Raw genomic sequence first — 57,671 nt, 5'->3', positions numbered from 1 at the left:
CCTTTGATCAAGCCAAATTGAACCGGGGGCGCGAGCGTTATCGGGAATTCCCCGGCCTGAACATGGTCATTTCCTCGGACCGTAACTTTGAAGTGGAGCATAAGGATGCCTCCAAAGGAAACGCACTGCGTTATCTTGCAGATCATCTGGGTATTTCCATGGAGGAAGCCGCAGCGGTAGGAGACAGCTATAACGATATTTCGATGCTAACGATGGCAGGTAAAGGCATCGCTATGGGCAATGCAAAAGACGACATCAAGGCCGTCTGTTCTGAAGTTACCCTGACCAATGTAGAGAATGGCGTAGCTCATACTCTTCTAAATATACTGGATAAACTCCCGAAGCGGACCTTGTAAACTGAAAATCCACAGGCTTTCATAGACAAAAAAAGGACGCTCGCAAGCATCATTCCGATGCATACGAGCGTCCTTTTTCTGATCTGAAAAATCAACGGAGAGAGAGGGATTCGAACCCTCGCACCGCTTTCGCAGTCTAACCCCTTAGCAGAGGGTCCCCTTATAGCCACTTGGGTACCTCTCCATGGCTCCCCGAACAGGACTCGAACCTGTGACAACTCGATTAACAGTCGAGTGCTCTACCAACTGAGCTATCAGGGAACATTGCTGTAAATTATCATACAGTACGTTTAATTTACCATGATTCAGGGAGTGCCGTCAAGTGCCAGCAAACGAAGTTTGCCTCCGCATTTGCCGCAGCGGTAACGCTGGGGGTTCATTTTACGCTTCCGCAAGTATTCCTGACTACATGAGGCGCATACCAGCTTGTAGCGATAGGGCTGCGGTTTCTGCTCCGCTCTTCCCGGCAGAGTTTGGCAATGCCTGCTCCCTCCTACACGGGCCAGCCATGCTTTAAAATCCGCATCTCGATGCTGGTAGCCCATCCCGCGCAAATGCAAATGATAATGGCACAGCTCATGCTTAATAATTTTTTCTACCTCAGACCGCCCGTAGGCTGCAAGCTGATGCGGATTAATTTCAATATGATGGCTTTTCATAAAATATCGACCGCCTGTGGAAGACAGACGCGAATTAAAGCTGGCACGATGGCGAAACGGTACGCCAAAACTCTCCATTGAAATGTGCTCCACCCACTCCTGAAGCTCTTCATTGCTCATGGAATGGCTCATCGAATTGCTAAGGGACTTGGACTCCATCCTTACACGTTCTCCTCCTTTGCTCCATACTGCCAAGCATATTACAAAATAACGTCCAAAGTCTAACCCTCAATTCATAAGCCATCCAATTGATAAGCACACTTTAGGCACCCACCCCATATGCTAAACATACAGATGTAACGCAGAGGAGGAGATTGGCTTGCCTCAATGGCTCAGCAACCAGCTTATGCGGGCCTTTTACAAAAAGGACCGGCGCCAGATCAAACTGTTGAATGACTGTTGGTTTTTTTATCATAAAGCACCAGGTGTAGAGTTTGATGCCAACAATGGGTAGAAGTTCAGGGCAGTAATAAATGAAAGCCGGAATCTCCGAAGTGGTTCGGAGATTCCGGCTTTTGTTATACCCTAATAAGGCGGTTATACGGATTTGTAGAGTATTATGCCTGCGATTGCGCTTCTGCCGGAGCTTTCATCGTCAGACCGACTCTGCCTTTTTTCAAGTCTACATTCAGCACCCATACGGTTACGTTATCACCAACGGATACCACATCCATCGGATGCTTGACGAAGCCGCTGCGCAGCTGCGAAATATGAACCAATCCGTCACTCTTGATGCCGATATCGACAAATGCGCCGAAATCAATAACATTGCGGACGGTTCCCTGAAGCTCCATGCCCGGTGCCAGATCCTCGATCTTGAGCACATCCTTGCGGAATACAGGCAACGGCAGCTCGTCACGCGGGTCACGGCCCGGACGCTGGAGGCTGTCCAGAATATCCTTCATTGTCGGCACGCCGACTTCCAGCTTCGCGGCCAGTTCGTCAATGTTGGACACGTTCAGCGCTTCCGTCGCAGCCTTGGTGCCCAGATCGTGGGCGCTGATGCCCAGTTCAGCCAACAGACGATCTACGACAGCGTACGATTCAGGGTGAATCGGTGTGCGGTCCAGCGGATTTTCTCCACCCGGTATACGGATAAAGCCAATCGATTGCTCGTAGGTTTTCGCGCCAAGGCGCGGTACCTTCTGCAACTGACGACGGTTGTTGAATTTGCCGTTTTCCTCACGGTACTTCACGATATTTTTGGCAATTGTCGCGTTAATGCCCGCTACATAGGACAGCAAAGCCGAGGAGGCAGTATTCACATCCACACCGACATGGTTAACTGCCGATTCTACAACGTCCTTCAAGCTTTCATCCAGATGCTTCTGTGACACATCATGCTGGTACTGGCCTACACCAATGGCCTTCGGCTCAATCTTGACCAGCTCGGCCAACGGGTCCTGTACACGACGTGCAATGGATGCCGCGCTGCGCTCAGCCACGTCCAGATCCGGGAACTCCTCCTGCGCCAGCTTGGAGGCCGAGTAAACGCTCGCGCCAGCTTCATTAACGATCAGGTACGCCAAGCTGCTGTCGCCAATGTCTGCGATGACTTCAGCCACGAATTGCTCTGTTTCACGCGAAGCCGTTCCGTTACCGATGACGATCAGCTCAATGCTGTATTGGGCAATGAGCTGCTTGAATTTCTCAGCAGCCTCACGCTTTTTGTTGTTCGGCGGTGTCGGATACGTCACAGCCACTTCCAGCAGCTTGCCCGTATCATCTACTACCGCCAGCTTGCAGCCTGTCCGAAACGCCGGATCGACACCGAGCACACGGCGGCCCTTGATCGGAGCCTGTAACAGCAGGCTGCGCAAATTGCCCGCAAAGATAGAGATGGCCTGCTGCTCACCCTTCTCCGTCATTTCAGCGCGCACCTCACGCTCAATAGAGGGTGCGATGAGCCTTTTATATGCATCCTCAATGACGTTGCGCAGCAGCTCTTCCACGGCGGATGAGCCTTTAATCACTTGACCTGCGACGTAATTGTGAATTGAATCGGGAGCTACCTCCAGTCCGACCTTGAGAATGCCCTCACGCTCTCCGCGATTAATCGCCAAAATACGATGAGGCGGCATTTTCTTAGCCAGCTCACGATAGCTGTAGTAGTTCTCGTAGACAGACTCTTGCTCTGCATCCTTCGCTTCGGAGGTTAGCATGCCATGATCCAGTGTATAACGGCGCACCCATTGGCGAATACTCGCGTCGTCCGCTATATTTTCCGCTAAAATGTCCAAAGCTCCTTGAATAGCTGCCTCGGCACTGTCCACTCCCAATTCCGCATTCACATAGGACTCAGCTTCCTTCAGAGCATCGCCCTGCTTCGGCTGGCTCCAGATCCAGATGGACAGCGGCTCCAGCCCCCGTTCCTTCGCCACACTCGCGCGGGTTTTGCGCTTTTGCCGATATGGACGGTACAGATCCTCCACTTCCTGAAGCTTAACCGCAGAAGTGATGGCAGCCTGAAGGTCTTCTGTCAGCTTGCCCTGCTCATCAATAATGCGAATGACCTCTACCTTACGGTCCTCCAAATTACGTAAATACAGCACACGATCCTCAATTTCACGCAGCTGATTTTCATCCAGTTCCCCTGTCATTTCCTTGCGGTATCGCGCGATAAAAGGAATCGTATTCCCTTCATCCAGCAAACTGATCGTCGTCCGGATTTGCTTGAGTGCCAGCGACAGCTCCCTCGCCACTTGTTTGACAATCCGCTCCTGGCGATCTGCTTCGCTCGGCTCCTGCCGGATTTCCGTTTTCGTTTCCTCGTTAGACAAAGCTATCCCTTCTTCCTTACAACTCTTGTCTTTCATTATGTCTTTCATTATCACAAAAAAAGAATCAAAGCGCCAGCACGTAACGAAGAAGCCAGGCCCAGCCTGCATTTTTCATCGGACACGCAAAAGGACAGCGCCCACGCGCTGCCCTTTTCCCGTTTCACTCGTCGTTCCAAAATGCTAAAAATCAATCAAACCGAGACTGATTTGTAGCGAATCGCTCACTTTGCGCATGGTTTCTTCATCCAAATGGGTGATTTTGTCGGTAAGCCTTTGCTTGTCGATCGTCCGAATTTGCTCCAGAAGAACGACAGAATCGCGATCAAAGCCATGCGTCGCCGCGTCGATTTCCACGTGTGTGGGCAGCTTCGCCTTCTGAATCTGGGCGGTGATGGCTGCCACGATCACGGTGGGACTGAACCGGTTGCCGATATCATTTTGAATGATCAGCACAGGTCTAACGCCACCTTGCTCGGAACCGACTACGGGTGAAAGGTCTGCAAAAAAAACGTCGCCGCGCTTTACGATCAATATGGATTACACCCCGCTAACTGTACGGCCCAAGGTGCTGTTTGCATCTTCCTCCGCATGAAAGGCTTCGGAGGCCATGGTCAAGTTAATTTTAGCCATCTCCATATAACCACGCTGCATGGCTTCACGAATGTAACGTTTCTTACGTTCGCCCACATACTGCTTCATGGCCTGCCTGATAAATTCACTGCGGTTGGAATTTTCCATGGCTACGATCCCGTCCACTTCCTGCAAGAGATGATCCGGCAAACTGATCATTATTCTTTTGGTGTTCTGCAAATTGGCCAACTTCTCTTCCACCCCCAAAACCTTGTCGCCATTGTACCATTATAACGTTATTCCCGGTAATTTATTCAAACGGAATACATGAGAATGTATATGATATTCGTATATCATCTATGCTGCATTCCATTATAAACTACGCAGTTCGTTTTCGTACAGACGTTTGATCCCCGAAATACAAGTGTCAGCGGAGCCTGATGCGTCGATTTGACAGTTACAGCGCTCTTTTCTTTCCTTTGTACATATTTCGGGACGTTCTGCGAAAACTCCTGCTTTTATCCGGTAATTTGCGTCATGAAATTAATCCCAGCGGGTTGGAAGAAGCGAATTCACTCGAACGACAGGAATATTTTCCCGTGTATATACACGCGGTACCCTGTGTGCGATCATGCAGATCACCTCATAGTGGACGGTACCAAGCTTGGATGCCAGCTCATCCGCGGCAATCGTTTCGCCGGACTGCTGGCCGATGAGAACAACCTCTTCGCCGATTTGAATTTCTTCCGCATCCTCTGCGAAAGATTGTAAGGATACCATACACTGGTCCATGCAAATGGTGCCGAGCACCGGGACGCGGCGGCCGCGTATCAACACTTCGATGTTCCCACTCAGCATGCGGGAGTATCCATCCGCGTAACCAATCGGCAGTGTGCCAATTCGTTCTTCCTCAGTGGTCACGTACCGGGTGCCGTAGCTAACCCCCCAGCCGGGAGGGAGCGTCTTGGTGTAAACCACTGCCGTCTTTAATGACAATACAGGCAGCAGCTCAATGGCTTGCCGGTTAACCTCATCAGATGGATACAGGCCGTAAATACTGATGCCAATCCGCACCATATTGGGGGAAAGCGCAGGGGTATCAATGGTGGTCGCGCTGTTGCCCGTATGTATAATGGGAATGGTGATGCCTTGTTCCCTTAGCGCTTCCGCCACGCCCTGGAACCGATTATGCTGTTGCAGTGTATAGCCTTTGTCTTGTTCATCCGCGCGGGCAAAATGGGTGTACATGCCTTCCAGCAGCACATGCTCCAACAGGTGAGTCTGCCGGACAAAGGCAACCGCCTCTTCTCCAGGCAGCAGGCCCAGTCGTCCCATGCCGCTGTCTATTTTGATGTGCACCTTCAGCTTGCGTTCGCTTCCTTTGCGGTCCAGTCTGCGAATACCCTCCAGCACTTCCTCACTGAACACAGTCAGTGAAATGTCATGCTCCCAAGCCGTTTGCACAGCTTCCGGTGAGGTATAACCGAGAACAAGGATAGGCAGTCTGATCCCCGCCTGCCGAAGCTCCAGCGCTTCGTCCAGAAAAGCGACGCTCAAGTAATCCGCACCAAGGCGTTCCAATTCCTTTGATATTTCCACGGCACCGTGTCCATAGGCATTAGCCTTGACACAAGCCAGCAGCAGCTTATCCGCTGGCAATGCCCTGCGAAAAGCCTCATAGTTGGCGCCAAGGTGATCCAGGTTGATTTCGGCCCGGGTCGATCTGTATTGTGCTTGCAAAATCCAGTCACCTTCTTCAATTGTTAGCCTGTAACATAACCTTTTACCATTCGGAATGTGGCAAAGTCCTTACTTTTTTCTTACTTCCAAAGGTTAATGGTAATGTTCAGAAACGTGGCTGTCAATGGCAGATGGCGTTTACCAGCATCCTCCACAAAGAACATGACTCCCAAGCAAGAGGTGCACACCCCTAGACCTCGAATGAACAAAAGACGGATACGGGCGGAAGCAGAGTAAAATACACTCTAAACCGTCTGCATCCGTCTATAAAGTTTTATTTACCCGATTGATCCTGTATAGAAGCGGCAATTTGTATCATTTCGCTCACAGGCAGGTCAGCACTGGTAATACGGAACTCTATACCGTCATTCATCCAGGTCATCGTCTGCTGCTCGCTGCCCGTCAGAACGGCAAAGCTTCCTCCAATATCGACCAGTTCACCCGCAGCCAGTGATACAGCCCGATCTTTCGGGCGCGCCTCCACAATCGTATAGTTATACGTTCCACTATACCGCAGCATCACCGCATGTGTACCATTATCCTCCAGCTCCGGCGTATCCTTGATCTGTACCCCGACCGGCGTATAGGACGGTTCAATCAAGCCGAACTCACCCATCACAGCTTCAGCAGCATCCGTGCCTGCCGATGTCCCTGTTGCTGCATCAGATGCACCCGGAGTTTGCTGTTGCGCCTCTGTATTGCTCGCTGTATCCGGCTTGGCCTCCGTATCCGTGCTACCCGTCGCGTCCGCGCTATCCGGTTTTGACGTATCGCCTGTGGCAGCTCCATCCATCGACGCTTCTCCTGACGGCTGCTGTGCCTTCTCTCCTGCTGTTCCCTGCACTTGTCCGGGTTCGCTGGACGTCACACCTGTCATACCATCAATCGTACCGGAAGGATCAAGCTGCCCGCTGGAATCCACTGCTCCGGCTGAGGGCGCTCCTTCATTTCCCTTACCTGTTTTTCCAAAAGCCATATTGCGCTCCATATCAAAAGAGTCCTTGTCGAACTTCGTATCAAACGCAAATTGATCGAATTTCAGATCCACAACTACCTTGGCGTTCGCATCAGATACCTGTACCTGAGTGGGTGCATAGTTATTTTTGGACAGCCATATTTTTTGCCTTACCAGCGCGTGGCTGTTGTAGTTCGCCGCCACATCGAATACATAGGATTTATCGTCCGAGGCCAGTTGACGTGAGGCATCGCCAATAATGCTGCGAACCAGCGTTTCATACAAATATACTTGCCCCTGGTTGTTCGGCCAATCGCTTTTGAAGCGGAAGCTCTTGTTCAGACTGGGCGTCAATACGAATACACCCTCATCATTGCGTAACACGATCTGAGTAATGTCCTTTTTCTCGTTCGTCATGGCAATTCGGTAATAGGAAGGTTTGCGGTAGGAAATGTCCACCTTGTACTCCTGCGGCGTGTCGCCGGTATGCAGCGTCATCAAAGCTGTACCGTGGTAGCTGTTCAGGTCGCTCACCACGTCACTCAAATCTTTAACCACATCATCCGCGCTCTTCTTGCCGCACCCGGCCAGCAGCAGCATTACACACATGACCATGGCAAGCATCCATGAAATCCGGCGCATATCATCAACCCCTTCAGCACATGTTTTAAATGAATTAGTACATGTCTATGAAGAACTTGTTCGATTTATGCAGACTGGCATGACAAGCTTGAGAGCTTGGATGGCGATTTGTATTATTTTTATGCTCATTCCCACCACTGCTCCAGACTCCAAACGTACGTTGGATCACATGCTGAACAGCGCTCTCTGGCGTAGCCTACCTGCTGTGCGTCAAGGCCGGGTGTATTTTGTAGAAGCAGACCGCTGGAATTGGAACGATGCCAAGACCCGCCAAAAGCTGCTCACCGCACTGCCCAAGCTACTCGGTGCTTCCTCATAAAACGCCTAACATTTTTTGCGAAAATATTACATCAACCCCTGAATGCTTCCATCCGGCTCCAGCGACATATGCTCGGCTGCCGGAGATTTGGGTAGACCGGGCATGGTCATTGTGTTGCCCGTTTCCACAACCACGAAGCCTGCTCCAGCGGACAATGACACTCTGGACACGTGGATCGTAAAGCCCTCCGGTGCGCCTAGCAGAGACGGCTGATCTGAAAAAGAATACGGCGTTTTGGCCATGCATACAGGCAGTTGTCCAAAGCCAAGCTGCTCCATGCCGGACAACGCCCGTTTAGCCACAGGGGTATATACTACCTCTGCCGCACCGTAAATCTCCTTCGCAATGACACTAATTTTCGCTTGCAGATCAAGCGCATGATCATACAACGGTGCAAAATGGGCTTTGCCCTCTTCGAGCAGATTCAGCAGGCTTTGGGCCAACTTTTCTCCCCCTTTGCTTCCCTGTGCCCACACCTGAGATAGCGCTGCGGATACACCCAGCTTGCGGCATTCCGCGAAAATCAGTTCCAATTCGGCTTCGCTGTCCGTTACAAAATGGTTGACCGCTACCAGTACAGGCACGCCGAATTTTTGCAAATTCCGTACATGCCGATTCATATTGGCTAATCCGAGCTGTAATTGCTCCAGATTTTCCGCGTCCAGCTCATTTTTAGCTACACCACCGTTATATTTCAGCGCTTTGGCGGTTACGACCAGCACAGCCGCATCCGGCTGCAAACCGGACTGACGGCATTTGATATCAAAAAACTTTTCTGCCCCCAGCTCAGCCCCGAACCCGGCCTCCGTCACAACCAATTCTCCCAGCTTTAGAGCCAGCTTCGTACCGATCAGACTGCTGCATCCATGCGCAATATTGGCAAAAGGCCCACCATGCACAATGACGGGTGTTCCCTCCAGCGTTTGCACCAGATTCGGCTTTAATGCTTCCCGAAGCAACACAGCCATGCCTTCCACTGCTTGCAAATCCGCTGCCGTCACCGTTTCGCCCGCTTCGTTATATCCGATGACCATTCGACCCAAGCGCACTTTGAGGTCTTCGATATTTTCACTCAGACACAATACCGCCATCACTTCCGAGGCCGAGGTAATCAGAAAGCCGCTTTCTCTCACCGCTCCATTCCCTGTTCCCAATCCGGTTACTATACTTCGCAAACTCCGATCATTCATATCTACAGCCCGTTTCCACATAATTCGTTCCGGCTTCAAACGCAAAGCATTACCATGAAACAAATGATTATCGATCATCGCTGCCAGCAAATTATGCGCCGCCGAAATCGCGTGAATATCGCCTGTAAAATGCAGATTAATATCCTCGGCCGGAACAATCTGGGCTTGTCCTCCCCCGGTTGCTCCCCCTTTCATGCCAAAGCAGGGGCCGAGCGACGGCTCCCGCAGCGCAGCTATGGTCTTGTGTCCCAGCGTATTCAGCGCCTGCGACAACCCAATGGTCGTTAGCGTTTTCCCTTCTCCCGCCGGAGTCGGATTCATTGCTGTGACCAGCACCAGCTTTCCGTTCGGACGATCCTTCACCTGCTCCCACAGGGACGGATTCAGCTTCGCTTTATATTTTCCATACGTCTCCAGATGCTCTTCTTCGATTCCTACTTCTTTGGCTACCTCAATAATCCGTTTCATGCTTCGTTATGTACCCCCTGTTTTTAAGTCTGACCGATGGTGTCAAACACTATATCGTTTTATTTTACCAAAGTGTGCCGCTTTTTGCGCTATGATTCATTTCATCGCAAACGTTGCTTTCCTGTGAGTTGTAAAAAAAGAGCATCCCCCGCCCAGATAGACTTTGGTGGATACTCTTTTGGCACTTCTGTTTAACGACCAGTTCTCCAATTAACTCGCAGCATTAGCGGCGTAATTTTCAGCAAGAAATCCTTTGGAAATCAGGACAGCTTGGGCTTTCTTGGTCGCAGGACCATAGCCTTGGGACAGCAAATCATTAATATGTAAGCCCACTTCCAATCCCCTCTAAACAACGCAGGGAAAAACCGTAAAAGAGCGTGGTCCATGAAAAACCCACTCTCTATATAGTCTTTTAGAACTACACAGATATATATTATAGCGGGAACAAGTGGAACTTATTTTCGAATAATCGCAATATTCTCAAACACTTTCTTGTTTATAATGCTTTTCCAAAACTTCTTTAAAAGCATCGACCGGATACTGGTATTGAACCGTTTTTAACACAATCCGGTTATTCCACTGGTTTTTTTCCAGCTCGCATCCATGCTCCATATCCAGTTCCTTCATGACAAAAATAATCTCTTCCAAGGTTCCCATCACACTATGACTGTTCGTCGTAGTAGCAAGCATCTGCTCGCCTTCCTGTATGTACGCCTCTACAATTTGTTCATCAAAACCCTCACTGAGCATGAGTTCCTTCAAGGCTTGAACGAAAAGAGTTGGTAGATTTTTGTACTGCGCCTTTTTGATTCCGAACAGTGTGACACTCAAGCGGGATGCATCATGCATAAACACAATATTTTTTCTCCGATTAAGCAAAAACAAGTTGGCATGCCAACTATTCAAAGGTGGATAAATATCAACTTGAAGTGGTTCGATATCCCATTCCTTCAGCAGTTTTTGTGTTCCCCGTATGACAAACATCGTTGCTCTCCTTTATGACGGTCCTGTGCCGTAGCTCATGTTTCGATCATGTCCAATCTTTCGTATAAGACATGTCCTGATTATCATAACACCGTATTCCAAATATCGGTTTGTAAACACTTTCAGTATAATATAGGAAGGTGGCGAATTTCCAGTAATTTGATTACATCTTATGCTGGGGATGGAGAAAAAAATCTACTTCAGTACCCTTCAGGTTGAGAATATTTTAGGTACATTTTATGTTGTGGTTAAAGGAATCATTGAAGACTCCCGCAATCCAGTGACTACTCAATTTCAATACATCTCATGTTGTGGTTAAAGGACGACGCATGACCCATACCCGGCATTTGACTCACATTTCAATACATCTCATGTTGTGGTTAAAGTTATTCGGCTCCGCGAAAGCATAATCTACAATGTAAATTTCAATACATCTCATGTTGTGGTTAAAGGACATTCCTGGAGGATGAAGACCTGTACTCAGACGAATTTCAATACATCTCATGTTGTGGTTAAAGATTATCTGACAGCCATAGGCTGGTAGGAGGCACACAATTTCAATACATCTCATGTTGTGGTTAAAGGAGCGATTGAACTGTTGTTAAACGGCTTAGTTACAAGATTTCAATACATCTCATGTTGTGGTTAAAGGGTTCTCCATCCAGTAAGATGCAGTTGAGAATATAATTTCAATACATCTCATGTTGTGGTTAAAGCCAGACAATAGCCCTGCTCACAGGACAGATTACAGAATTTCAATACATCTCATGTTGTGGTTAAAGTCAATCAGAGGGATGGCATAACCGGGAATATCTTCGATTTCAATACATCTCATGTTGTGGTTAAAGCATACCTGCCAGCTCTTCTGCTTATAAATAAGCCTTATTTCAATACATCTCATGTTGTGGTTAAAGGTGCATGGATTGGTCCACAATTTCACGAGCTATAGGATTTCAATACATCTCATGTTGTGGTTAAAGATCACGGCAACGGCATGAAGACGCGGCATTTGCATCATTTCAATACATCTCATGTTGTGGTTAAAGGATAAACATAAAGGAGTTTTCAGTGATGAACAAAAAATTTCAATACATCTCATGTTGTGGTTAAAGAAAGGAATATCCTTCCTTAGTGTCGAAGTATTGTGTATTTCAATACATCTCATGTTGTGGTTAAAGTTAAAAAGGGGGCTGAGTAGTTATGGCGCGTAAAATATATTTCAATACATCTCATGTTGTGGTTAAAGTATACGCTACGGTGACATTTGGCGATGGATACAAAAATTTCAATACATCTCATGTTGTGGTTAAAGCTACTTCAACGAATTACAGAAAGTGCCGGGTCTCTAATTTCAATACATCTCATGTTGTGGTTAAAGAGCATAATTGGATGGTCATTGCTCCGGCTGTTACATATTTCAATACATCTCATGTTGTGGTTAAAGAACAAACCAATGATCACAATCGCAATCAGCTTGATAATTTCAATACATCTCATGTTGTGGTTAAAGTGAAAAAGAATTTGTGCTATCCCAGGTCAAATTACTAATTTCAATACATCTCATGTTGTGGTTAAAGATGACCTGTGTAAGCGCATCAATACGATACATGCGAATTTCAATACATCTCATGTTGTGGTTAAAGAAGGACGACCAGCAAGACGCAGCAGCTTGTCCAAAATTTCAATACATCTCATGTTGTGGTTAAAGTTACAACATGGCTGAACAATCAATAGCACAAATGAAATTTCAATACATCTCATGTTGTGGTTAAAGTAATACTATGGATGTGAATCGTCTTTATGAATTGACATTTCAATACATCTCATGTTGTGGTTAAAGTATGTTAATGGCAATCGTGAACATGAGGGAAAAGAGATTTCAATACATCTCATGTTGTGGTTAAAGTCCAAAAGAATAGTGCCCATTAAATCCTTACCCAAAATTTCAATACATCTCATGTTGTGGTTAAAGCACAAAAGACGGAAGAAACAACGCCAAAGGAACCACATTTCAATACATCTCATGTTGTGGTTAAAGGGCAATTCATATGAATCCTTCCGATACGCTAACCGAATTTCAATACATCTCATGTTGTGGTTAAAGTCCATTCCGCTATCTTAGATTGTGGATGATTGTCATATTTCAATACATCTCATGTTGTGGTTAAAGTTATCAATCGGTTTTTGGGCGTACTATTACTTTCGAATTTCAATACATCTCATGTTGTGGTTAAAGGTGGTGTTATGGATCAAGAAAAGTTGGATTTACTTAATTTCAATACATCTCATGTTGTGGTTAAAGTAATTATTGATTATTATGTTCATAAATGGTATATTTATTTCAATACATCTCATGTTGTGGTTAAAGGCTAGTAAAATCAACGTTTTTTAAATGCTGATATGCCTATTCTACTACAGCCGCAAGGGTTTCACAAAATTTTTCCAACCGAAGAGGGCCTGTTGAAAATAATGGAACAAATCCCCTCAAACCCTTGGCGCTGTAAGGTTAACATGCTGTCCTCCTTTTAGGACGGTTGGGAAAATTACAGCAATAAGGATTCGGAATCATTCATACGGACACCTATAATTTCCTCATCGAAGACGTAATCTCCTGTCATCTTAAACACAGCCACAAAGTCTGTACCCTCATCAATTACTTTTTTTAACTCCGCACGTAGTTGAATTAAATTGGCGGGTGTAATCTCGCCTCGAAATACGGATTTTTGGAAATGGACGAGATACTTTTTGCATATTTTGAATACCTTACCCACCCGTTTTTCTCCGATATCATAGACCAAGATAACATAGTTATAATTTTTCGCCATAGTTCTATCTTTGCTCCTTTTCCAAGAAAGGGACAAAGGGCGTTCCTTCAACGATATGCTTTTTCAACTTATAAGCGTCATATTTAATAGCAGATAAATAGCTGACCTTCCGTTTGAGTGTGCTGTGATCAAATACCTGGTTCATCCGATCCTCCAGCGCCGTAATGAACACATCCCGACCCTTTCCGTTCAGAATACAGTAATTATAATCCTTTTCAAAGTGCTTACTCACCTGTATTCGACGGTTGTTCACCAACTCAAAAATAGTACGATATACTAACAATGGCTTGAACGGCTCAGACAGATCAAGACTGAGAGAGAAACGACGGTCGCTCGGCTCATGCAAAAAGCTGATACTTTGATCCAAATGAGTGTGGTAAATCTGCGAAATGGTTTTGGTATACAAAATCGTATTTCCAAAGCTAATCAACGCATTTAACGGATTATCTGGCGGGCGTTTGACTCGTTTGTTCATTCGGAAGTCTTCGGGCAGAAAAGTTTTGAAGGTATCGTAAAAACGTCTCCATATTTCTCCTTCTACACTCATCAATCTTGGGATATCCTCCATTTTCTCCAAAAGCCGAGGTACGTCCTTCTTTAGCCAATCCAAATAAGGCTTGATCTCTTTGTTCCCGTGTTTGTAATAATGATACAGCACTTCATGGATGTTAGCTGCAATCGCACCGATGAAAGCCGCAGCAATAGGTATCCTTCTTTCCAGACAAGCTTTAGCTTGTAAAAGCTTGACCTTACCACTCACTCTTGCCTCCTTCGGATAAAAGGTACCTCTGAAATGACCATAGTAATCGAAGAAATGAACGGTTATACCCGCCATAGACAGAAAAGAAAGGAGCTTGCTGTTCAGTGAGATTTCATTCAACAAATACAGTTCCTTCAAACCATGAATCGGCAGATGAATAATTCCTTTTTCACTCCGAAAGGTCAGCGAATTATCTTCCCGGCCCAAAGTGCCCGGCGTGCGTATATATCTAGTAGATGATGCTGTTTTGGACATATTTGTTCTCCTTTCTTATAGAAAACAGTAGGCAAGGTATGCGCAGCGAGTGCATTTTCTCTCTCGTACCGCCGGGTCAGGCTGCTCTTGCCCCAAGTATTGCTCTAATTCATGAAGCAACCGGGTCATGGCCTGTTCGGTTGCTTCGTCCAGCTCCAGTTCTATGGTTTTACTGGCCTGCTTGTTACGCTCGCTGAACTGAATTTTACCCTTGCGCTCCATTCCTTTTTGTTTAAGTACATACACATAGTACAGCGTCTGCCATTTAGTAGCTTCAACATCGGCGTCAGACTTTTTAATCTCGGTCACATAATCACTGGTCAACTTGTCCACTTTGATACCCTCAATAGCGACTTCGCGGTTTTTCTTCCCTTCACTCTGTAGTTCATGCATGACCTTGCCGATCCGCACGTCTTCGCTATCGTCTTCAAAACCCATTCCATTGGCAAATAACCAGCATTGTCTACGGCAGTGTACATAATAGTTCACCATCGTTCCGGTAATTCTCATAGGAAAAGCCCCTTTTCATCCTCAGTATACTTGGCACGATTAAACTTTTTGGTTTTAGTTAGTTCATCCCATTCCATATATTGTTCACCGTGCTCCACGAAATACAAAGTACCTATACAACGGGTATATATCCCCGGCTTTACCTTTCCCCATTTTATATACATTTGGGGAACTGGATAAATAAAAGTAAAGTTATTCATTTGAGCGCGCACCTCTGACAAGCGGATCATTCTTTCGGAATAGTCCATCCCTAACCGCTTGTCTGATAATCTAACAAACTCATCCCATACGTCTTGACCGTTAAGCGGGGGAGCGTCTTTCATTGGACAGGTATAGTTCAGGAACAGCGTCACGCTTTGATCTGGTATGAGGTTCATATGCTTTTGTACATCTGGAAATTCAAGCTTCTGTACCTTTTCAGTAAACTCGCCCCAGTACTGCTGATTCGGCTTTTGACGAGACTTATTAATTTCAGTGATGACCGACTTATAAAATTCGCTAAAATCTTTGTTTTCAAGCATTTTTTGATAAGCTTCTTCCTTGAGATCAAATGTAATGCGCAAGTCTTTTCTGTATACACCGCTCGCCTCATCGCAATCAAAGAAATAAGCCTGGCAGTAGTCACGCAGACAAGAACGATTCAGTCGTCCCAAAAATTGCTCCTCGCTATCCAGCAAAGAAATATCTTTAAAGCCCACATCCATGTCAATATCTACCCCTGCCTCAATCACCTGTGTCGCAACGACAATCACATCACTCAGATAAAAGCTCCCTTGTGCGTCCTTCCCCAATTTCTCTAACAGCTCTTGACGATATGAGGAGCTATCATCCCCGGTAAGCTCATAGACATCTAAGCCCAAATTCTGCTCCAGCAGCATGTTATAAAATTGGCGTGCGGTCTTTTTTGTAATAAACTCAATCAGTATTCTGTTCCCTTGTCCATCCCGCTTTCGCTGCTCTATTACAGATTGAACATGCTCCAAAATTTGTTCCGGCAGCATCTTGCCCCGTTTCAGCAAATTAAAATCCAGCTTCACACGATCTCTAAACAACGAATGTGTAAAATAACGCTCCCGATTCTGCACCAGTGAATAGGTTTGAATGGGCTTCTCATGATCCTGCTGTTCCATTAATAAATCCAGATTCGGCAATGTCGCGGACATGATAATGATTTTAATATTCAGAATATCTGCAAAAGAGCGTAGAAAATGAATAATCTCCTTCCATAGCTCATTCCGGTAACTCTGAATTTCGTCCAATACAATGACACTATTACACAAATGCGCGAATGCTAGATTGACCTCTCGTCCTGTCCCAAACAGATAATTAAAAAAGTTCACGTGAGAAGTCAATGTCACCGGATATTGCAGCAATTGCCGCTCCAGCAGCACTCTTTTGTAATCCGTATTGTCCGGCTCCTTCTCCTTCCAATCCGAAGAACCTTCTGCTTTTAATTCTTCCGTGGTCACCATCGGTGTGATGGAATTAATAACCTCCACCTGATATCCGTTCTCCTTCTCCTTTTGGAAAATTCCATCCAGCGTCTGCCTTGTCTGCTCGATCAGGGAGTTGAACGGAAACACGTAGATCAGCTTGTTCAGTCCTAAACCACTATTCAGTAAATGCAGCGCCAGATTAATAGACATGTTTGTTTTGCCTGACCCTGTAGGAGCTTCGAGATAAAAAACAGGCTCTTGGAGCCGATCCAGTAGTCGGGTTTGTGTTTCTACAAATAATGCCGCCCGTAACTGATTCATCATAGATAAGCTAGATTTCTCAGGATTTTGACAATAAGCTTGAATCCCTTGCACAATTCCCGTCTGACGATAAGCCTCCAGCATTGGCTCCAGTGGCAGACGGTCTCCAAAATAATGCATCTCCGGCGCTTGCTGCTCCATATATTGATATGTGGCCCGAAAATCCGATGCAACCATCGTGGAATACAACAGCTTAACCAACACATAGAAAGGAAAAGGGCTGTGTATTTCATTCTGTCGTTTATTTCCTTCCAGCCGGATGTCCTCAAATAAGTTATCATTCTCTATTAGATCCTGCTGATCGCGGTAATAGCGGATATAATCAGGGTTCTCTTTGATTCGGTTATATTGATTTTTTATTTTCAACTCAAATTCGTTGATCTGCCCTCCAGTATCTTGATCCATATTACCCAGATGTGTGTGGTGACGAGAAATCGTATACGCGAACGAATAGAGCATATGATGTAGCAACCCAAGCACTTTGCGCTTGTGCTTTTTACGGTTTGGATATAGCTCTGTGGTATCATGCCAATCCTGTACATGACGTAAATGAATATGTAAATAAAGTACCGCCGATAACATAGAATGATTACTGTCCCCCAGCTCGGCGTTACGTTTAACTTCTGTATTCTTCATTTTCATACGCTGAAAGGCCGGGTTCACCTTACCCAGATCATGCAAATAAATAGCTTGTCTAAAAAAGTACATCATCAGTTCGCGCACCGATTCATCCAACGGCTCTTCATCCACACTTAGGCGATCTAATGCCCTATATACCGCCGCTTCCACACCGTTATCTTTCATCAATACCTCGGCATGGTGCATAACCAGATCGCTATGTTCCTCCAGCATCTCATCCTGCTGAAGACTGCCTTCCTTGGCCGTATGTGCCTTTAACATTCCCTTCGCTTCCTCTGTCAGCCAATTCTGTATGGACACATGTGTATGCATGTCTTACTCCCTTCTTATCGTACAACCAAACTAAATCCACATAAAAAAAACGGGTGCCCCCATCCCTGCATGGAGAATACCCGGTGTTGATTCCATCCTCGAAGATGACTGTCCTTAGATGAAATACAAGGTGCGTTTTCCGTCGTCATCCAGGTATATTTTTTGTAGATCCTCGGCTTTTAGCTCGTCTGCATCTATTTCCTGATTAGAAAATACAAGCGGCTCCAGTATATAACCGTTGTTCGCTGCATTCAGTCCGACAGGCAAATACTCCTGCAAAAAGGATTGCATCTGCTTATCTTTCACATATCCTCCCGTATCCACAGGTACATGTGCAGCCCGAAGAGAGTCGATATATTCCGGTTCACCCGCTGGCTCCAACTCAACCAACCGAGCCTTGGATATCGTAGCCGGATGATCGTTTTTCCCGAGATACGGAATGTATTCGGCCTTGGAATGCTGTACATAATCTGCAAGCCGATCAAATACTTCCCGATCCACGCCCCCATCATCTGCCACATAGATCGTCCAGCGTGGACGCTCCAACCACTGCTCTCGCACATTCAGTACACCACCCTCTTCCTGGCTGGCATAACCGACCGTGTTGTTGAATATCTGAATTTTTTTCGCAAAATATCCCCGATCCCCATGTGGCACAATGCTCACCGAAGCCTGACGAAACACCTCGTAAAATTCAGGGTACGGCATCGCAGGACTATCCTGCTTGCCTTTCCCTCCCAACGCCACATTCCGTTCATACTGCTGCGTATAGCCGCCAAGTCCAAGTACGGCACCAAGCAAGCCATATAACGCAACCTTGTGAATATGACTGTATGTAAAATACGCATATACGTTAACGTCCGGCTTTTTAAAAAAAGCCGTTTCTCCGCTCAACTCAAAGCGTAACGCCTGCATGATCGCTTCCCTCCTTCCCCGATGTAGCCATCCTCTAGCCTTGAGGCAGCTCGCTGCGCGTAAAGATGTTAAACGTACGCAGCCCCGGAAAATCCAGTTCCACACGCGATGCATACGGATTAACGTATACTTCTACCGTTTCAATCTCCTCGTTTACATCGTTCAAAAGTGGTGCAAGGGCCGACAGATCATAAACCGTCTGCTCTCCGTCCTTGTCCTTATCTACTTTCACATAAGGGTCCAGATTCGGTAAATACGCCGGGCTACCCGCCTTAAATTCCACGAATAGGGCGAAAGCATTTTCCGCACCTGATTTACTGTTGGTATTTTGCAAAGTAGCCCCGGTCAAAGCTCCCGTTTTGAAAGCCTGATACGCTTCCTCTGTGTACCCTTCAAAGCCCTCGGCTGCCAGCAGTTCCAGATAGTTATCATAATGCTTCGGATTGACGGAAAAAGGATATACATAATGGGATTCATCCACCGTTCTCTTTTTACCAATGGAGGTGGCATCGTTGTCCTCGCTCTTTTCATTCGAGTTACGGAACGGAGATAAAATATCCTGTACCTCCAGATTAGACCACTCATATTTATTAAACCCCTGACCAATCTGTACCGGACCAGCGAGACCAATATTCTGATCCTTCACCGCAAAGGTCGCGCCAAAATTCATCACATCCACACACTGGAACAGCTTACTCAGCACTTCACGTGAGTTTTTGGATACCTCTTCACCGAAAAGATATTCATAACGCTCCGCAAGATTTCGCGGCTGGAGCTTCTCTTCTTTCCCTTTGTCCCCATCCTTCGCCTTGTCCGCCTTTTTATCCTTCGCACTGCTGACCTTGTACGAACGGATATACAGCACCTTCTGTCCTTCCTCCGCCCATAAGCGCTTGATGCTATATTTTAACGCCTTATCGCTGCCAAAAATATCGCCCGTGCTGGTCGTCTTCGGCTGTCCGCTAAAGTCCGCATTCCAGTTCGCCATCCGGCTTACAATCCCGATCAGTCCCACCACACGATTAGTTTTTTTCGCCATGTCCGTTCTCCCCTTCGCTGTTTGGTTTCTCGCTCTCGCCTTTCTTCCAGAACCAATTGTCTGAAAACAACCCCGCCAAGAACATTTCCCGTGCATCTTCATGCAGAAATTCCTTGTCCGGCTGATAGGCGTTCACATTCGCTAAAGCCCAATTTAATTTGGTATAATGCAGCAGTATTTTGTGGCGGTGCAATTGATACGCTTCCTCGATCCTTCTTTTGAGCTGTGAGCTGCGTTTGGCCATAAAAAACGGTCCGAGCAAATCTGCCTTTTTCTGTTGAGTTTCGGACTGGCTTTTCAAGTAAAAAGCAAGCTGCCCGGCCAAATAATAAAACTCATCATCCGTCTCTACATAGACCGGATCTGGATTGGCTGTCTGTTCCGTTTGCCCTGCTCCATCCACGGTTTCCTTGGGTTTCCGCTTTTCCAACGCATCCAGTTTATCTCTCAGTCCATTAGACACTGCGATCAAACGATTTCCCATAGCTGTGTATTCCTCCCCTTCCAAATAAGCCATTAGCGAAAGTCTTACATTCATCGCATCGGCCAACCCACGTAGATCCAACCTCGACTTCTCTTGTCCTGCTGGCTCCACCCGTAATAACTGTTCCTCTAGGAGTCGAAGCGTCACCCGTGCAAATTGAGAGCGGATCGTAGCGGTCGTTCCTTTGAAAATCCAGTCATAAAAGCCTTTTTTGCTCTGCATAAACAACGCGACCATCACGCTCGTAAAATCCTTTTCTCTCGCCTTCGGCTCATCACGAAGAAAGTCACCGTTCATCCGATTGCGAAAAAAGCGTATGCTAATCTCTTTTTGCAGTTGCTCTACATTTTCCAGATAGCCGTAATCCTTAACAAACTCTTCACCAGACTTATTTTTGGTCATGAGCCCCAGTACATTCTTGAGTCGGATATTGATATGAACTTTTTTGGAAAAAGGTACATTCTCAAAGTCTTGTACCTCGTTATCCTTGCCATCTACATACACAAAAAAATAGCCTTCTGCTACGTCCACGGCCTTTTTACTAAAATTCGAATGATAGCCAAACTTGTTCGTTCGAAACTTGGGCTGAGAAAGAAGCCATTCAGACGCTTCCTTCACCAGCAACGCTTCCTCCAGAGAGAAACGGACAGGCGCACCGACACGCATCGTTTTATGCTCCAAATACGGTTTCTTGCTGTTCATGCTCATATTAAAACCGGGAAGACCTGTCAAAGCTCCGTCTACCATTTGGTTATATTCATTACTATTAAAGATTTTTGGGATGGTATATAGCAAATATTCATAGCCATACATTTCGTCCCATGAATAAAAGCTGGAAGATTCGTTATTCGGGTGATTCGTTATGGAGTGAAGTGGAGTAGATTCTGAGGTGAAAAAGATTTTAACGTAATTCTTAAAAGGAATCATTCGGATATGGTCGATCAAAGCGGACAGGTTGGTAGCGTACCATTGTTCAATCTGCGCAATGCATGTCCGGCGTTCCTCACTTATGAGATATTCCAGTGCAGGAGCATAATCCGTTCCAGAGAAAAATTGCTGCGTAGGACTGGTGAAAATGGTCTCGGTACTGCTTTCCTTGTCAGCTTTCTTGCTGCTCGTCTTCTTGGTACCTATCAGCTCATCCCACTTTTTCTGCACCTCGGATGCCTGAGTTTTGTCCAGAAAACGGGCAATATGCGTGTTCATCGCGGTGGTTCCATCTGCCTGTGCCTCGGCTAAAAATACATCCCTTTTGGCGTATAGTGTGTACGGGTTATTGGAATGAAGCTGTTTGCCGGGATCTACGGCTTTGTTCATGGAGACCAGAGAACTCACATAATCTTTTTGTTGGAACCATTCAAAAAGCTTATTACGTGCTGAATCAGGTTCTTCCTTGGTAATGATCATATGCTGGCTATCAAACTGGCTGACCTGTTCATCCCAGCTTTGATCCAGCCGCAAACGGATATACAGCCCTTCCTTGGGTTTGTGCCTTTGAAATGCAATATTGGGAAAATCATTCTTCGCCAATAGATAGCTGTTCGTCAAATCCTTCAGCATACCTTGCGCCTCCTTTCCACGTTACTCCAGTCCCTTGGCGATACAAAAGCCCGCTCCAAGAATGCTATTCTTTTCTGCCGCTCCTGAACCTAATACCACATTCGCCAGCTTCTGTGAATATTCATCTTCTCTGACAAGCAGCCGCAGTTTATTACCTAATAGCTTACGTCCTTTATAGGCCAAGGCAATTGGTTTATGGTTCAACACCTGAATTCCTTCGATAAACGGTTGTTCCAAACGAATAGGCTGATCCGGGTTTAGATGATTGTATTTTTTCTCCGCATTAGCATGAATCCGTTGCAGTAAAAGCTCCACGCTCAGACCCGGCACCCACGGTTTGCCTTCAATCGTAACAATTGCAGGAGTAACGGTGGTAAGCTCGGTAATATGGGCCAGCTTCTTGGACTGCACAGGGGATGCAGCGATAAACTGGAAATACTCATCCTCCTGCAAGGCTTGCAAAGCTGCGGATATTCGACGTAACGTAAGCTCTATGGAACTGCGAATCGTAATGACGTATACACGACCTTGCTTGTATATCCCCTCCTTTTCACGCGGAAAAGGCGATCCGAATGTGTAATGCTTGTAGTCCTTGTCGTAGTGCGTCTGCTTCAACGCTTCGTCCTTCAACCCCGCCCGACCCATCCACGCTCCGATACGCTCGGATATCTCCAGATGGTGAGATGATTGTTTCATTAACGTTGTTATCTGAATTTCGTAATACAATGTGTTCACCTCCTGACTTGATATAGAGTATAGACCCAACTCCATGATTTGTAAACCATCATTTTAATTCTACTTTAAATCGGCTCCGATGATACCTGGACCGCTACACGTGCAGATTGTTCTTCCGATTGCTGTTATCCCCGAATTTTCTGGATTGTATAACCCTTGAAAGGTTAAAATCCGGGGATAAAGGCAACCGCTTACGCTTCTCCAGAACAATTCTGCCCGCTCCGCTACTTAGGACTTAGTACATTTCATGTTGTGGTTAAAGAATGAGGACGAAGAAAATAACAGACCTATCCAATCAATTTCAATACATCTCATATTGTGGTTAAAGTTTGCCGTGTTTCATACGGTAGTAAATGGTTTTTGATTTCAATACATCTCATGTTGTGGTTAAAGAAGTCGGCTTTAAGAGCTGGACTAGCGGTAAAAGCAATTTCAATACATCTCATGTTGTGGTTAAAGCATAGAGGGCTACATCCACTATAGATACTGCACATTATTTCAATACATCTCATGTTGTGGTTAAAGAACTGTTCCACTTATTCTGAGGGCATCGGCTGTAATATTTCAATACATCTCATGTTGTGGTTAAAGGCATACGTCAAAGACGTACTGGACCGGATCGGGGAAATTTCAATACATCTCATGTTGTGGTTAAAGGTACGTAATTTCAGCCTTAAAGTGGTTAATATCCTTATTTCAATACATCTCATGTTGTGGTTAAAGGCGAATTACGTTCACGTACCAGTAAAAATATCTACGTATTTCAATACATCTCATGTTGTGGTTAAAGCTACAAAAGAGTTTCAAGCCGTGGAACGATTAGAAAATTTCAATACATCTCATGTTGTGGTTAAAGTTTAAAATTGAAGAAGGATAAAGTCCTAGTTTTTCAATTTCAATACATCTCATGTTGTGGTTAAAGGACTAAGATCTCTGATTTCATTGATATGACCGGACTATTTCAATACATCTCATGTTGTGGTTAAAGCATTGTCCGGCGCACCTTCAAGATATCCAAAGCAGATTTCAATACATCTCATGTTGTGGTTAAAGCCAAGACATTTGAAAACTTCTCTTTTAACTATTGCAATTTCAATACATCTCATGTTGTGGTTAAAGCCAAGATCAAGCAGCCAACCTTCAGCAGCGTTGTCCATTTCAATACATCTCATGTTGTGGTTAAAGCGAATCCCCTTCCTCTGCAAGCTCCTTCCCATACTATTTCAATACATCTCATGTTGTGGTTAAAGCAGAATCGGTATGCTTCTTTCTACTGGGCAAGCCATAATTTCAATACATCTCATGTTGTGGTTAAAGGCTAACGAAGACGAGGATTATGATCGCGCCATGGCATTTCAATACATCTCATGTTGTGGTTAAAGTTATGGACCCGGAAGGCTTGCTGTCTGATATGTACCCATTTCAATACATCTCATGTTGTGGTTAAAGTTGAATTATTTCAGAAGCTTGAACAGCAATTGCAAATTTCAATACATCTCATGTTGTGGTTAAAGGGTAGGTGCTACGTTGGGTTTTCACGGTGAACCCGATTTCAATACATCTCATGTTGTGGTTAAAGTCAATACACCACGCTCAATACAGTCAAGATATTCCAATTTCAATACATCTCATGTTGTGGTTAAAGCAATGATTGCCTGGCTGCTGATACAGGTTTTTTACAATTTCAATACATCTCATGTTGTGGTTAAAGTTTTACAGGTTTCACAGCAAACGATCTATTACCGTAATTTCAATACATCTCATGTTGTGGTTAAAGAGTCGGAAAAAGATATTGCTGAAATGTGTGAGTACGAATTTCAATACATCTCATGTTGTGGTTAAAGGATTTACCGCATATTAACATAATATCGAATTTTTTATTTCAATACATCTCATGTTGTGGTTAAAGTGGAGGCGTTCAGGGGTTTTGCTACACCGTCTCAAATATTTCAATACATCTCATGTTGTGGTTAAAGAACACTTATTTCCGAACAATGAGGTGATGGAGTGTAATTTCAATACATCTCATGTTGTGGTTAAAGGATAAGTAATCAGGCGTATCTGGATCATCAATAACGATTTCAATACATCTCATGTTGTGGTTAAAGAAAACGTTTGAAAGCAGGTGACTCATTAATTTATTTATTTCAATACATCTCATGTTGTGGTTAAAGACATTATGGTGTGAAGTATTTCTAAATGCCTATTTATTTCAATACATCTCATGTTGTGGTTAAAGTGCTCCGCTGCGTCATACGAACTGCACCCATTTTCAATACATCTCATGTTGTGGTTAAAGATAAGTTTATTGGTCAAATCCTGAACTGTATCCTGAATTTCAATACATCTCATGTTGTGGTTAAAATGAACAGGACGTCCAGGATACCCAAGACGGTCAGACATTTCAATACATCTCATGTTGTGGTTAAAGACATTGTTTGGAACGCTTGAACAACAACTTTTAAAAATTTCAATACATCTCATGTTGTGGTTAAAGTGAGACTTTAATCCAATTGGATCATCTCGTTGTTGAATTTCAATACATCTCATGTTGTGGTTAAAGTTGCTCAAATACGGTTTCGAGAAGCGGAACAAACATTTCAATACATCTCATGTTGTGGTTAAAGTTAAACAAATTCACCCGAATATTGTATGTTTGAGATATTTCAATACATCTCATGTTGTGGTTAAAGTTTATTATTGAATTAGCCCGTCAACTGTAATTACATATTTCAATACATCTCATGTTGTGGTTAAAGTCGTTGACATGTCTTACACCCCTTAGAAGTTTACAGGATTTCAATACATCTCATGTTGTGGTTAAAGGCTTTACGTGTGTGTGGAAGGATGGCGGTCAGATCAATTTCAATACATCTCATGTTGTGGTTAAAGGGAGAGAGGAAGCCCATCCGGTTTCCTCTATTAACATTTCAATACATCTCATGTTGTGGTTAAAGATCTTGGTGAATATGTGCAGCTCATACGTACACAAAATTTCAATACATCTCATGTTGTGGTTAAAGTTACCGATTTAGCGGCTTGCGCTGGTTTACTATTCGAATTTCAATACATCTCATGTTGTGGTTAAAGTTGTACCGATTGTGGTATCTATTTGATCGTGAATTATTTCAATACATCTCATGTTGTGGTTAAAGCAAGAGATTCCCCGGTCTGAAGGTTAAATCGTTTTAATTTCAATACATCTCATGTTGTGGTTAAAGCTATCGTTAATTAGCCTAAGGAGGTGGAGAACATCAATTTCAATACATCTCATGTTGTGGTTAAAGGACAACGCAGATAAGATACAGTCCGTCATAAACGAATTTCAATACATCTCATGTTGTGGTTAAAGGAGCTAACAAAAATGCGACTGTTCGGAAGTAAGAAATTTCAATACATCTCATGTTGTGGTTAAAGACAACCGACCCTGGCGGCGACGACTCGGGCGGCGGATTTCAATACATCTCATGTTGTGGTTAAAGGTTTAATCCGGGTGAAGTCACAAGGTCAGAGAAAAAATTTCAATACATCTCATGTTGTGGTTAAAGCATGAAGGGCGTTGGATATTTGATGAACCTTTTCAAATTTCAATACATCTCATGTTGTGGTTAAAGATACGATTCCAAGCCGTTAGGTTTTCTTCTAAAGCTATTTCAATACATCTCATGTTGTGGTTAAAGTGGATGTGATGACCCGGAAATTATGCAACTAGTTCTATTTCAATACATCTCATGTTGTGGTTAAAGGATATTATGTACCTTACGAATAAAATACGTAAACGAATTTCAATACATCTCATGTTGTGGTTAAAGTCAAACTTTTGCTGCTGTGACAGTAGCACAGTATAAATTTCAATACATCTCATGTTGTGGTTAAAGTTGAGCTGCGCATATCTCTCTAGCTTGGAAGCTGCAATTTCAATACATCTCATGTTGTGGTTAAAGAGTATGCTCGCTTCTGGATTGAAACCAAAGACCTGAATTTCAATACATCTCATGTTGTGGTTAAAGACACCTATTGATCTTACGTTCGTTCACTTATATCTAATTTCAATACATCTCATGTTGTGGTTAAAGACGCAAATATATTTGAAAGCTCAGCAATTCAACTTCATTTCAATACATCTCATGTTGTGGTTAAAGTAAAGCCTGTTCGACGAACATTATCAAATACTCACAATTTCAATACATCTCATGTTGTGGTTAAAGTTTGAGTCAAATCAGCACGAACAGCATCTAACTTAATTTCAATACATCTCATGTTGTGGTTAAAGAGCTACGCCAGGACAACAAAGACCTAGCATACAAAAATTTCAATACATCTCATGTTGTGGTTAAAGTAATAAGAGCAAATTGCGGATCATTTAAATACATTTATTTCAATACATCTCATGTTGTGGTTAAAGCTTATACCTTTGATGCGTTTCGTCACCGGAAACTTTATTTCAATACATCTCATGTTGTGGTTAAAGTCCTCTACTATCTCATACGGCACCCCCATTAAACCAATTTCAATACATCTCATGTTGTGGTTAAAGCTAATTCCATCATTACACCTCACAAGAAATATGCTAATTTCAATACATCTCATGTTGTGGTTAAAGAAACCCGGCAAATTGATCCTAACAATGGTGAAGGAAATTTCAATACATCTCATGTTGTGGTTAAAGTCATCATTCGAGTGCCAAATTAACCGTTCATCTAGAATTTCAATACATCTCATGTTGTGGTTAAAGTTTATCGCTCACCGTATCAAAGGACTATTCGCGTAAATTTCAATACATCTCATGTTGTGGTTAAAGGTGGGATTTGGCTTTTCCAAGAAGAAAAAAAACGTATTTCAATACATCTCATGTTGTGGTTAAAGGATATCTGCTGCTGCTAGTGATTCAAGGGTTGTTTAATTTCAATACATCTCATGTTGTGGTTAAAGAAGCTGTACCAATATGTCCATTAACTTGGATTGTGTTATTTCAATACATCTCATGTTGTGGTTAAAGAGTAATCCAATCAGATGTAAGATAGCTCCAAAGCACATTTCAATACATCTCATGTTGTGGTTAAAGTTAATTTGAAATAAAAAAGAAGCCGTTGCAACCAGATTTCAATACATCTCATGTTGTGGTTAAAGATGCCGGCAGAACAGACAAAAATCCGGCTGCCGAGATTTCAATACATCTCATGTTGTGGTTAAAGAAATTCTTTTTCACAAGGGCTGCGCTCAGGAAATTAATTTCAATACATCTCATGTTGTGGTTAAAGGAAATACAAAACGGCTGTTCCAAAGGCGACTTATTACATTTCAATACATCTCATGTTGTGGTTAAAGGCTAGTAAAATCAAGCTTTTTAAAATCGCAATGTGCTTATTTTACTACAGCCACAAGGGTTTCGCAATTTTTTCCCAACCGTAGGTCGCTTCTTTCCAAATGTAAACAAAAACGCCTGTATCCCTTGCGGTTCTAAGAACTTCCCTGTCTCACGCTAATTAAGAGGTTGGGAAAAAACATAGACCTTTGGTCTATGTTGGGATCGCTTACCTGAGAGTATAATGTAAGATGTACTATATAAGACGCAAATAAGAAATTAACGAGGCCAATCCGTCGCCAAATGGGGTAATGAATAGTAACTTCAACCCAAGGTGGCGATGAACATGAAAAGCGAAGAAATCGAGCGATTGAATACAGCGATGAAAGAAACATCAGATAAACGTCTTTACGAAAGGTACCTGGCCGTCCGTCTTCGTCTGGAAGGGCACTCGTTTGCTGAGATTAGCGATCTGCTTGGTCGCGTTCGTCAAACGATCAGCCTCTATTGGCAGAACTACCAAAAGCATGGTCTTGCTGGTCTGGAAATGGATCACTCTCCCGGACAACCGCCTAAACTCACGGAGGAACAGCGTAGTCAGTTAGCCACGATGCTCGAACAGCAGCAACCGACGGATGTGGGCTTTGAAGCTCGTTACACCTGGACACTCCCGCTGGTAGCGGAATGGATCAAGCGGGAGTTTGGCATTATCATGAGCGTACGCGGGATTAGCGCGATGCTCAAACGGATGAACTTCAGCTTTACCAAAGCAACCTATACATTAGCCAAAGCCGATGAGGACGCCCAAGAGTTTTTTCGCAAACACACCTTTGCCAAGCTCAAGAAACAGGTTGAGGCGGAAGAGATCAATCATTTGCTCTTTGAAGACGAATCGATGATTCGTTCCTATCAGGCGCTGCAATACAACTGGTTTCCGCGCGGTAAGCAACGCCAAGTGCCAACGTATGGCAAGCATGAAGGAGCCAAGCTATTTGGAGCGATCAACTACGAAACCGGACAGGTCCATCATCGTGAAGAAGAAAAAGCCGATGTAGCCGCCTTTATTCGGTTTCTGCAGGATCTGCTATCGGCTTACCCGAATGGGAAGCTCGCTCTCATTCTGGACAACAGCCGCATTCATCATGCTACCGGGCTGCAGCCTTTTTTGAAGGAACATCGCGCTTGCACTTGGTCTTTCTACCGCCATATAGTCCAAACCTGAATCCGATTGAAGGCCTGTGGCTGTGGCTTAAATCCGATGTGGTCAACAACGTCTTTTTTGAGAAATTCTATAAAATCAAGCTTCATGTCAGTCAATTTATGAAACGGATCAATAAGCATCCGATGGAAACGATAGATCGTCTACTTGTCAGGTTATGATCTTAATTGCGTCTTATATAATAAAAAAATTCCATGTGATTAAATCAAACACTTGGTGTATTGAAATTTTTAATTCTAGTTTACAACTGCTGGAAAACAGACTATAACCATAACATCCGATGTTCCTTTTCTTTTTGTTCGGAAATATTCTTGCTAATGGCTGTGAGCTACTTCTTTCTGAAGAGCCAATTAGTAATTGAGCCTAATACCAAACTTACCAAAAAAGAAGCAAACACCGATTTTAAAATAATAGGCAATATTGATTGATTTGGAATATCCACGATGTTTACTAAAAAGCCTACAAATATAATTATAAAAATGACAATGTAATCTACTTTTCTGAAGTTCTTTATATTAATCATCCTTTCAGAATTTGGGATTTAAAAAGTTTATTAGAACCCAAATGCACGCAAATGTCAAAAACCTCCTATCCATTTTAAGTGGTTTAGGAGGTTTTTGCTTTATCAATAAAAGATATGAATCGAGTTCATTGGAAGAATGAAGTTAAACAATTCGGATCATTGAGTCATCGAAAATAGCATTTTTAGCAGGAGCTTTTTCCTGCCCTAAAATGCTATTTTGAATGGATTTGTACCTTTTTTTCTGATGCTTAACTGCAAGACTACGGTGGGATTCGAACAGGGCAACACATTTTTTAAAACTGGTATCGTCTTTTAAGCCGTGGGCATACTCCATTGCTTTTAGGACGGCATCAATCCCAAGGCCCGATTTGCCCTCCTTGAATCTATAAATGGCGAGCTGATAAAGGAATTTAACATAATAATTTAAATTTTGAGGTTCTTTATAGAAACTGCCCAGTTCTCCTACTCTTTCTGCGAAGTCCTTCAAAATAGAATTAATATCGGAATCATGCATAATTGCCGATTCAAGAACTGTAATCATCCCTGGGATTACTTCTTCAGCCGAGTGTTCGTGTAAAAACTGAATATATTCCGACAGCACATTCTCTTTGCCTTGTAGCAAGTCTAGGGTGTATGTATTCGCTTTGGCTAACATGCGGAAGTGCTCAACTACCTCCTGTGATTCAAGATCGCCCACGTCCTTTACCCAACCAAGTTCAGCGTACTGCTCAACACAGTCTCTTGAGATTTCATATTTACCCAGTTTTTGATACGCTAAACCCTTCGTCAGTTGGTTAAACCCTAAATAATATACCAGTGGTCGTTTCATATGTATGGTTCTAGGCTGTCCACCTTCTGTACGTTGCAACTGCTGCTGGTCATATACATTATAAGCTTGAGTATGCAGTTGGTCTGCAATTTGAATCATTTGTTCCCATTCCTCAAGCGAAAAAGCCATTTTGAGCATTCCGACAATGGAATCAAGATCTGTTACTTCATCAAAATCAAATTCTTTCACATGCAATTCCTCCTTGGTTACATTTTAATCCAATTTTATATGATCAACCCCTAAATATCAATCAAATTTTCCGATTTTTGTAGATTGTTAACGTATTTAAGTGGAATACAAAAAAATGGAGTATAATTGGGGCTTGCGATTATCGTGTAGTGCTCAAAAGGGGACGTTGTCGATACATCACATGTTGTGGTTAAAGCAGTCATAGAAAACACGCGGGATCAGGTGCAGGACAATTTCAATACATCTCATGTTGTGGTTAAAGTAGACAGTGGATTGTCAACACTAAACTAGACAATTTTTTTGTGGTGCCTCTGCTTGAACTCGGCTGGACTCAAGTAATCCAGAGAACCGTGAATCCGAATATGGTTAAACCAGTGTACATAGTCATGTAATTCTGTGGTTAGCTCAGCAAGACTTTCAAAATGACGTTTCTTTACAAACTCCGTTTTGAAAATTTTAAAAGTGGCTTCCGCAACGGCATTGTCATAGGGACAGCCTTTCATGCTCAAAGAACGTTCAATCTGAAAAGCCTCCAGCGCATCGTCAATGAGCTTATTCTTGAATTCATTGCCTCGGTCGGTGTGGAAGAGCTGAATGTCATTCAGGTTGCCCTTAATTGAAGCCAAAGCACGGTAAACCAGCTTGGCATCCTTATGGGGTCCTGCACTGTAGCCGATAATCTCGCGGTTAAACAGATCTACAAAGAAGCATACGTAGTTCCAATATGAACCCACTCGGACGTACGTCAGATCGCTTACGACGACAGATAACGCCTGCTCTTGTTCAAATTTTCGGTCCAATACATTCGCTTGCTTGGCTTCATTGCAGCTCGTGGGACGAGGCTTGTACTGGGCGACTGTATACGAGGAAACCAACCCGAGTTCCTTCATGATTCGTCCAATTCTCCGCCTGGATACCGTAAGGCCCTGCTGATACAGCTCTTTTTTAATCTTACGCGTACCGTAGTTTTGGCGGCTGCTTTGAAAAATGTCCATAATCAGGGAGGGAAGCTCATCCTTCGATGTCACTTCCACTTTGTTTTCTTCATAATAATACGTGCTTCTAGGGAGTTTTAGGACGTCGCACATTGCTGATACCGAGTATTTATGTTTATTCTGGCGAATGACATTTACTTTCGTCCTATGATCAGCGCGGCTTGCTTTAAAATATCATTCTCCATGAGCAGTTGCTTGTTCTGTTTTCGAAGTTCGATGAGTTCTAATTCCTCTGGAGTTCGGTTGTCTTTCTCTTTGAAGGATCCCGATGTGGAACTCTGTTTCACCCATTTATCTAACGATGAAGGATTCAAATCATATTCTTGAATGATATCCTTGCGTGGTTTGCCACTTTGATAGAGCTGAACCATCTGTGCTTTAAATTCAGTGCTAAAGGTACGTCTTTCCTTTTTATTCATGTCCGTTCGCTCCTTCTAGAGTCCATCTGTAGTCTACTATATTAGACCACAATTTTTCTGTCTAGAAGAGTGTAGCCGATCCACAGCCTCAACTTCGATATCACTGTTTGTACTCATTTCAATACATCTCATGTTGTGGTTAAAGTGAGAATGAATATACCCGCCGAGAAGATGAGTGTCAATTTCAATACATCTCATGTTGTGGTTAAAGATTCAGAGACGGTGAAGGTGTATTTGGTTTATCTAAATTTCAATACATCTCATGTTGTGGTTAAAGGACATGAAGGCGCTTCAAACAGATTACGTCATTTTGATTTCAATACATCTCATGTTGTGGTTAAAGGGACAAATTGTTCAGAACGTATTTTCGACTCGGCCAATTTCAATACATCTCATGTTGTGGTTAAAGTAATGGTATGCAAGTCGAATTTATTAAAATAGTTAAATTTCAATACATCTCATGTTGTGGTTAAAGTAGCTTAATCTTGCTATGTAATCATCTACTGTCATTATTTCAATACATCTCATGTTGTGGTTAAAGATTATTAAGCCCATAATTGCTATAAAGAGTACAACCATTTCAATACATCTCATGTTGTGGTTAAAGTTTCCCGTAAGTAATAGTAATACGCATTTGTTCGAAATTTCAATACATCTCATGTTGTGGTTAAAGTTCTGCGCTTTTGTTATTCATGGCTTGCTGTACATTATTTCAATACATCTCATGTTGTGGTTAAAGGTGGTTGCTCAAATACGGTTTCGAGAAGTGGAACAAACATTTCAATACATCTCATGTTGTGGTTAAAGATTAAACTGGATTCCGATGGATGACATCATAGCCAAATTTCAATACATCTCATGTTGTGGTTAAAGGTATGACTCTGGGGTATTATTACCATGTACAATGGAATTTCAATACATCTCATGTTGTGGTTAAAGTGTTCATACACAATATCAAATCGCCGCATTTAAAAAATTTCAATACATCTCATGTTGTGGTTAAAGATATAACGAATATAGACATTCGTGTTCGTTTGATTAATTTCAATACATCTCATGTTGTGGTTAAAGGGGGACTTAAAGAGTTGTTTGGAGGTGCGTGAACAATTTCAATACATCTCATGTTGTGGTTAAAGCGACGCAGAAGCAGTACAGCCAACCAAAACCGAAAAATTTCAATACATCTCATGTTGTGGTTAAAGTTATAATACACATTATCAAATAGCCGCCTTTAAAAAATTTCAATACATCTCATGTTGTGGTTAAAGATATCGTTTAGTACCAGCTAAAAAACCATATGCATTATTTCAATACATCTCATGTTGTGGTTAAAGTTTCGAATGTCTATACGTTGGTCAAGGTCTTCCAAAATTTCAATACATCTCATGTTGTGGTTAAAGTCCGTCGTTCCAAACGTTCAAGCACCTGTGTCCGCATTTCAATACATCTCATGTTGTGGTTAAAGGCTAGTAAAATCAAGCTTTTCTATTTTAACAATGTACATATTTTACTACAGCCACAAGGGTTTCGCAATTTTTTCCCAACCGTAGGTCGCTTCTTTCCAAATGCAAACAAAAACGTATGTATCCCTTGTGGCTCTAAGTAATTCCCTATATCATGTCATTTAGAGGTTGGGAAAAAAGTTCTTCCTTGGCACCCCACCTTTTATGAACTGATCCCCAAAATTAGGAGGTGCTACACACACCTATGAACCCACACATACTACTCATTGAAGATGATACAGCCATTGCCGAGATGCTGCTCAAAGCACTCAGCAAAGAAGGCTACACATTAACCACCGCCTATGACGGGGAAGAAGGGCTTCTTGCCTTTGAACGTCACACCTACGATCTGATATTGGTGGATCTGATGATGCCGAAGGTCGATGGTATGGAGGTCATCCGCCGAATCCGTACCCACAGCGCTGTCCCGATTCTGATTATGTCAGCCAAGGACAGCGACGTGGATAAAGCGCTTGGACTGGGCTTCGGGGCAGACGATTATGTCTCCAAGCCTTTTTCGATGGTAGAAATGACCGCACGCATTCAGTCCGCTATCCGCAGATCCACTACCTATGCACGCCAGCAACAGCAGGAGGAACAGCCGAAAGCACAGGTCCTGACCTACGGAAATCTGCGCATTGATTTTGATCATTTTATGGTCACCCGCAATGAAAATGAAGTGCAGCTAACTGCCAAGGAATCTGATATTCTCAAGCTATTTGTAACCCATCCGAACCGTGTATTTACCAAAGCGCAATTATACGGGTTTATCTGGAAAGAGGATTATATGGGTGACGAAAATGTGATTAACGTCCATATCCGCCGCTTACGTGAGAAAATCGAAGAAGCCCCCTCCCACCCCGTTCATATCAAGACCTTATGGGGCATCGGCTACAAATGGGAGAACGGCTGATATGAACATCGCGAGCATTTCTGAATGGATCGTCGTCCTCATCTTGTCCGTCGTTATTGTATGGTTCTGGAGAGAGCGTGCGGCCCAAAAGCGCAAAATAAAGGATATCCGAAACGCACTGGAACGAATTGTAACCGTTAATCATGCGGAAAAGCTGCTATATGTCACAGGTGATACCGAGCTGCAAAGGCTCATGACGGAAATTAACCGTTTGCTGGACTTGAATTTAAGAGTGTCTGTGGATTACAACCGAAGCCAAATCGCCATGCGCAAAATGATTTCAAACATTTCTCACGACCTCAAGACCCCGCTGACGGTGGTGCTCGGATATGCCGAGATGCTGGATGCCGACCCGCATATTTTGCTGGAAGAACGCGCAAAGCTGCTATCCAGGATTCATCAAAAGACAAGCGAAGCCATTGAGCTGATCGGAAGCTTTTTTAGCTTGGCGAAGCTGGAGGCTAATGATACGGACATTCCGTTGACCCGGCTGGAGGTGGGAGAGCTGTGCAGACGCAGCATTTTGCAGTTTTATGATCTGCTGACCGCGCAGGGGTTTGCTGTGCATATTGATATCCCAGAGCACCCCATTCATGCCTTGGGGAACGAAGGAGCGATTGGGCGGGTGCTGAACAATCTGATCTCGAATGCGATTCGCTACGGTGCCGATGGTCGGACACTGGGACTGACTCTAACGGAACAGCAGGACACGGTGCGTATAGAGGTATGGGATCGGGGGCAAGGCATACAGGAGCCTGAGCAGGACAAGGTTTTTGAACGCATGTACACGCTTGAGGATTCCCGCAATAAGGCGATACAGGGCAGCGGGCTGGGTCTTACGATTACCAAGCGTCTGGTTGAGACGATGAACGGAGAGATTCATTTGAGCAGCATACCTTATGAGCGGACGGTCTTCTCTTTTACATTGAAAAAAATAAACTATTAATCGAACTTAATAATTTTGTAAGAAACGGGAAAGAAAAATGAACATTTCGCCCTTTATCCTTGAATTATCAACAGTATACGAAGGGAGAACACCCATGACTTACATATTACGGACGCATCAACTGACCAAGGCCCTGAAGGGCAACGAAATTGTAGCGGGGGTCAGCATGAATGTGCGTCAGGGGGAAACTTATGGCTTTCTCGGTCCCAATGGGGCGGGCAAGACAACGATTATGAAAATGATTACGAACCTGCTCAAGCCGACCTCGGGTGAGATTGAATTGTTCGGTGAAAAATTAACGCCAAAGTCGTACCACCTGCTCGGCCGGATGGGCTCAATTATTGAATATCCGATTTTTTATGACAGGCTGACGGCCCGGCAAAATCTCGAACTTCATTGTGAATATATGGGCTATTATAACAAGCAGGCTGTTCGGGATGCACTGGAGCTGGTGAACCTGCGAAACGCAGATGACAAGCCGGTAAAGGATTTTTCACTGGGGATGAAGCAGCGTCTCGGGATCGCCCGAGCGATTGCGACCAAGCCGGAGCTGCTGATTTTGGACGAACCCATTAATGGATTGGACCCGGTGGGGATCAAGGAAATCCGCCAATTGTTCCACATGCTGTGCAAGGAATATGGTATGACGATCCTTGTGTCCAGCCACATTTTAGTGGAAATTGAGCAAATTGCCGATACGGTGGGTGTGATTAATCACGGTCGACTGATTGAGGAAGTGTCGATGGAACAGGTGCGGGAAACCAATACGGAATACATCGAATTTACGACCAATGACTGCAAAAAAGCAGCCTACGTCCTCTCCCATCACCTGAATCTGACGAATATCCGGGTACTGAACGATCAGAATATACGCATTTACGATACAAGTGTACCACAGAAGCAAATTACGAAAACGCTCATTTTAAATGAGGTAGAGGTGGATTCCATCCACCAAAAAAACAGTACGCTGGAAGACTACTTCGTGCGGCTGTTACATGGAGGTGAACTCCATGCTTAAACTGATGCAACTGGAGCTGAAAAAGTTTCATTTGGCGGGATATATCCGTTCGGCGCTGATTGCCAACGCATGTATTTTAGGCCTGTTCATCATTATTGCGCTAGACAGCCAAAGTGAAGGAGTGCCCGAATTTACACGGTACGCTGAGCTTTTGGACCTCCTGGACTATATGGTCAGAGCCACATTTATTATTTTTGCCTCCGTCCTGCTGTGCCGCTTTATTGTGAGCGAATTTAAGTCCAAGTCGATTAACATCTTGTTCATGTACCCGATTGACCGCAAAAAGCTGATGGTCGCCAAACTCTTAATCGTGTTGCTGTTTACGTTCATGTCCATTATTTTATCGGAAATCATCATTACGGCGGCCCTTCATCTATTAAATCAGTTCGTTGTTATTGTACCGGATAAGCTTAGCCTCACTATACTAGGACAGCAATCAGTGCGGACACTGATCAATGCGGTTGCAGCAAGCTTTATGGGGCTGATTCCGCTGTACATGGGAATGCGAAAATACTCGATACCCACCACCATTGTGAGCTCGATCCTGATCGTAGCCCTGCTGTTTTCGAATAATAACGGCGCTACACTTAGCTCCATTGCGCTTGTGCAGATCGGCTTTGCCGTGCTGGGAATGCTCGTAGCTTATGCAGCCATCCGCCGCATCGAGTATAAGGATATTACCTCGTAACATGTAATTTTGTGAAACGCTTTCAAAAAATGAATGAAAATCTTTGTTCGATGTACACATATTTTTCACTGGACTTCATTCTAAAACAGGTATATCCTATAGGAGAAATTAAAAAACGGAATAAGGATCTTCGGGGTAGGGTGTGATTCCCAACCGGCGGTATGGCTCATGGAGCTAAGCCCGCGACTCTGTATCTGGAACAAGATACGGACTGATTTGGTGAGATGCCAAAGCCGACGGTAAAGTCCGGATGGAAGAAGATCGAAGCATGAACATGCCGCAAAGTGGATGAATGCTGCGTTATTGGTTTTGCAGCAATTTCATTTAACTTGCATACAGCGGCAAGTTTATTTGATCAACCCCCGTCTTGCATGGCCTATCGCCATGGACGGGGGTTTCTGTGCCATCGGTCCTGTATTCGCAAGGAGCTAATTGAGTATGAGTCAATCATCAACTGTACTAACATCCAAAGGTTTTGATCGTAGCTCCCACATGAAAAGCGGTTTTTGGCTAGTCGCAATTGGAGCGGCCTTGTGGGGCGCGGACCCGCTGTTTCGTATTATTTTGCTCAAATCATTTACCTCTACACAAATTGTGCTGATGGAGCATGTGTTGCTCTTTATCGCCCTGGCACCAGTGCTGTGGAAGCATCGCGAGGAGCTTAAAGCGGTACGGCTTCGTCAGATTTTGGCTATCTTGTTCGTCTCGTGGGGCGGCTCGGCTCTGGCCAGCGTGATTTTCACGATGGCACTCAGCAACGGTGATCTCAATGCAGTGCTGCTGCTCCAGAAGCTTCAGCCGTTGGTCGCTATTATTCTGGCCCGCGTTATATTGAAGGAAATGCTGCCGCGTAATTTTGGAATATTAATTGTCGTGGCTCTGTTCGGGACGTATCTTCTTACCTTCGGCTGGTCGCTCCCCTTCGGACATGTTCATGATTTCATCCACGTCGGCAGTCTGCTTGCACTAGGAGCAGCGGTCCTGTGGGGCGGTTCGACAGTAATGGGAAGCTACTTGCTTCGTTCGATGAAATATGAGACGGTGACCTCCCTGCGCTTCATGGTGGCTCTCCCTCTGCTGATCGTTCTCACCTCTGTGGAGCATGCACCTTGGAATATGCCTGCTGGCACATGGGCGGGCGCAGCAGTGATTATCAATCTGTTGCTGCAGGCGCTGCTCCCTGGTCTTCTCAGCCTGTTACTGTATTACAAGGGCCTCAGTACGACCAAGGCGTCTTATGCCACGATGGCAGAACTAAGCTTCCCGATGGTCGGTGTTGTAATTAACTGGATGGTTTTCCAGCAGATCGTTACGGTAGCGCAATTGACTGGCTTTATGCTTATCTGGATTACACTCTTTATGATTTCTCGTCAGCAAAAAAACTAATAGGTTCAATGTCCATTTTATCCCTCACCCAAGCCAAATCGAGAAGATGCTTTTGCATCTCCGATTTGGCTTTTTATGTATAAGTATTAATATATAACATGATACTTTAGAACTATTTTTAGATAAAAACGTGCAAAACAAGCAGCTATTTATCTTTTCCCATAGATTACATCTATAAAATTCATCGGTTTCTGTCGAATAAAACAATGTAGTGATCATCAGACACAGAGGAGCAAGAATATGACTAAAGCAAAACAAACAGTTCCATGGTGGAGCAGGTTTCTCAAACAGTTTTATTTAATGAGGACAAAATTAATTGTAGCTTTTTTGGCGGTTCTATTGATTCCAAGTATTCTAATTGGGTACTTTTCGTATCAGGGGGCCACAACGCAACTCACTCATCAAGTGGCTGGTTCTGTGTACACGAATCTGTATCTGATCCGAAGCAATGTCAATCAGTATGTAGCTCCCATTATGAAAGACGTTGACGTGTTATCCACTGAAATCCAATCTGATTCCATTGATTCCAACGAAGAGGCTCTTCAGAAAAAATTGGATGTCATCGTCAAAGCTCATCCCGAATTAGATGCTGCGCTCCTCGGCAATGAGGAAGGACAATACATTCGTACGCCGAAAAAAGAATCAACCGATTATGAGCCCAGGGAGAGACCGTGGTACAAAAATGCGATGCTGCAAAAGGGCAAAGTATTCGTTGGTGCTCCACTTGTGAGCCCCACGACAGGAAATCTAGCGATTGCTGTATCGAGAACGCTGGAGGACGGTCAAGGAGCTATTGCGTTGAGTTTGAATCTGGACAGGATGAGTCAAAACCTGCAATCTGTTAAGATTGGCGAGCGCGGGGGACTTTTTATTGTTGATTCTAATCATAAAATTGTAGCTGGAGCTGGAACGGCTTTTAAAAATACAGGCAAAAAACCGGCAGACACCATTGAGGGACTTCCCAAAGTAGAGAAAACCGCTCAAAATGATACTCCTTCCATATCACAAATGCAATTTATGAATAGAGATATGCTGGCCTTTACACTCAAGGACCCTGTCACCGGGTGGAATATTATCGCACTATCGGATCTGGAGGATTACAGTGATGCTGCCCAACCGATTTTGAAGCAAAGTCTGATTGTGATTATTATTTCCATACTGGTCGCTGCTGTTATCATCTTTCTCATGATTCGCTCTTTCCTGATCCCGCTGCGAAAGCTGCAAGCAGGAACACGTATCGTCCGTGACGGCAACCTCACCGCACGAGTCAATCTGTCCGGCAAGGATGAATTCAGTGAGCTGGCGCAAAATTTTGACCAGATGACACACGCACTGCATACGATGGTTTCCGAGGTCAACCAAACGTCGTCCCGACTCGCGTCCTCCTCCCTGATGATCAAGGAAAGCACGGAGCAAACGACGGAATCCGTACAGCATGTAGCGGAAACGGTTATGGAATCCGCAGAAAATGCGACCACCAGTGCAGAGGCATCCGAACAAACAGCCAATGCCGTCGAGGAAATGGCGAAGGGTGTCAGCACCATTGCGGAATCGGCAAGCTCCATCGTAGATTCAGCAGGACAGACTGAGCATGACGTAGCCAAAGGCAGCCAAATGATCGGCAGCGTACGCACACAGATGGACCGTATTTTGGAAGCTGTGACCCAAACAGCCAGCCTGATGGACGAGCTGTCACAGCTCTCTGACGATGCGAAGCAGATGAATAGCGCGATTGCTGCCATTGCCAAGCAGACCAACCTGCTGTCTCTGAACGCGTCGATTGAAGCCTCCAGAGCAGGCGAAGCCGGGCGTGGATTCGCGGTGGTAGCAGTTGAGGTGCGCAAGCTGTCGGAGCAATCCAAGGAAAGCGCGGATTCCATCAGCCAGATCATTACACAGATGCTGGATCTGATCCAGCGTTCCACAGCTACGATGAATGGTAATGTCCGTAATCAGGTGGGCGAAGGACTGCGTATTAGTCAAGATGCAGAAGGTGCCTTCACGAATATTGAGCGCTCCACCTCTCATATTGTGGAACAGATTCAAAGCGTGTCCGCAGCCGCTGAACAAATTTCGGCTAGTACGGAGGAGGTTTCGGCCACTGTTACCCATCTGGCAAGCCTGTCCCGCAATTCGGCGGATAGCTCACAGACGACCTCCGCAGCCGTTCAGGAGCAAATGGCGGCGATGGAAGAAATCGCTTCTTCCTCTCAGGAGCTGTCCAATATGGCGCAGGATTTGCAAGAGCTGGTGAAGCGATTCAAGATTTAGTTTCTGCAATACATCTGCACCTGTTCAACCCAAAAAAGCCTTCGTCCGTATACAAAAATACGGGCGAAGGCTTTTATTATGTTAGGCTGTTGGACGATATCTCAATACTTGGCTCAGATGCTCATCTGTCCGGTCAACTGGTGGCGTCTCTCTCCTTCCGGGTCATGCTGCACCGAGATGTCCTGATGAAAAATGGTCGTAGCACGCGATTCTCTGTCGTATACCGGCCACTCCCTTTCCGGCAGCACTGGCTTTCCGTCACGTGCAAAAGCAACCCATGCCTGCTGCATATCTTGAGCCAGCTTCTGCATAGAGGGATGAACGTCCAATCCGAGCTTACCTAGCAGCTCCAGATTATCAAAAACAAACGCAATTTCTGCACCGTGAACCGCTTGTCCAAAGGTAGGATGCCCCGGCAATGTCCAATCAAAGCGATACATCCATACCGACGCATACGCCGACTGTGCAACAGCAAGTGCCAATGCAGGTCGCCAAAAAAATAGATCGGTCAACATTTGCGCCTGTCCCTCAATTGTAACCGGAAAAGGTTCCGTCAGCTCACCAACATCTGACATGCCCGTCATCATTTCCAATGTCTGGCTCGCCATCGACTTGTTCATCAGATGGGATTCCTTGCGAATAAAGTAAGCACCCTCATGCAAATTCGTTCCGATCAGTACGGATACCTGCTTGGCTGATCCTTTGGCAATCGCAGATAAAGGTACGTCAGGCAAGGTCACACCGTCCACGACGGGTTGATAGAGCATCGCCAGCTCCGGGCCGATCATTTCATGCGTCTTGGCCATGGCAAGCATGAGCGCCTCCGTCGGCAGCGTAAACAATCGTTCCGGATGCAGGGTGTCCACCCCCAACTGCTGGAGATACGCAGCCGTGACTTGCTCAGCCTGTGAAGTCGGTAACACCTGCGATGCACCGCTCTGCAAAATAGCACGCCGGAACAGGCCCTCTGCGGCCGGCATAGCCAATAACGCGGCAATACTCATAGCTCCCGCTGATTCACCGAACACGGTCACCTCGTCCGGGCTACCGCCAAATGCGGCGATATGGTCCCTGACCCATTCCAAGGCAGCAATCTGATCCAGTAGCCCCGCATTAGAGGTCAGTCCGTCTCCCCGTGGAGTCAGGTGCAAAAAACCCAACGGCCCGAGTCGATAATTGAGCGTAACGACGACAACATCGCCATTTTCCGCCATCCGTGCCCCATCATATAATGGAATAATTCCCGACCCGGTTACAAAGGCTCCGCCGTGAATCCACACCATCACGGGTCGTCCCTTTGCAGGTGCCTTCGAAGCAGGCGTCCAGACGTTCAGGTACAAGCAGTCCTCCGACTGCTCAGGCGGTTCCACCAAATTCCCGGTCATACTCTCAGCAGATGGCATAGGCTGCGGACAGATCGGCCCAAAGCGCGTTGCATCTCGTACCTCTTCCCAAGGCTTCAAAGGCTGAGGCGCGTGAAAACGCAGTTCCCCCACAGGAGGCTGTGCATATGGGATGCCCTTCCATACATGATATCCATTCACCGTTTCCCCACGAAGCTGACCCAGGCGGGTATGTACTGTAATACTTTCCATATATGAAGCCTCCTTTAACCTGTATGTTCAGTATTAAATATTCAACACAGCGTTATATCAATCATTTCATATTTCTATTATACCCTTTGCACAGGCCCAAACCAAAAATCGAACAAAGCTAATCCAAAATTAACAAAGCCAAACACAAAAAAATGCCGAAAACGCTTTCTACGCTCCGGCATTTTTATGGAAACAAAAGAGGATAAGCGATTAATCACGAACCTCTTCTTTGGGGATCAGCTTGTATATTTCTTCGCTTTCCATCGAATCAATCAGTCGGTCCAGCCACTTGTAATAGGCCACAGCCTGCTTCATTTTCAAACGATCCTGCTGGAGAACAGCCTTAAATTCCTCATATTCCCCATCCCGCTCCAGCAATCTGTCCAGCTCCTCAATGGCCTTGCGCAGCACCAGCAAATTCGTTTCAACTGCTTTTCTCCATTTTATAGCAAAGAAGTCTGTGAACGTTTGATGCCAGTCATATTCGACTTCATACAAATCCTTGCGTGAGCCTTTGCTCCACACCTTGTTGACCATTTTCAAATCCAGCAGCGTTCGGACACCGGTACTCATGCTCGTTTTGCTCATTTCCATTTCACGGCCCATTTCGTCCAGCGTCATCGGTTTATCCGCAAAAAAAAGCAAACCGTACAAATGCCCCGCAGACAGGGTGATCCCATACAAGTCCATATTTTTACCTATAGCTTCTATGACACGTTTGCGAATTTTTTGCAGCGAAGCCTGCTGCTCATCACCTAACTGGTACAAGCTCATGCTTGCAACCTCCTAATTTTAGAGCATTTTGCCTAAGATCGTATGAACGACTTTTACCCGTAACCGATTGGCTTTGACGCGACACATGAAATCTTTCAATTAAAAATGAAATGTTTCAAAAACAAAGCTTCTGTCTATATTACAACAGCATGGGTCGTTCAAAATCACAATTCGCAAAATTGCTAATGATAGTAAACTTTTAAAATTATGGATATACATAAATCTTTTGCTTATGGTTATATTTCATTGTCTATTTTAAAAAAAGAGCTATCGGTTGTAAAGTTCCGGATGTTTGAGCATTCTAAAGAACAAAGGAGCATATGGCAGGAAACTTTGTACAGTTTTTTCTGTACGTACTTTACGAACAGTTTTTTTGTTTGAAAAGTAAGCAATGCTTCTGTTACAATTAATTTTGTCATTAACCGTTCAGGATGTTCAAAATATTGATTTTTATACTCATTCCTTAATGTAACACGGGGTTAATACCAAGCAAAGTATAGAAAGAAGAGGTGTATGTATGACGATTTTGGAAGTCAAAAATGTCAGCAAACTCTTTGGTCCTCACGCAGAGCAAGGTGTTCCGCTTCTGGAGCAAGGCTGGGGCAAGGAAAGGCTGGCCAAAGAAAAACAAATTACCGTTGGTGTCAATAAGGCCAATATGGAAATTAAGCAAGGTGAAATTTTCGTGATTATGGGCCTTTCAGGTAGTGGCAAGTCCACTTTAGTGCGAATGCTAAATCGCTTGATTGAGCCTACCTCCGGTGAAATTCTGGTTCACGGCAAGGATCTCCGTAAAATGAACAAAGAACAACTCCGCGAAGTTCGCCGTAAAACCATCAGCATGGTTTTTCAAAAATTCGCCCTGTTCCCACATCGGACTGTATTGGAAAATGTAGAATACGGCCTTGAAATACAAAAGGTAGAAAAAACGAAACGCCAGGAAAAAGCACAGCAAGCGTTGGACCTGGTTGGTCTTAAAAACTGGGGCGATAAAATGCCCGATGAACTGAGTGGCGGTATGCAGCAGCGGGTCGGGCTGGCACGGGCGTTGGCTAATGACCCTGAAGTGCTTTTGATGGATGAAGCATTCAGCGCACTGGACCCCCTCATTCGCCGTGACATGCAGGATGAGCTGCTGGAGCTTCAAGATAAAATGAAGAAAACGATTGTGTTTATTACCCATGACCTGGATGAAGCGCTGCGGATCGGTGACCGGATTGCATTGATGCGGGACGGATCGGTCGTGCAGATCGGTACACCGGAAGAAATTATGATCCAACCGGCTAACTCTTATGTAGCCCGCTTCGTCGAGGACGTGGATCTGTCCAAGGTACTGACGGCTGCTCATGTCATGCTTCGTCCAGAAACGATCACAATGGATCGCGGTCCACGTGTTGCTCTGGAATTGATGCGGGAACGCGGGATTTCCAATCTGTTCGTCATTGATCGTACCAAGAGGCTGTTGGGCGTTATCAATGCTGAAGATGCTGTCCATGCACTGCGCAACAATTTGAAAATTGAAGATATTCTCATGACGGACGGACCGCAGGTTGCTGCGGAAACGGTCATTAATGATTTGTTCGAAATTACAAGCTCGTCCAAGGTCCCTCTGGCTGTGGTCGATGACAAACAGAAGCTGTTGGGTGTTATCGTCCGTGGAGCTTTGCTGGGCGCACTTGGCGGAGATGTAACCACCACGAAGGAGGTGAATGTCCTTGATACCGAAACTGCCAATCGCTGAGTGGATTCAGACTATTGTAGACTGGATGGGTATTCATCTGGCCGGATTGTTTAATGTTATTTCTTCTGTTATTGAAGCTGTTGTAGGCTTTTTCTCTGGCCTGTTCATGCTTCCGCACCCTCTGGTGTTCATTGTGATCATCGGGATTATCGCGTTTATGATCGGTCGGATTCAGCTTACGCTGTTTACCGTCATCGGCTTCCTGCTGATTGACAACCTGGGCTATTGGAGCGAAACGATGAATACGCTCGGACTGGTCATCACGTCCGCACTCGTATCCATTGTCATCGGGATTCCAATCGGGATCTGGTGTGCATACAGCAAAACGGCGTCACGTATTATTACGCCTTTGCTTGATTTCATGCAGACGATGCCTGCGTTCGTATATTTGCTGCCTGCGGTTACCTTTTTCAGCCTTGGTGTTGTACCGGGCGTAATCGCATCTGTTATCTTCGCGATCCCGCCAACCATTCGCATGACGAATTTGGGGATTATGCAAGTGTCGGGTGAATTGGTCGAAGCCTCCGACGCATTCGGTTCAACCTCGGCGCAAAAGCTGTTCAAAGTACAACTGCCGCTGGCTATGCCAACCTTGATGGCTGGTATTAACCAGACGATTATGCTGTCACTATCTATGGTTGTTATTGCTTCTATGATCGGTGCGGAAGGTATTGGTGCCGTTGTATACCGTGCCGTGACACAGCTGCAAATTGGTAAAGGTTTTGAGGCCGGATTGGCTGTCGTTGTTCTGGCTATCGTGCTTGACCGTTTCACGCAGAACCTGTTCAAACCAGCAAAAAGAGGCAAAAGCCGCGTATCCACCAAACAAAAGGTATGGATTACCTCTGCGGTTACGGCTGTCATTCTGATCGCTGGCGCATCGCAATATTTTGTTGGATCGAACCATTCTGCATCTGGCAAAGAAAACGCTGCTGCCAACCCGGTTGGCGAAGAAGTCGGCTACAAAATTATCGGAATTGATGCCGGGGCAGGTATTATGAAATCAACTGCCAAGGCGTTAAAGGACTACAAATTGTCCGACTGGAAGCTGGTAGAAGGTTCCGGTGCAGCCATGACTGCAACACTGGACAAAGCCATAAAAGCGAAAAAACCGATCATTATTACAGGTTGGACGCCGCACTGGATGTTCAACAAGTATGATCTCAAATATTTGGAAGACCCTAAAAAATCTTATGGTGAGGCCGAGGGTATTCATACGATTGCCCGTAAAGGACTGCAACAAGATGCTCCTATCGCTTACGAGTTTCTAAAACGGTTCAAATGGACACCGGAAGACATGGGTGAAATGATGGTTGCTATTCAAGGCGGAACCAGCCCTGAGCAAGCTGCCAAGGATTGGGCTGAAAAGCATGCCGATAAGGTGCAGGAATGGACCCAAGGACTGCAGCCTGTCAATGGTGACACCTTCAAGCTGAGTTATGTGGCTTGGGATTCTGAAATTGCCAGCACGAATTTGCTGAAATATATTTTGGAAAACAAATTGGGCTACAAAGTGACCGCGTTGCAAGTTGAAGCAGGTCCAATGTGGACGGGTGTCGCCAGTGGTGATGTGGATGCTTCACCAGCTGCATGGCTGCCATTGACACATGCGGATTATTGGGCTAAATACAAGGATAAGCTCGATGATCTGGGCGCTAATATGACGGGTGTCAAAACGGGCTTGGTCGTTCCAGCTTATATGAATGTTAAATCTATTGCTGATTTACAAGGCAACGGAACTGGTTCGACTGCTCCTTCTGCCGCTGCGGGGGACTTTGGCAAGGAGGTCGGATACCGTATTGTCGGTACCGACCCCGGTGCCGACTCATGAAGGACGCAATAATATTTCATTCAGCCAGTACGATATAGCACTTAAAACTAAAAGGCAGACCAGGAGTAAGAATCTGATCTGCCTTTTTTGATATGCGTATTTAGTTACTTTTAGCCTTTAAGCGTAACTCCCCCTTGAGCAGGTACATCAGTATGTTGGTCTGCTGTCTGACGCTGTCTAAAGAATAGCGGATAGATGGCGAAGGATACCAGCAGACTTACACAGCCAATAACGCCAAGCGCAATCGTATCCTTGATAACGAACGTGATATCCAGTCCTTTAAGGGTAATATTGCGTACAGCATCCAGGTAATACGTCAGTGGCAATATTTCAGCAAGCCCCCTCAAGAAGCCGGGCATGGCTTCCAGCGGCCACGTATAGCCTGACAGCATAAAGGAAGGAACTGCAATCAACATGAGGGTTTGGGTCGCATCCACTCTTGTCTTGGAAAAGAGACTGAACAGGAACCCTAAACCACACAAGGCAAAGTTGAAGGCCAGCGACACCAGAATCAGCGGCAGCACCTGCCCCCTGAACGGGATATCAAAGCATAGGGCGCTAATACTGAATACAGTCAGCACATTAAAGGCTCCCGCCACATAATACGGTGTCAGCTTGGCAATCCCGAGTCGCCAAGGGGTATTTTTCCAAGCGGCAAATCTTCCCCAAGTCCCTGCCTCCTTATCCCGCGTACAGGACAACGCAATGCCGAGCAGCAAGCACTGCTGGAGAGCCGCAGAAATGACCCCTAACGGCATGAACAGCTTGTAATCATATACCGGGTTGAACAGCACTCTGGACCGGAACGGGATGGTACTCAGCGTTGAAGCGGCCTGATCGGCGTTCATTCCCTTTTGCTTCATGGAATTGATCGAAACCCCGGCGCTCACGCTACTAATGACCTGATTGGCAATTCGGCTGGCGCTGTTGGAATACATCATGTTACTGCCGTCAATCAGGGTCAGCACGGGCGGGTTCTCCCCATGCTTAAGCCGGGTGGTGAAATTGTCGGGAATGACGATGCCGACCTTGGCTTCCCCGGTTTCCACCTGACGAACCACATCCTCCTGATTGGTGGCCTGCCGTGTAACGGCAAACGAATCTGTCACATCGAACGCCTGAATGATCTGGCGACTGAGCTGTGAATTGTCTCCGTCATACACCGTGACAGGCATCTCAGTAATCCGCTGATGAGAATAAAGAAAGCCGAACAAGATTGTATACACAATCGGCGTAATCAGCAGAATAGCCATAAAGCGTCGATCCCGGAAGATGCTCAGCCATTCTTCATGAAACACATCGCGGATACGAAGTCTTTCCTGTTGATCCTGCATATTACTGCGCCCCTTTGCCTGTAAACAGAACCGTGGAGCCTGTCGGAACCGAAGCCGCAAGATCAGGCAACGCTACTTTAACGCCAAAGGAACGTACATCCTTATCACCGGAGCTTTGGCTCGGCTTTTGAATAGCGAAGTCGGCAGCCGATTCCAGCAAAATAACTTTACCTTTCAGCTCCTTGCCGCCCGACAGCAGTTTAACTTGCACCGGATCCCCTGCTTGAAGACCGTTCAAGGACGTTTCCGGCACATAGAATTTGGCCCAACGCTGCGTCGAAGTTTCAATCGTATAGACCGGGAAGCCTGCACTGGCCATTTCGCCCAAGCTGAGCGATTTGGATTTTACAATGCCGTCCTCAGATGCGCGTAGCGTGGTGTAGCTCAAGTAGGTCTGAGCTTCCTGAAGGGCAGCTTCCGCCTGAGCTACTTGTGCGTTGGCACCTGCAACCGTCGACTGTGCCTGCTCTACCGTGGATTGCGCCGCCTTCACAGCGGATTGCGCCTGTTCTACCGAAGCCTGTGCGGCTTTGACATCCTCTTGCTGTAAAGTAACCTTACCTGCTCCTGCCTGTGCTTCCTTCACCGCAGCCAATGCCTGACGGTATTGTGCTTCAGCCGCCGTAATTTCTTCCTTGCGGCTTCCCTCGCGTACCATATTTAGTTGCTGAGATGCTGAATTGTACTTGGCTTCCGCCTGTTGATGGTCCAGCGTCGCTTGATCCAGTGAGGCTTGGGTTGCTGCCCCGGCTTCTTGAAGCTTTTTGGCGCGCTCCAGATTTTTAGCGGTCAGATCCAACATTTCCTTGGCAGCCTTCACACTCACTTGTGCTTGCTCCAGCTCTTGCGGTCTTGCGCCGCTCTTGAGGGCATCCAGCTTCGCCTTGGCCGCAGCCGCAGCCGCTTGTGCCTGTTCGATCTGGCTGGATGAAGCCTGTGCAGTCACGCCGACTGCTGTGGTACCTTGGCTCTTTTTGGCCTGAGCTGCACTCACGGTAGCCTGTGCCTGCCCTACTCCCGCTTGAGCCTGCAATACGCCAGCCTTCGCTTTGGACACATTACTCTTGGCTGCCAGCAATGCCGCCTGTGCCTGTTTCACCTTGTCTTCCAGCTCACGGCTTTCCAGATGGGCTAACACCTGCCCTTTTTTCACCTTGTCGCCCTCATTCACGAGCATCTGATCAATACGTCCCGCCATCTTAAAGCTGGCATTGAGCGTATCCGATTCTACATAAGCTGTCGGAATGGAAGAGGACTGATCCGCAGACAAGCTACTACCCCCCCGTTGAAAAGCAGTCAAAGCATAAATCCCTATGGCGATTAAAACAATAAGTACGGCGTAAATCGTATATTTTTTAGCTTTCATGTTCTCACACTCCATCTTTCTATTAATGATGTATACCCAGCGCATTACAAACAAAAATTTCAATACTCTCCCGGACTTCCTGAAGGTTCATCGTTTCGCCCCAAACCATTGACCGCATCGGTGCAAAAATGTAAATACCAAATAAGCAATTTGCCGTCGTTTTCGCATCCAGCTTACTCGAAATTTTCCCGTAAAACTTACCGGAATCGATCTCCGCTTCTATAAAATCAAAATAGTCAGCCAAGACCTGCCTGATATTAAAATGCTGCTCCTGCGAAACCCAACCTTTGCTAACCAGCAAACGGCAAAAATCTGGCTCTCTTCCGATAAACTCAATGTGTACTTGAATCAGCTTGTGAATCCTCGTTTCTACCTGATCCTTCGGAACCGGAGCCATGGCTTCATGGATATCCTGAACAAAACGTTCCATCCCCATCTTCAAAATATAAATGTACAGCTCTTGTTTATTTTTGAAGTTGTAATAAAGAGTACCTTTAGCAATGCCGCATACCTTGGCGATTTCCTCCATATTGGTTTCATTGAAGCCACGTTCGGAAAAGGCCTTGAGCGCACCGTTGAAAATAATTTCCTTCGTCTGGTTTTTCATGCTTCCTCCTTTTGAACTGACCGTCCAGTACAAAAATTATACGTTTATTATAAGCCCGCTTTTAGGTATCCAGCAATAGGAAATGTACAAAATAAACAATTTTAGACAGTTCGTCTAAACGAACGTTCTAAAAACAGGAGAATGCGGACATACAAAAAAACAGACCGAACAAGTGAGGGGGTCACTTATTCGGTCCGTTATTTTATAAAACCGGCTGAAAAAGGGGGCGCGCATTACAGTTTATCAGCCGCTTTTAAGGGAAGGCGATTATTTTTTTACTGTTTGATTGTATTGCGCAATTTTGCCTGTAATCTCCTGTGCGGCTTGATCCAATGCCTGTTTTGGTTGTTGCTGTCCGCTCAGGACGGCCTCGATTGCACCCTCCACGATTTGACGCGCTTCCGGGAATACGCCCATGACTGCGCCTTGTGTAGCGGTGGATTGCGCCGATGCATGCAATTGGTCAACAGCGGTTTGGAATTGCGGGTATTTCACCATGTTGTCCTTGAGTACCTTCTCGTCATAAGCCGCTTTGGTGATCGGGAAGTATCCCGTGTTCACGCTCCATTGTGCCTGTACAGCCGGGGAAGTAACGAATTTAATGAATTCCCACGCTGCCTTTTGCTGGGCTTCAGGCTTGTTGTTCATGATGTACAAGCTCGCACCACCTACAACCACGCCGCCTTCTTTAGCTTCATTCGCTCTTGGCAGAAAGCCAGTACCTACCTCGAATTTATCGCCAACCTGCTCCACAATATTACGCAGCGAAGCGGTGGAATCCAGTGTCATGGCAATTTGTCCTGCAGAAAAAGCTTTGGCAGTATCATCGGAGTTACGTCCCAGGTTGGATACAACCTTTTCGTCGATCATTTTCTTCCACCAAGTCAGGGTTTTCACACCTGCATCCGAATTCAGCAGCGATTCCGTTGCCGCCTGATTGCGTCCGTTGCCATTATTCACATAATCCGCATTCTGATTGGCAAACAACTGCTCCATAAACCAGCCGTAGATGGCGATGGATGCACCGGATTTCCCGTCCTTGCTCAAGGCTTTGGCAGCCTTTTCAAATTCATCATATGTTTTCGGAGGATTAGCCGGGTCAAGTCCCGCCGCTTTAAAAGCATCCTTGTTATAGTACAAGATCGGATTCGACGTATTAAATGGCATTGCATTCAGCTTACCGTCAATGGTGTAATACCGTGTAATATTCGGCTCAAGCTGCGATAGATCGAACTTGTCTGCATCAATAAATTGTTGTACAGGAGTAATCATCTTGGAGTCAATCATGAATTTACTGCCGATTTCATACACCTGAATGATGTCCGGGCCGCTATCGGAACCCAGCGATGCTTTTAGCTTGTTCAAGCTGTCATCATATTTGCCCTGGTATACCGGCTCTACCTGAATGTCCTTGTGGCTGGCGTTAAAGTCAGCGGCGATTTGCTTGATCGCTTTTTCACCGTTACCGGACATGGAATGCCACCAAGTCAGCTTCACCGGAGAACCTGCTGCTGCTCCCGCATCACTACCGTTGCCTGGCTTCTCAGCCGCCGTGTTATTGCTACAGCCTGCTGCAACAACGATTGCAGTGAGGATAAGCAAGGTCAAAGCACTTTTCAGACGAAAAAATCTCATAATCTCTCTTCTCTCCCTTTGATTAAATGATTCTCGCATACAGATTTTCTTGCAATATTCTTTGGTGATAATGCTCTGTATATAGGCTGCTTGCGCAGGTGTTACTGTACTTGTGGGCTTGTTTAGCCTTTAAGCGCACCCGCTGCCATCCCGCGTACTAACTGCTTCAGACCAAAGATCAGCAGCAGCAGAGACGGTAAAATGACAAGGGCCGTACCCGCGAATACAAGATTCCATGAGGTAGATTCCTGAAATTCGAGCATGGAAATTCCGATCTGTACCGTACGCATATTCTCGCTGTTCGTGATCAACAACGGCCACAGGTACGAATTGTACATATTCAGGAACGAATACACAGCCAATGTTCCGAGCGCCGGGCGCGATAGCGGAAGCACATGGAACAAGAAGTAACGGACATGTCCGCACCCGTCCATACGAGCCGCCTCGAACAATTCCTTGGGAAGCTGGAGAAAAAATTGCCGCAGCAGGAACGTTCCGAATGCCGTCGCCAGAAACGGAACTGTCAGCCCTTGATAGGTATCCAGCCAATTCCAGCTACGTACGGTCAGATAATTCGGAATAATGGTCACTTCCCACGGGATCATCATGGTAGCGACAAACATGCTGAATATGAAGTTCTTCCCCTTGAATTCCATTTTGGCAAAGGCATATGCCGCCAAGCTGGCTGTAATCAACTGACCGATCATCGTCAGGCCCGAAATGAGAAAGGTGTTACCAATGAATGCAGCAATCGGAACGATTTCAAACACCTCGGTAAAATTGGCCATATGAAAGGAATGCGGGAAAAAGCTTGGTGGATAGGCACTCGCTTCCTCCGGCGACATGACAGCCATAAAAAACGTATAAATGACCGGATATAAAATCAAAGCAGCCGCAATCGTAAGCAGCACATACAGCAGCGTTGAATTAAGATGTCGTTTCATTGGTAATGCACCTTTCTTTCCACCCATTTGAATTGGATCATGGTAAGCAGCAGGATGACGACAAACAGTACAATCGCCTGCGCGCTACCCGTTCCAAATCGGAAATTAACGAAGGCTTCCTGATAAATGGAATACACGAACACATTCGTGCTGTTCACCGGACCGCCCTTGGTCAAAATGTTAATTTGAGCAAAGGACTGGAAAGCTCCAATAATGGATACTACGGTTACAAAGAAGATCGTTGGCGACAGCAGCGGCATGGAAATACGCCAAAACGTTACCAGCGGGCCTGCACCGTCCATTTTGGCACTCTCATACATATCATCTGGAATCCCTTGAAGTCCGCTTGATAAAATAATGTAATTAAAGCCGAGATTCATCCAGATGGTCATGATCGCTACAGAGAACAACGCCCAATCCGGGCTGGTCAGCCACGGAACCGGATTGATATGTAACAGGGAAAGCACATAGTTGAACATCCCCAATGTCGGATGGAAAAGAAATTTCCAAATGACCGCAGATGAACCGACCGACAACACCATCGGCAGCGAAAAAGCGAACTGGAAGATGCGCATCCCCCGCAGCTTGCTATGTGTGAGTGCTGCCAGCACCAGCGCCAGTAAAATGCCTACAGGCACCGTCAGCAGTGCAAACAGGAGCGTAACCTTGATTCCTTGCAGGAATTGACCCGAGCTGAAAAGTGTAGCAAAGTTGTCTAACCCAACATAAGCTGCAACATTTCCTGCGGGATCTGTAGAGTGCAAGCTGAGATAAACCGACTTGATCATCGGGTAAAACATAAATAAAGCAAACAAAATAAGCGATGGAGCCAAAAACGTATACGCCAGCGCGTTTTCACGCAGTCTCTGAATTTTTAGCGAACCCGTACGTATGCGGGCTTTAGACGAAGCCTGTTGCTGGCTCCTCGTCCCGAGTCCCAAAGATTTGTTAAGCTCACCCAAAACGGAGCTCCCCTTTCTTTTCAAACCAACCTCAATAAGTGTATCGTTTCCATGTAAAGGGAACATCAAGCGGGCTGGAGCAGAATGTTAATGTTTCATGCCTTTGTAAAACCTGTCACACCTGGGTACTTGCGCAATGGCAGGCTCAAACGATGGATCATCATGTGCATGAAGGAAGGATCGTTCACATCGACCGGGATCACTTGTATTTGAGCGTTCCTCACCCGTACCACGCTCCTGCTCCAGGCACCCACGGTACCATGCCACGCTCCGCATCGTTCCTATACCTACAGAAACGTCGTTCTGCCGCTGGTGCTGTACAATCTGCTGGTAGTAACACTGCTGAGCTAACGTTCGATCCATTCCGTCCCAAAACCAAAAAACCTCCAAATTCGTGAACAGCCGACTATCGGCTTATTACGAAGGTGGAGGTTTTACGTATTTATTTTACATTTTATAAACGAATGATTACATATGAAATGCATGATTACTTACATCTATACCCGATTCTTGACCCAGGGCAGCTATAAAATGCTCCAACGCATCTGCTTCCGGCAGGTACTTAAAAACTTCACGTGCATTCCGGTTCATCAAAATAATATGTTCACTGGAACCCGGATCCAGCACATTCTTTTCCAGTCTGGTCGATGAAATATGGTGATAATTGATAAACTTAAGCCATGGAATTCCAAAAGTGGAAGAATAAAAAATCAGTCGTTTGGATGTCACCGCCAATATTCCGCAACATGTCGTGTCCTGTATGCTTTGTGGCACATCGTGCGTACACCAAATGCATGACCGGATGTGTTCGCCCGCCTCTAAGGTTTCGCTAATGGCTCGCAGCCCTTCTTCCTTTGTTTTCATCCCGTCTCATCTCCTGTTCGAAGCTGAGGAACGAGTCGCTTATATGATGATCTCTGATAAGCTTCTGCGGCTTGTCCCGTCAACCTCATTCATTTTCGGCCAGATTAAGACTTTCACGAATCAGACAAAGACCTACCTCAACTGCTCATTGAAACAAGGATGGATATGTACAATTTAACATGGCTATGGCTAGTAATCAACAAGCAAGCTACCACTCTTTCGGAGCATCATTTCAGTGTCAGAGCTATGCTGGAAGCTGTGGATGGACAGGAGTAAGAGTGAATTTGAAGGAGGTAATTTTCGGGAACGAAGAATGGTATACGCTCCTTCTTGGCAAGCTAATGTGAGAAAACGTCAGAACGGAGAAGAAGCCTGATGAAATATAACCGATTACTGTCTGCAAGTATCGCTGTTTCCTTGTTCTGTGCCAGCCTATGCCCCACCCCCTATACCAATACTGCACAAGCCGCATCGTACGCCTCCCCTGCTCCTACAAAGGGAAGAGCCTATTATGAAGAACGGGGCGACATTGTATGGGAAGTCCCTACCCAACGCAAGGTGATTGCCCTCACATTCGATGACGGACCAGATGAAAGCAAAACGCCCGCCATTCTGGATTTACTCAAGCAATATGACGCCAAGGCGACTTTTTTTGTCGTTGGCAGCCGCGTAGAAAAACTCCCTGACATTGTGAAGCGGGAACGAAGAGAAGGCCATGAGATTGGAAACCATACCTTCCATCATCCATCCTTTCAGCATATTTCCCGTAACAAAGCTCTTTCCGAGATAGACCAAGGCCAGGCGAGCATCGTTCAAGCTACCGGCTCGGGAACCCATCTTTTTCGTCCGCCCGGCGGTTCATACACCGATACACTCGTGAAGACATCCAAAGAAAAAGGACAGAAAATGATTTTATGGTCCTGGCATCAGGACACCCTGGATTGGCGAAAACCCGGTGTACACCGGATCGTTAACAAAGTGCTTCGCAATGCCCGCAACGGCGACATCGTCCTCATGCACGATTATGTATATAAAAGTACACAAACCGTTGAAGCCTTAAAAATCATTTTGCCTGAGCTGAAAAAAAGAGGCTTCACCTTCGTCACCGTATCTGAATTGCTTGCCAATCGCGAGACACCCGAAGGACTGATTGAGGTTAATAGGTAAAGAGTCTGAAAGCAAAAGCTACTAGTTACCGAAACCTGAATTCGGTGGTGCGAGCGGGAAAATGAATTAGGGAGAATGAATAAATGTGCTTAGGATCGCAAAATTGCAACTGCTGTGCCTCATCTTAATATGGATACCCGCTTACAGCTTCTCTTTAGTTCGTGCAGAAGCCGAGCCAGCTAAACAAGATGAGGTTATCCCATTTCTTCAAGAGCTGTTTGATGACCGTACCCGGTTGTTGATGGATCAGGATAAAACGCATATCGAGGACCATTATTTATTGCAGGATAAACGAAGCAACTATGCGTACCTTCATGAAATGAACAGAGCGGAATATATTCAGGAATGGGCCAAGCATCGAAAAATGAAATTTGTGAATGCAGAAAGCTCCATTCGGATAGCCCGTGCCGAAGTGGTGGGCGATACGGCAAAGGTGTCACTTGTTCAGTCCTTGAAACTGAGTTATGAGTATATCGACAGCTATCCCGGTCAGCATGATTTTGGAATTGGAACACGTCATGGCATTACACTGAGAAAAAAAGATAGCCGTTGGCACGTAGAACGTGAATGGTATTCAGACCCTCTGGAAGAAAATTCAACAAAGATTGAAAAGTCCGATGTAAGCTTTATTCCTCATAAAGATCCGGTGCCATCAGAGAAAGTTACCCATAAGTACAACAGAGCCCGCGCCGTTGAATATGCTAACAAGTATGCAGGAATAACATGGGGAGCAGGAAATCGTCAGCGATATAATCAAAAATACCTGGATTATAACTCCAAAGGGGGCGACTGTACCAACTTCTCCTCCCAAGTTATCGGGGACAAGGAGGAAGGCGGAGGGCTGCCTATGAAATCTGGGTGGCATTACTTGTATGGCAACGGTGGAAGCCAAGCCTGGGTTCAAACGGACGCTTTTAAAAATTTTCTGATACGCTCCGGCTATGGAAGAATTATAGGACAAGGAAGCTTCTCCGATATTGTCCACTCGGTCAATGATCGGCAGCAGCACCTTAACAGACCGCAGTTGCTGCCAGGTGATTTGATTGCTTACGTATTAAAAGGCGATGTAGACCACTTCTCCGTTGTTGTCGGATTTGATCAAGGTGGCTATCCTTTAGTTAACTCCCATACCGCAGACCGTTTCAGGGTGCCCTTTGACTTGGGATGGGATAGAAGCACCAAGTATTTGTTGATTCATATACAAGATTAAGCATCTTGAAACCGTTACACTTGTTCATATCCCGTAGGCTGCTGTCATAGGAATAAAGTGGACAGTTTCCAATGGGGTGAGAAAAATTTGAAATTACCTCTTATATTAAAACAAACCATGGTAAGAGCTAATGCGATGATCGTCGTGAAAGCCATAGGTTTGGTCGGAAAAGTATTCATGACACGGCTTGTTGGAGCTGAAGGAATGGGACTCTACCAGCTAGCCTACTCCTTCTATAGCTTAATTTTGATGATTATTTCCGGGGGATTGCCGACAGCATTGGGTATGTTTACAGCCAAGCATACGGCAAGAGGCTGGCGGTTGTTCAAAATTTTTTCAGTGTTCATGATCCTCACGGGATTGGTATGCAGTATATTAACCTTTTGGTTCTCAACACCGATCGCTAATTTGCTCGGCTATCCACAGCTCGATTTTGTGATTCGATGCCTCTCCCCGGCTATGCTGGCCGTTCCCTTGTTAAGTCTGCTGCGCGGATATTTGCAAGGGCTTGAAAGATACACCGCGATTGCCCTTTCGGAAATCATAGAGCAAACCGCCAGGATCGGTACTTTAATGTTGCTGGTGCCACTATTTATTCAATCCGGCATCGAGTTTGCTGTAGGCGGAGCGGTACTGGGAACCTTCACAGGCGCATTGTTATCCTTTGCTGTGCTTATTACTTTTTTTATGTATAACCGTCCCTCTGTAGCTTTATCTCCTCCATCAAGTCGAGCTGATTTACCTTTAGTGGTACAAGCTTCCTTTGCTATTGCGTTTACACGCTTGCTCATCCCTTCGTCTGATTTTATGGATGCGATCATCATACCCCAACGATTACAGGTTGCCGGAGTTTCTTCCAAAGAAGCAGCGGAGATGTTCGGTATTGTCACTGGCATCGCCCTTGTCGTTGCTTATATGCCTACTTTGATTACAGGTGCATTAACACATACGCTCACTATGAAAATAACTTCGGATTGGCAAAAT

43 protein-coding genes, 2 tRNA genes, 1 pseudogene, 3 CRISPR repeat arrays and 1 riboswitch (2 of these 50 cut by a window edge) are annotated in these 57,671 nt (G+C 45.3%); of the genes and pseudogenes, 16 read left to right on the top strand and 30 right to left on the bottom strand.

Annotated features, from left to right (window positions below; translation table 11 throughout):
• Positions 1 to 356, top strand: partial view of a Cof-type HAD-IIB family hydrolase gene (locus AC0WRU_RS06365; protein WP_476127680.1) — the 3' portion only. Its footprint begins 517 nt before the window's first position; the window shows 356 of its 873 coding nt (coding positions 518–873); its start codon lies beyond the left edge, outside the window; it ends in the stop codon at positions 354 to 356.
• Between the two features lie 95 nt (positions 357 to 451).
• Here AC0WRU_RS06365 and AC0WRU_RS06360 read toward each other — a convergent pair.
• From AC0WRU_RS06360 to AC0WRU_RS06350, 3 genes are all read right to left on the bottom strand, one after another.
• Positions 452 to 540 (bottom strand) — tRNA-Ser (locus AC0WRU_RS06360).
• 1 nt (position 541) lies between these two features.
• Positions 542 to 617 (bottom strand) — tRNA-Asn (locus AC0WRU_RS06355).
• Between the two features lie 44 nt (positions 618 to 661).
• The gene (locus AC0WRU_RS06350; protein WP_476127679.1) at positions 662 to 1,174 is read right to left on the bottom strand and encodes a SprT family protein; all 513 of its coding nucleotides are present in this window, start codon (positions 1,172 to 1,174) and stop codon (positions 662 to 664) included.
• A 160-nt stretch (positions 1,175 to 1,334) separates the two neighbouring features.
• On the opposite strand from AC0WRU_RS06350, the gene cmpA reads away from it, so the two are divergent.
• The gene (cmpA, locus tag AC0WRU_RS06345) at positions 1,335 to 1,469 is read left to right on the top strand and encodes a cortex morphogenetic protein CmpA (RefSeq protein ID WP_007429337.1); all 135 of its coding nucleotides are present in this window, start codon (positions 1,335 to 1,337) and stop codon (positions 1,467 to 1,469) included.
• Between the two features lie 103 nt (positions 1,470 to 1,572).
• On the opposite strand, the gene AC0WRU_RS06340 is transcribed toward cmpA, so the two are convergent.
• From AC0WRU_RS06340 to AC0WRU_RS06320, 5 genes are all read right to left on the bottom strand, one after another.
• Positions 1,573 to 3,795, bottom strand: coding sequence for a Tex family protein (locus AC0WRU_RS06340; RefSeq protein ID WP_476127678.1), 2,223 nt, complete (start codon positions 3,793 to 3,795; stop codon positions 1,573 to 1,575).
• A 180-nt stretch (positions 3,796 to 3,975) separates the two neighbouring features.
• On the bottom strand, positions 3,976 to 4,326 hold the full coding sequence (locus AC0WRU_RS06335) for a type II toxin-antitoxin system PemK/MazF family toxin (RefSeq protein ID WP_007429335.1): 351 nt from the start codon (positions 4,324 to 4,326) through the stop codon (positions 3,976 to 3,978).
• Positions 4,327 to 4,332: 6 nt separating this feature from the next.
• On the bottom strand, positions 4,333 to 4,614 hold the full coding sequence (locus AC0WRU_RS06330) for a CopG family ribbon-helix-helix protein (RefSeq protein WP_025681938.1): 282 nt from the start codon (positions 4,612 to 4,614) through the stop codon (positions 4,333 to 4,335).
• A gap of 294 nt (positions 4,615 to 4,908) precedes the next feature.
• The gene (alr, locus tag AC0WRU_RS06325; protein ID WP_476127677.1) at positions 4,909 to 6,105 is read right to left on the bottom strand and encodes an alanine racemase; all 1,197 of its coding nucleotides are present in this window, start codon (positions 6,103 to 6,105) and stop codon (positions 4,909 to 4,911) included.
• A gap of 274 nt (positions 6,106 to 6,379) precedes the next feature.
• Positions 6,380 to 7,702, bottom strand: a complete 1,323-nt coding sequence (locus AC0WRU_RS06320) for a LolA family protein (protein ID WP_476127676.1) — start codon at positions 7,700 to 7,702, stop codon at positions 6,380 to 6,382.
• A gap of 79 nt (positions 7,703 to 7,781) precedes the next feature.
• On the opposite strand from AC0WRU_RS06320, the gene AC0WRU_RS06315 reads away from it, so the two are divergent.
• Complete coding sequence (locus AC0WRU_RS06315; RefSeq protein WP_476127675.1) at positions 7,782 to 8,021, top strand: hypothetical protein; 240 nt, start codon at positions 7,782 to 7,784, stop codon at positions 8,019 to 8,021.
• 26 nt (positions 8,022 to 8,047) lie between these two features.
• Here the strand turns inward: AC0WRU_RS06315 and AC0WRU_RS06310 are convergent, their stop codons facing one another.
• From AC0WRU_RS06310 to AC0WRU_RS06260, 11 genes are all read right to left on the bottom strand, one after another.
• Complete coding sequence (locus AC0WRU_RS06310; protein ID WP_476127674.1) at positions 8,048 to 9,679, bottom strand: formate--tetrahydrofolate ligase; 1,632 nt, start codon at positions 9,677 to 9,679, stop codon at positions 8,048 to 8,050.
• Positions 9,680 to 9,889: 210 nt separating this feature from the next.
• On the bottom strand, positions 9,890 to 10,012 hold the full coding sequence (locus tag AC0WRU_RS06305; protein WP_476127673.1) for a hypothetical protein: 123 nt from the start codon (positions 10,010 to 10,012) through the stop codon (positions 9,890 to 9,892).
• Between the two features lie 147 nt (positions 10,013 to 10,159).
• Positions 10,160 to 10,663, bottom strand: a complete 504-nt coding sequence (locus AC0WRU_RS06300; RefSeq protein WP_476127672.1) for a DUF6933 domain-containing protein — start codon at positions 10,661 to 10,663, stop codon at positions 10,160 to 10,162.
• A gap of 224 nt (positions 10,664 to 10,887) precedes the next feature.
• A CRISPR array of direct repeats spans positions 10,888 to 13,031; the repeat unit is 30 nt; unit sequence ATTTCAATACATCTCATGTTGTGGTTAAAG.
• A gap of 175 nt (positions 13,032 to 13,206) precedes the next feature.
• Positions 13,207 to 13,488, bottom strand: coding sequence for a CRISPR-associated endonuclease Cas2 (gene cas2, locus AC0WRU_RS06295; protein WP_452481567.1), 282 nt, complete (start codon positions 13,486 to 13,488; stop codon positions 13,207 to 13,209).
• A gap of 4 nt (positions 13,489 to 13,492) precedes the next feature.
• Positions 13,493 to 14,503, bottom strand: a complete 1,011-nt coding sequence (gene cas1b / locus AC0WRU_RS06290; protein ID WP_476127671.1) for a type I-B CRISPR-associated endonuclease Cas1b — start codon at positions 14,501 to 14,503, stop codon at positions 13,493 to 13,495.
• Between the two features lie 15 nt (positions 14,504 to 14,518).
• Complete coding sequence (locus AC0WRU_RS06285; RefSeq protein ID WP_476127670.1) at positions 14,519 to 15,013, bottom strand: CRISPR-associated protein Cas4; 495 nt, start codon at positions 15,011 to 15,013, stop codon at positions 14,519 to 14,521.
• Positions 15,010 to 17,721 carry a CRISPR-associated helicase Cas3' gene (gene cas3, locus AC0WRU_RS06280; protein ID WP_476127669.1) on the bottom strand — a complete coding sequence of 904 codons (2,712 nt, stop codon included), beginning with the start codon at positions 17,719 to 17,721 and terminating at the stop codon, positions 15,010 to 15,012. The genes AC0WRU_RS06285 and cas3 overlap by 4 nt, the downstream gene beginning before the upstream one ends.
• Positions 17,722 to 17,835: 114 nt before the next feature.
• The gene (gene cas5b, locus AC0WRU_RS06275) at positions 17,836 to 18,636 is read right to left on the bottom strand and encodes a type I-B CRISPR-associated protein Cas5b (protein ID WP_476127668.1); all 801 of its coding nucleotides are present in this window, start codon (positions 18,634 to 18,636) and stop codon (positions 17,836 to 17,838) included.
• Between the two features lie 34 nt (positions 18,637 to 18,670).
• The gene (locus AC0WRU_RS06270) at positions 18,671 to 19,675 is read right to left on the bottom strand and encodes a type I CRISPR-associated protein Cas7 (RefSeq protein ID WP_476127667.1); all 1,005 of its coding nucleotides are present in this window, start codon (positions 19,673 to 19,675) and stop codon (positions 18,671 to 18,673) included.
• Positions 19,659 to 21,719 (bottom strand): hypothetical protein, encoded by a 2,061-nt coding sequence (locus AC0WRU_RS06265; RefSeq protein ID WP_476127666.1) that lies wholly within the window; start codon positions 21,717 to 21,719, stop codon positions 19,659 to 19,661. Before AC0WRU_RS06265 ends, AC0WRU_RS06270 begins: the two co-directional genes overlap by 17 nt.
• A 21-nt stretch (positions 21,720 to 21,740) precedes the next feature.
• Positions 21,741 to 22,454, bottom strand: a complete 714-nt coding sequence (locus AC0WRU_RS06260; protein ID WP_476128586.1) for a CRISPR-associated protein Cas6 — start codon at positions 22,452 to 22,454, stop codon at positions 21,741 to 21,743.
• 232 nt (positions 22,455 to 22,686) lie between these two features.
• Positions 22,687 to 27,782: a CRISPR direct-repeat array (repeat unit 30 nt; unit sequence ATTTCAATACATCTCATGTTGTGGTTAAAG).
• Positions 27,783 to 28,099: 317 nt separating this feature from the next.
• Between AC0WRU_RS06260 and AC0WRU_RS06255 the strand changes: the two are divergent.
• Positions 28,100 to 29,139, top strand: a pseudogene (locus AC0WRU_RS06255) (IS630 family transposase).
• 504 nt (positions 29,140 to 29,643) lie between these two features.
• On the opposite strand, the gene AC0WRU_RS06250 reads toward AC0WRU_RS06255, so the two are convergent.
• Positions 29,644 to 30,519, bottom strand: coding sequence for a DNA-binding protein (locus AC0WRU_RS06250; RefSeq protein ID WP_476127665.1), 876 nt, complete (start codon positions 30,517 to 30,519; stop codon positions 29,644 to 29,646).
• 287 nt (positions 30,520 to 30,806) lie between these two features.
• Positions 30,807 to 31,933, bottom strand: a protein-coding gene (locus AC0WRU_RS06245) for an IS3 family transposase (RefSeq protein WP_476127664.1) whose coding sequence is annotated in 2 segments (ribosomal slippage) — positions 30,807 to 31,684 and positions 31,684 to 31,933 — 1,128 coding nt in all. Because the reading frame shifts where the segments join, the coding sequence is not laid out codon by codon here.
• A 115-nt stretch (positions 31,934 to 32,048) separates the two neighbouring features.
• Positions 32,049 to 33,398: a CRISPR direct-repeat array (repeat unit 30 nt; unit sequence ATTTCAATACATCTCATGTTGTGGTTAAAG).
• Positions 33,399 to 33,640: 242 nt separating this feature from the next.
• On the opposite strand from AC0WRU_RS06245, the gene AC0WRU_RS06240 reads away from it, so the two are divergent.
• From AC0WRU_RS06240 to AC0WRU_RS06215, 6 genes are all read left to right on the top strand, one after another.
• Positions 33,641 to 34,348 carry a response regulator transcription factor gene (locus AC0WRU_RS06240; protein WP_476127663.1) on the top strand — a complete coding sequence of 236 codons (708 nt, stop codon included), beginning with the start codon at positions 33,641 to 33,643 and terminating at the stop codon, positions 34,346 to 34,348.
• A gap of 1 nt (position 34,349) precedes the next feature.
• Entirely contained in the window at positions 34,350 to 35,294 is a 945-nt protein-coding gene (locus AC0WRU_RS06235; RefSeq protein WP_476127662.1) for a sensor histidine kinase, read from the top strand.
• A 94-nt stretch (positions 35,295 to 35,388) separates the two neighbouring features.
• On the top strand, positions 35,389 to 36,312 hold the full coding sequence (locus tag AC0WRU_RS06230) for an ABC transporter ATP-binding protein (RefSeq protein WP_044644763.1): 924 nt from the start codon (positions 35,389 to 35,391) through the stop codon (positions 36,310 to 36,312).
• The gene (locus tag AC0WRU_RS06225; protein WP_476127661.1) at positions 36,305 to 37,000 is read left to right on the top strand and encodes an ABC transporter permease; all 696 of its coding nucleotides are present in this window, start codon (positions 36,305 to 36,307) and stop codon (positions 36,998 to 37,000) included. The genes AC0WRU_RS06230 and AC0WRU_RS06225 overlap by 8 nt, the downstream gene beginning before the upstream one ends.
• A 122-nt stretch (positions 37,001 to 37,122) precedes the next feature.
• Positions 37,123 to 37,266, top strand: a riboswitch (FMN riboswitch).
• Between the two features lie 172 nt (positions 37,267 to 37,438).
• Positions 37,439 to 38,386, top strand: coding sequence for a DMT family transporter (locus AC0WRU_RS06220; protein WP_476127660.1), 948 nt, complete (start codon positions 37,439 to 37,441; stop codon positions 38,384 to 38,386).
• Positions 38,387 to 38,626: 240 nt separating this feature from the next.
• Positions 38,627 to 40,657: a methyl-accepting chemotaxis protein gene (locus AC0WRU_RS06215; RefSeq protein WP_476127659.1), complete on the top strand. Its 2,031-nt coding sequence runs from the start codon at positions 38,627 to 38,629 to the stop codon at positions 40,655 to 40,657.
• A 113-nt stretch (positions 40,658 to 40,770) separates the two neighbouring features.
• Here AC0WRU_RS06215 and AC0WRU_RS06210 read toward each other — a convergent pair whose 3' ends face one another.
• On the bottom strand, positions 40,771 to 42,252 hold the full coding sequence (locus tag AC0WRU_RS06210; RefSeq protein WP_476127658.1) for a carboxylesterase/lipase family protein: 1,482 nt from the start codon (positions 42,250 to 42,252) through the stop codon (positions 40,771 to 40,773).
• A gap of 210 nt (positions 42,253 to 42,462) precedes the next feature.
• The gene (locus AC0WRU_RS06205; RefSeq protein WP_134910742.1) at positions 42,463 to 43,026 is read right to left on the bottom strand and encodes a GbsR/MarR family transcriptional regulator; all 564 of its coding nucleotides are present in this window, start codon (positions 43,024 to 43,026) and stop codon (positions 42,463 to 42,465) included.
• A gap of 517 nt (positions 43,027 to 43,543) precedes the next feature.
• Between AC0WRU_RS06205 and AC0WRU_RS06200 the strand changes: the two genes are divergently transcribed.
• Both AC0WRU_RS06200 and AC0WRU_RS06195 read left to right on the top strand, forming a co-directional pair.
• On the top strand, positions 43,544 to 44,767 hold the full coding sequence (locus tag AC0WRU_RS06200; RefSeq protein ID WP_476127657.1) for a quaternary amine ABC transporter ATP-binding protein: 1,224 nt from the start codon (positions 43,544 to 43,546) through the stop codon (positions 44,765 to 44,767).
• Positions 44,742 to 46,598 (top strand): glycine betaine ABC transporter substrate-binding protein, encoded by a 1,857-nt coding sequence (locus AC0WRU_RS06195; protein ID WP_476127656.1) that lies wholly within the window; start codon positions 44,742 to 44,744, stop codon positions 46,596 to 46,598. The genes AC0WRU_RS06200 and AC0WRU_RS06195 overlap by 26 nt, the downstream gene beginning before the upstream one ends.
• 110 nt (positions 46,599 to 46,708) lie before the next feature.
• On the opposite strand, the gene AC0WRU_RS06190 is transcribed toward AC0WRU_RS06195, so the two are convergent.
• The 6 genes from AC0WRU_RS06190 to AC0WRU_RS06165 all read right to left on the bottom strand — a co-directional run bounded on the left by AC0WRU_RS06190 (position 46,709) and on the right by AC0WRU_RS06165 (position 53,446).
• Positions 46,709 to 47,932 (bottom strand): ABC transporter permease, encoded by a 1,224-nt coding sequence (locus AC0WRU_RS06190; protein WP_476127655.1) that lies wholly within the window; start codon positions 47,930 to 47,932, stop codon positions 46,709 to 46,711.
• Between the two features lies 1 nt (position 47,933).
• The gene (locus AC0WRU_RS06185; protein ID WP_476127654.1) at positions 47,934 to 49,298 is read right to left on the bottom strand and encodes an HlyD family secretion protein; all 1,365 of its coding nucleotides are present in this window, start codon (positions 49,296 to 49,298) and stop codon (positions 47,934 to 47,936) included.
• A gap of 22 nt (positions 49,299 to 49,320) precedes the next feature.
• A complete protein-coding gene (locus tag AC0WRU_RS06180) occupies positions 49,321 to 49,905 on the bottom strand; it encodes a TetR/AcrR family transcriptional regulator (protein WP_025685220.1) in 585 nt (194 codons plus the stop codon).
• 267 nt (positions 49,906 to 50,172) lie between these two features.
• On the bottom strand, positions 50,173 to 51,540 hold the full coding sequence (locus tag AC0WRU_RS06175) for an ABC transporter substrate-binding protein (protein ID WP_476127653.1): 1,368 nt from the start codon (positions 51,538 to 51,540) through the stop codon (positions 50,173 to 50,175).
• Positions 51,541 to 51,662: 122 nt separating this feature from the next.
• On the bottom strand, positions 51,663 to 52,484 hold the full coding sequence (locus tag AC0WRU_RS06170) for a carbohydrate ABC transporter permease (protein ID WP_025685222.1): 822 nt from the start codon (positions 52,482 to 52,484) through the stop codon (positions 51,663 to 51,665).
• Complete coding sequence (locus AC0WRU_RS06165) at positions 52,481 to 53,446, bottom strand: carbohydrate ABC transporter permease (protein ID WP_025685223.1); 966 nt, start codon at positions 53,444 to 53,446, stop codon at positions 52,481 to 52,483. Before AC0WRU_RS06165 ends, AC0WRU_RS06170 begins: the two co-directional genes overlap by 4 nt.
• A gap of 152 nt (positions 53,447 to 53,598) precedes the next feature.
• Here AC0WRU_RS06165 and AC0WRU_RS06160 point away from each other — a divergent pair, with 152 nt between their 5' ends.
• Complete coding sequence (locus AC0WRU_RS06160) at positions 53,599 to 53,844, top strand: hypothetical protein (RefSeq protein ID WP_476127652.1); 246 nt, start codon at positions 53,599 to 53,601, stop codon at positions 53,842 to 53,844.
• A gap of 70 nt (positions 53,845 to 53,914) precedes the next feature.
• Here the strand turns inward: AC0WRU_RS06160 and AC0WRU_RS06155 are convergent, their stop codons facing one another.
• Entirely contained in the window at positions 53,915 to 54,310 is a 396-nt protein-coding gene (locus tag AC0WRU_RS06155; RefSeq protein WP_476127651.1) for a PH domain-containing protein, read from the bottom strand.
• Between the two features lie 375 nt (positions 54,311 to 54,685).
• Here AC0WRU_RS06155 and AC0WRU_RS06150 point away from each other — a divergent pair, with 375 nt between their 5' ends.
• From AC0WRU_RS06150 to AC0WRU_RS06140, 3 genes are all read left to right on the top strand, one after another.
• Positions 54,686 to 55,477 (top strand): polysaccharide deacetylase family protein, encoded by a 792-nt coding sequence (locus tag AC0WRU_RS06150; RefSeq protein ID WP_476127650.1) that lies wholly within the window; start codon positions 54,686 to 54,688, stop codon positions 55,475 to 55,477.
• Positions 55,478 to 55,562: 85 nt separating this feature from the next.
• Complete coding sequence (locus tag AC0WRU_RS06145) at positions 55,563 to 56,687, top strand: amidase domain-containing protein (protein ID WP_476127649.1); 1,125 nt, start codon at positions 55,563 to 55,565, stop codon at positions 56,685 to 56,687.
• A gap of 117 nt (positions 56,688 to 56,804) precedes the next feature.
• A protein-coding gene (locus tag AC0WRU_RS06140; protein ID WP_476128585.1) for an oligosaccharide flippase family protein crosses the window boundary here: on the top strand, positions 56,805 to 57,671 show its 5' portion. The gene runs 594 nt beyond the window's last position; the window shows 867 of its 1,461 coding nt (coding positions 1–867); it begins with the start codon at positions 56,805 to 56,807; its stop codon lies beyond the right edge, outside the window.

The organism is Paenibacillus sp. 1-8, assembly GCF_056316205.1.
The sequence above is the reverse complement of the archived record's forward strand: the minus strand, read 5'-3'. Positions and strand labels throughout refer to the sequence as shown.

Bases quoted from the DNA above. Each gene is read 5' to 3' on its own strand.
- AC0WRU_RS06350 (WP_476127679.1), bottom strand. From the start codon at position 1,174: ATGGAGTCCAAGTCCCTTAGCAATTCGATGAGCCATTCCATGAGCAAT.
- AC0WRU_RS06320 (WP_476127676.1), bottom strand. From the start codon at position 7,702: ATGCGCCGGATTTCATGGATGCTTGCCATGGTCATGTGTGTAATGCTG.
- AC0WRU_RS06315 (WP_476127675.1), top strand. From the start codon at position 7,782: ATGACAAGCTTGAGAGCTTGGATGGCGATTTGTATTATTTTTATGCTC.
- AC0WRU_RS06310 (WP_476127674.1), bottom strand. From the start codon at position 9,679: ATGAAACGGATTATTGAGGTAGCCAAAGAAGTAGGAATCGAAGAAGAG.
- AC0WRU_RS06300 (WP_476127672.1), bottom strand. From the start codon at position 10,663: ATGTTTGTCATACGGGGAACACAAAAACTGCTGAAGGAATGGGATATC.
- cas2 (WP_452481567.1), bottom strand. From the start codon at position 13,488: ATGGCGAAAAATTATAACTATGTTATCTTGGTCTATGATATCGGAGAA.
- cas1b (WP_476127671.1), bottom strand. From the start codon at position 14,503: ATGTCCAAAACAGCATCATCTACTAGATATATACGCACGCCGGGCACT.
- AC0WRU_RS06285 (WP_476127670.1), bottom strand. From the start codon at position 15,013: ATGAGAATTACCGGAACGATGGTGAACTATTATGTACACTGCCGTAGA.
- cas3 (WP_476127669.1), bottom strand. From the start codon at position 17,721: ATGCATACACATGTGTCCATACAGAATTGGCTGACAGAGGAAGCGAAG.
- cas5b (WP_476127668.1), bottom strand. From the start codon at position 18,636: ATGCAGGCGTTACGCTTTGAGTTGAGCGGAGAAACGGCTTTTTTTAAA.
- AC0WRU_RS06270 (WP_476127667.1), bottom strand. From the start codon at position 19,675: ATGGCGAAAAAAACTAATCGTGTGGTGGGACTGATCGGGATTGTAAGC.
- AC0WRU_RS06265 (WP_476127666.1), bottom strand. From the start codon at position 21,719: ATGCTGAAGGATTTGACGAACAGCTATCTATTGGCGAAGAATGATTTT.
- AC0WRU_RS06240 (WP_476127663.1), top strand. From the start codon at position 33,641: ATGAACCCACACATACTACTCATTGAAGATGATACAGCCATTGCCGAG.
- AC0WRU_RS06235 (WP_476127662.1), top strand. From the start codon at position 34,350: ATGAACATCGCGAGCATTTCTGAATGGATCGTCGTCCTCATCTTGTCC.
- AC0WRU_RS06230 (WP_044644763.1), top strand. From the start codon at position 35,389: ATGACTTACATATTACGGACGCATCAACTGACCAAGGCCCTGAAGGGC.
- AC0WRU_RS06225 (WP_476127661.1), top strand. From the start codon at position 36,305: ATGCTTAAACTGATGCAACTGGAGCTGAAAAAGTTTCATTTGGCGGGA.
- AC0WRU_RS06220 (WP_476127660.1), top strand. From the start codon at position 37,439: ATGAGTCAATCATCAACTGTACTAACATCCAAAGGTTTTGATCGTAGC.
- AC0WRU_RS06215 (WP_476127659.1), top strand. From the start codon at position 38,627: ATGACTAAAGCAAAACAAACAGTTCCATGGTGGAGCAGGTTTCTCAAA.
- AC0WRU_RS06210 (WP_476127658.1), bottom strand. From the start codon at position 42,252: ATGGAAAGTATTACAGTACATACCCGCCTGGGTCAGCTTCGTGGGGAA.
- AC0WRU_RS06205 (WP_134910742.1), bottom strand. From the start codon at position 43,026: ATGAGCTTGTACCAGTTAGGTGATGAGCAGCAGGCTTCGCTGCAAAAA.
- AC0WRU_RS06200 (WP_476127657.1), top strand. From the start codon at position 43,544: ATGACGATTTTGGAAGTCAAAAATGTCAGCAAACTCTTTGGTCCTCAC.
- AC0WRU_RS06190 (WP_476127655.1), bottom strand. From the start codon at position 47,932: ATGCAGGATCAACAGGAAAGACTTCGTATCCGCGATGTGTTTCATGAA.
- AC0WRU_RS06185 (WP_476127654.1), bottom strand. From the start codon at position 49,298: ATGAAAGCTAAAAAATATACGATTTACGCCGTACTTATTGTTTTAATC.
- AC0WRU_RS06180 (WP_025685220.1), bottom strand. From the start codon at position 49,905: ATGAAAAACCAGACGAAGGAAATTATTTTCAACGGTGCGCTCAAGGCC.
- AC0WRU_RS06175 (WP_476127653.1), bottom strand. From the start codon at position 51,540: ATGAGATTTTTTCGTCTGAAAAGTGCTTTGACCTTGCTTATCCTCACT.
- AC0WRU_RS06170 (WP_025685222.1), bottom strand. From the start codon at position 52,484: ATGAAACGACATCTTAATTCAACGCTGCTGTATGTGCTGCTTACGATT.
- AC0WRU_RS06160 (WP_476127652.1), top strand. From the start codon at position 53,599: ATGGATCATCATGTGCATGAAGGAAGGATCGTTCACATCGACCGGGAT.
- AC0WRU_RS06155 (WP_476127651.1), bottom strand. From the start codon at position 54,310: ATGAAAACAAAGGAAGAAGGGCTGCGAGCCATTAGCGAAACCTTAGAG.
- AC0WRU_RS06150 (WP_476127650.1), top strand. From the start codon at position 54,686: ATGAAATATAACCGATTACTGTCTGCAAGTATCGCTGTTTCCTTGTTC.